Raw genomic sequence first — 56,268 nt, forward strand, 5'->3', positions numbered from 1 at the left:
GGATGCCCATCGGGCGCGCAAGGACCATTCGGCGGCCAATCTGGCCGTCATTCGCCGGGCCGCGCTGAACCTGCTGCGCGACAACGACAGCAGCAACGTGAGCATACGCCGGCGCAAGATGCGCGCCTGCACCAGCCACGACTACCGCCAGCAGATCCTGTTCGGTCAAATCTCGCCAGACTCAACATAGCGCGATCGCCCTGGCTGTAACAGTCGCGCCGATTTGTATCTCGCTCATGCGCAAGTGGCCCGGGACCCGGACAAGTGCACAATCCGCGCATCACCGCCCGCGCCTCCTCCCATGCCTGACTCTGCCCTTCCGCGCGCACGCTCCCGACTGCTGCTGACTCCCTGGATCGTACTGGCGCTCGCGCTGCTCGCCCTAGGGGGCCTGATCGCCTACGACCTGCAGCGCGAACATGCTGCGCTGCGCGCCAAGGAAAGCCATCGGCTCGAGCATCAGGCCGAAGTGGTGGACGTCAACCTGGCACGTCAGCTGCAGCTGACCAGCGACGCGCTCGATGCGGTGCGGGCAGACCTGCCCTGGCTGCAGTCACAGCCAGACGGCAAGCAACTGGTGGCGCGTGCCCTGCGTGCAATGGAGCGCAGCATGATCGGCGTGCGCTCGCTGACGCTGGCCAATGTCGACGGCAAACTGCTCGCCAGCAGCCGCCACGAACCGGCGCAGGTCGCCAGCCACGACAACGGCCACTACCGGCCGCTGCGTGACAGCCGCAACCCCGAACTGCTGTACATCGGTGCGCCGGTCGCCAGCCCCGAGGGCGGCTTCACCATGCGCTTGTCCAAGCTGATGATGGACGGACAAGGCCGCATGGCGGGCAGCCTGACGGCCGAACTGGACCCCACCTACTTCAGCCTGCTGCTGAGGGCGGCGCTCTATGCGCCCGACATGCGTGCCGGCCTGGTGCACGGCGATGGACTCGCCATCTTCCGGGCACCCGACCCCGAGGGCGTGGCCGGCATGAACCTGGCGGCCCTGCCGAACTCTTTCACCGCCCGCCATCTGCGCAGCGGGCGCAAGAGCAGCGTCCTGGAGGGCATCGCTGCATCGACGGGCGAGAACCGCCTGATGGCGCTGCGCAACGTGCTGCCCGAGTCCAGCCCCGCCGACAAGCCGCTGGTGATTTTTCTCGGCCGGGCAATGCCCGAACTCTACGCGGGCTGGCGCAAGGACCTGGCGGTGCGCGCCGCGCTGTTTGGCGCGATCGCGCTGGTGTCGGCGCTGGGCCTGCTGATGCTGCAACGGCGCCAGCTCGCGCACGAACGTTTGCTGGCCGACCAGCAGGCGGCGCGCGAACAGGCCGAGCGTCAGCTGCATGAGCAGCAGGCCGGCCTCAGCGAGGTCGAGGAAAAACTGCGCGACAGCCAGGCACGCTTCTCGAGGCTGCTCGAGGACATGCGCCAGGCCGTGATCCTGGTGGAAGACGGGCGCTGCACGGCGGCGAACCGGGCGGCGCTCGCCATGCTGAGGCTGGAACAGGTCGACCAACTGCGGGGCAAGACGGCGCTGGACTTCTCGCCGCCACGCCAGCCCGACGGCCGGCTCTCGGCGGAAAAAGCCGCCGAAATGGTCTGGATCGCCACCGAGCTGGGCTCCAACGTCTTCGAGTGGGAGCATGTGCGCGGCAACGGCGAGCCCTTCATGACCCGCGTGCAACTGAGCGTGACCCGGGAAGGCGGCAAGGACCTGCTGCACATGGTGCTGCAAGACATCACCGAGCAGAAGATGGCACGCCAGGAGATCGAGTTTCTGGCCTTCCACGACGAGCTGACCGGACTGCCCAACCGGGTGCTCGGGCGCGAGCAGCTACAACGCACACTCGCCTCCGCAACGGCCAGCTGGCCCGGGCTGGCGGTGCTGCACGTCAGCCTGCACCAGCTCAGCTCGATCAACGAAGCCTACGGCCAGTCCGTGGGCGACCACCTGCTGCTGAGCGTGGCGATGCGGCTGGGCCGCTTGCTGCGGCCACAGGATATGCTGAGCCGGCGGGCCGGCGACGGCTTCATGGTGGTGCAGCCCGAGATCGACTCCTACCCCAAGGTCGCCAAGCTCTGCGACGAGATTCTGGCACGCTGCGCAAGGCCCTTCGGCATCGAGGGCATGCAGATCAGCTGCGCGCTTTCGCTGGGCGTGGCCTTCCACCCGCGCGACGGCGAGGACGCCGACACCTTGATGCGCAACGCCGACATGGCACTGCGCCAGGCCCGCAAGGCCGGGCCCGACTGCTGCTATTTCTTCGAGCCGCAGATGAACGCCGCGGCAGAGCGCTACGCCCAGACCCGCGAAGCCCTGCGCCGAGGTCTGGAGCGAGGCGAGTTCGCGCTGCACTACGAACCCCGCCTGGATCTGGCGCAAAACGAGGTGATCGGCGTCGAAGCCCGGCTGCAATGGCGCCGCAACGGCCAGCTCCAGCCGCTGGCGGGCGAGCTGCTCGAAGCCGCACAGGACAGCGGGCTGATCGTGCCGCTGGGGCGCTGGGCACTGCAGCAGGCCTGCCACCAGGCCAGTGCCTGGCAGCAACAGGGGCACCGGCTCCATGTCGCGGTCGGACTGTCGGCGCTGCAATGCCGTGGCGGCCAAGTCGAGCGCGACTTGCTGGCCGCGCTGCGCGAAAGCGGGCTGGCGCCCAGCCAGCTGGAACTGCTGCTGCCCGCCAGCTTCATGCGCCTGCACGACGAGGCGGCAACGGCCATGCTGGTGCGCAGCGCAGAACTCGGCGTGCGGCTGTGCCTGGAAGGCTACGGCGGGGGCTACCTCAACCTGGCCTATCTCAGGCAGCTCAGGGTGGACAAGCTCAGACTGGATCTGACAACCTTGACGCCGGCTGGCCGCGTCGACCAGGAGCCGCTACGGGCGCTGCTGCAGGGCGCGCACGCACTGGGGCTGGAAACGGGCGCCAGCGGCGTGGAAAATGAGGAGGTACTGGAACTGCTGTGCAAGCTCGGCTGCGACGAGGCGCAGGGACCGATACTGGCGCCGGCCATGCCGGCCGCAGCAATAGACAGCTGGCTACAAGCCCGCGCACAAAGCGAGCGCTGAGCCGGTCCAAGCGGGTCATGAAGAATAGATGGTGCGCGGAGCCGGACTCGAACCGGCACGGTGTTGCCACCGTCAGGACCTAAACCTGGTGCGTCTACCAATTTCGCCACCCGCGCGGTCCATGCAGCGCCGACCCGTGACGGGCTTGGCAAGTGCATGCGGTAATTGTAAGGCCAGAACAGGCTGCTTCCCCGCACGGACCTGTGGCACAGGGTAATCGCATTTGACTTGAACCTCCCAGGCGGGGGCTGCGCCATGCGCCATGGCGGCGTGGCGCCATGGCGGCGTGGCATGGTGCGCGAGATGATCGTGATGGCGCTGGGCGCGGTGCTGTGCGGCTGCAACACCTGGGTGGAGGTGGCGAACTGGGCCGAAGACCACCAGCCGTGGCTGGGCGAGTACCTGGATCTCAAGCACGGCACGCCCTCGCACGACACCTTCGGGCGGGTGTTCAGCCTGCTGGATGGGGCGGTGTTCGAGCGCTGCTTTCGGCAGTGGATCTCGGGCGTGGTGGGGGCGGCCTCAGGGGTGGTGGCGATCGATGGCAAGACGCTGTGCGGTTCACGCGATGGTCACAACACGGCCTTGCACATGGTCAGCGCGTTTGCCACCGACAGCGGGGGGTGTCTGGGGCAGGAGGGCACGCAGGGCAAGGGGCACGAGATCGAGGGCATCAAGGCATTGCTGGGGGCACTCACGCTCAAGGGCTGCATCGTGACGATCGATGCGATCGGCTGCCAAAAGGACATTGCCGCGCAGATCGTGGCCGCCGGCGGCGACTATGTGCTGGTGGTCAAGGACAACCAGGGCGGGCTGAGCGAGGCGGTGCAGGACTTCTTCGATGAAGGACAGCGCAGCGGCTTTGGCGACACGCCGCTCGACTGCGTCGAGACGGTGGAGAAAAACCATGGCCGGCTGGAGACGCGCCGCTACACCTGGATCCCGCGTCTGGACTGGATGGAGCGCTCGATGCGCAGTCAGTGGAAGAAGCTCGCCGGCGTGGGCATGGTCGAGCGCCGGCGTGAGATCGGGGGCCAACTCAGCGTCGAGCGCTCGTTCTACATCGGCTCCCAGGGCATCGACTCGGCCCAGACCCTGGCCAAAGCCGCGCGCGGGCACTGGGGGGTGGAAAACCAGTTGCACTGGGTGCTCGACGTGGTGTTTCGCGAGGACGACTGTCGGGTACGGCGTGGACATGCGGCGCGCAACTTCTCGGCGTTGCGCAAGTTCGCGTTGTCCTTGTTGCGCCAGGACACCCAGTACCCCAAGCGCAGCCTGCACAGCCGGCGTCAAACCGCTGACCGCAACGCCAGCTACCGCGCATCTCTGCTCGGGCTACAGCCCCGGGGGTAAGTGCGATTGCCCTGACCTGTGGCACGATCGCGCCATGCAAGGTGTGGACCATTACGAAAATTTCCCCGTGGCCTCGTGGCTGTGCCCGCCACGGCTGCGCGCGCCCATTGCGGCGCTCTACCACTACGCGCGCACGGCCGACGACATCGCAGACGAGGGTGATGCCGATGCCACCAAGCGCCTGGCCGATCTCGCGGCCTACCGCGCCGAACTCGACCGTGTGTTTGCGGGCCTGCCACCAGCGAATGCACGCTGGGCCGGCCTGTTCGCATCGCTCCAGCGCGTAGTCGAAGCACACCACCTGCCAGCACAACCGCTGCGCGATCTGCTCGATGCCTTCGGGCAGGATGTGCGCCACACCGCGACCGGCACGCGCTATGCCGACTCCGCCGCCCTGCTCGACTACTGCCGCCGCTCGGCCGATCCGGTCGGGCGCCTGCTGCTGCACCTGTACGGCGTGCGAGACGAGCAATCGCTGCGCCAGAGCGACGCGATCTGCAGCGCGCTGCAGCTGATCAACTTCTGGCAGGACCTGGGACAAGACCTGCAACGCGACCGTCACTACCTGCCGCTGGACCTGCTGGCGCGCCACGGTGTCGAAGAGCAGGCGCTGCTGACGCCGGACTGCGCGCCTGAGCAGGATACCGCCGCGCGCGCGCTGCTGCGTGAACTGACGGCCCGGGCACGCGCACTGATGCTGGCTGGTGCCCCGCTGGCGACCCGCCTGCCCGGGCGCATCGGCTGGGAACTGCGGCTGGTGGTGCAAGGCGGGCTGCGCATCCTGGACAAGATCGATCGGTTGCAACACCGGACCTGGCGATCGCGCCCCAAGCTCGGTCGCGCTGACTTGGCGCTGCTGGTCTGGCGCGCGGCACGCATGCGGGCCTGAAACACGCCAACACCGCCGCCCGCTTACACTCGGATCCCCACCTGACGCCATGAGACCGTGACGCCGCAAGAGTACGCCCAGCAAAAAGCCGCCGCCTCGGGCAGCAGTTTCTACTACGCCTTCCTGTTCCTGCCGCCCGAGCGACGCGCAGCCATCACCGCCTTCTACGCCTTCTGCCGCGAGATCGACGACGTGGTCGACGAGGTCTCCGACCCCGGCGTCGCGCAGTCCAAGCTCGACTGGTGGCGCGGCGAGGTCAGGAATGCCTTCGCCGGCCAGGCCAGCCACCCGGCGCTGCAGGCGCTGCTGCCTCACGCGAGCGCCTTCCACATCGAACCGCGCCAGCTGCTGCAGGTGATCGAGGGCTGCGAGATGGACCTGACCCAGACCCGCTACCTCGACTTCGTCAACCTGAAGCAGTACTGCCATCTGGTCGCCGGCGTGGTCGGCGAGGTCGCGGCCAACATCTTTGGCCAGACCGATGCGCGCACGACCGAATACGCGCACCGGCTCGGGCTGGCGCTGCAGCTGACCAACATCATCCGCGACGTCGGCGAGGACGCGGTGCGCGGCCGCGTCTACCTGCCGATCGAGGACCTGCAGCGCTTTGACGTCAAGGCGCACGAGCTGGTTAAGCGTGGCAGCACTTCGGACGCCAGCTTCCCGCAGCGCTTCGAGGCGCTGATGCGTTTCCAGATCGAGCGCGCCTTGCGGACCTATGACGCGGCATTGGCGCTTCTGCCTGCTGCCGACCGCCGCGCGCAGAAGCCCGGCCTGATGATGGCGAGCATCTACCGCACGCTGCTGCAGGAGATCGCGCGCGAGCCGCAGCTGGTGCTGACGCAGCGCGTGAGCCTGACGCCGCTGCGCAAGCTCTGGCTGGCGTGGAAGGTGCAGGCACTGGGTAGGCTGTGAACCCGCAGCAGCCGACCTGCCTGGCCGGCGACAAAGTGCGTCGGCTCGCCATCATCGGCGGCGGCTGGGCTGGGCTGGCCGCCGCGGTGCGCGCGACCGAGCTGGACTGGCAGGTCCAGGTCTACGAGGCAGCTCGCCAGTGGGGGGGCCGCGCCCGAACCCTTGGCGCAAGGCCGGCAGGCACCGCACTGAGCCATGGCAGCCAGGATGAACCGAGCGGCCTGGACAACGGCCAGCATATCCTGATCGGCGCCTATCGCGAGACACTGGAGCTGATGCGCCAACTCGGCGTGGACCTGGGCGCCACGCTGCAGGCCATCCCGCTCGACCTGCGCTACGCCGACGGCAGCGGCCTCGCGGTACCCGGCTGGGCCGCCCGCTGGCCGCAGCCGCTGGACCTGCTCGCCACGAGCCTGGGCGCGACAGGCTGGAGCTGGCATGACCGGATCGCGCTGCTGAGGCGCAGCCTGCGCTGGCGCGCCACGGGCTTCACCTGCCCCGAGGACCTGAGCGTGACCGGACTCTGCACCGGCCTGCCGCCGCGCGTGGTCGCGGAGCTGATCGAGCCGCTCTGCCTGTCCGCGCTCAACACGCCGATGGCACAGGCCAGCGCGGCCGTGCTGCTGCGCGTGCTGCGCGACGCGCTGTTCGGCGCGGGCTTTGGGCGCTGGCGTGGTGCCGACCTGCTGCTGCCGCGCGTCGATCTCGGCGAATTACTGCCTGAACCCGCCTTGCGCTGGCTGACCAGTCACGGCGCCGGGCTGCATGCCGGGCGGCGCGTTGCCAGGCTGGAACGCACTCAGAACGGCTGGCAGATCGGAGGCGAAAGCTTCGATGCCGTGCTGCTGGCTTGCCCGCCGCGCGAAGCGGCGCGACTGGTTCGCACGGCCTCGGAACCGTACCAGGCGCAACAGGATCAGGACGATACGGCCCGGGCGCAAGCCATGCAACTAGCCAATTGGGCTGATTGCGCCGATGCGCTGCGCTACGAAGCGATCGCAACCGTTTACGCCCAGGCGCTGACCGTGGAAGGCAAGCCGGCCGGCCTGCCCCAAGACAGCGCCATGGTCGCGCTGCGCAGCGGGCCGGATGCACCGGCTCAGTTCGCCTTCGATCGCGGCCAGCTCGGCGGTCCAGCCGGCCTGCTGGCCTTCGTCATCAGCGCCAGCCAGGGCGAGCGAGCCGACATCGAGCAGCAGGTGCTGCAGCAGGCGCGCGCCCAGCTCGGTCTGCAACAGCTGCAAGCGCTCAAGACCGTGGTCGAAAAGCGCGCCACCTTCGCCTGCACGCCAGGGCTGCAAAGGCCCGCCTCAGCCATCGCGCCGGGGCTGTGGGCGGCTGGCGACTACATCGCGGGCCCCTACCCCGCCACGCTCGAAGGCGCGGTGCGCAGCGGCCAGCAGGCCGTCGCGGGACTGCAGGCCGAAGCCCTCAACTAGCGTCCGAAGCCCCAGGGGTCTTGCGAGCCCGGCGCGGGCGCGCGGTCTTGCGCGGCGCCACGGCTTCCCCCACGTCCGGATCTGCTGCAGCCTGCTCCAGGGCCGCAGGCACCTGAATCGCTGCAGAATGGTCTGCTTCCGGCGCAGCCAGAGCCACCGGTTCAGCCACGGCCTTGGCCGGTTTGGGCGCCGACTTGCGAGCGGTGCGCTTGCGCGGCGCGGCTTTCGGTGCCGGCTCCGCAAGGGGCTCAGCTTCGGTTGATGCCTCGGTCAGGCCATCGGGAACGGTCGGCTCAAGGGCCTCGACCAGTGACACCGGGGCCGGCACGGAAGCCAGCGCAGGCACAGCCGGAGCCACCTGGACCGGCCGGCTGAAGTAGCTTGGCCGCTCCAGCTCGAACTCGGTATCGGCGTCAACCCCTTGCGAGCTGGCCTGAGCGACCGAAGCAGCGGCAGGTTCGGTTTTCCGCTGACCGTCGCGCGCCACAGGCGACAGCGCTTCGGCCGGCACCGGCACGGTCTCAGCCTCGACCGCCAGCGGCGCCGGCTTGCGCCCTCCCCGCCCGCGCCGGCGCGGCTCGGCGCCTTCACTGGCGCTGGCCGCTTCAGCCCGATCCTCGGCCTGCGGCCCGGAAAAACCGGAGGCGGATCGCTCGACGGCCGCCTCGATCCGCGCCGGAGCCCCGCTGCTGCGGAACACATAGGCACCCGACTTGTCGTCGCGGCCGAACTCCAGCAAGCCACGCGCCTGCGCCTCCTCCAGCAGATTGCCGAAGGTCTTGAAGCCGTAGTAGCTTTCGCTGAAGTCAGGCTTGCGGCGCTTGATCGCTTCCTTCAGCACCGAGGCCCAGATCTTGCCGCTGTCGCCACGCTCGGACACCAGCGCATCGAAGGTCTCGACCGCGATCTCGATCGCCTGGCTGCGGCGCTTGTCCAGCGTTTCCTTGCGCTGGCGCTCCTCCTCGGGCGAGCGGCGCGGCGCGGCGGGCGCGTCCGCCGGCTGGCGCCTGGCCAGCGCGCGCTGGCTCTCGCGCACCAGATCGTCGTAGAAGATGAACTCGTCGCAGTTGGCGATCAGGAGGTCCGAGGTCGACTGCTTGACGCCGACGCCGATCACCTTCTTGGCATTCTCGCGCAGCTTGGAGACCAGCGGCGAGAAGTCCGAGTCGCCGCTGATGATGACGAAGGTGTTGACATGCGACTTGGTGTAGCAGAGGTCGAGCGCGTCGACCACCAGCCGGATATCGGCCGAATTCTTGCCCGACTGGCGCACATGCGGGATCTCGATCAGCTCGAAATTGGCCTCGTGCATGGTGGCCTTGAAGCCCTTGTAACGATCCCAGTCGCAGTAGGCCTTCTTGACCACGATGCTACCCTTGAGCAGCAGGCGTTCGAGAATGCGCTTGATGTCGAACTTCTCGTAGTTGGCGTCGCGCACGCCGAGCGCGACGTTCTCGAAGTCGCAGAACAGCGCCATGCTGACGTGGTCGGGGGATGAGGCCATGAATGCTCCGCAGGAATGTGATGACGAATCATCACACGGAACACGGAGTTTTCCGAAGCGATCAGCGCTGGCGCCGCTCACACAGCGGTCGAAATCGCCAGCGGCTGATGCCGCGGCAGCTCGAAACCGGACGCCGGACCGGGCTCGGCGCTGATCTCGATCAAGGGCGGCATGGACTGGAAGCCACCAAAAATGGTGGCGAACGACACGTCGGCCGCATCGCGCCCGGTGCCGATGCGGATGAAGCCCATCGGAATCGCCGTGCCCGAGGGGTCGAAGATGTACCAGCGGTGGCCCAGATAGACCTCGACATAGGCGTGGAAGTCCTGTGGCCCCAGCGCCGGATCGGCACCGTAGTCGATGCCGGTGGCAAAGCGGGCCGGAATGTTGAGCGCGCGGCACAGCGCGATGAACAGATGAGCGAAATCACGGCAGACGCCGACCCGGTCGCGCAGCGTGTCGAGCGCCGAGGTCGCGGAGTTGCTGCTGTTGGACTGGAAGCGGACCTGCTGGCCGACCCAGTCGACCACCGCCTGCACCCGGCTGTAGCCACGCGGCAGGTGGCCGAACAGCCCCATCACCAGCGACCCGAGGCAGTCCGACTGGCAGTAGCGGCTGGGGTAGAGATAAGGCAGGACGGCGGGCGGCAGCTGCGCGATCGGGACCTCGTCGATCTCATGCGGCGGCTGGATATGGTGGCGCAGGTCGACCGTGCAGCGATAGTCGAGCTCCAGCCGACCGGAAGGTGCCGTCAGGCGCAGCGTCCGATTGCTGGTGGCCGGATCGAAACTCTCCACGCTGAAGACGAAGGGCCGGATATCGAGCTGCTCCCAGACCACGCTCTGCTGCGCGGTACGGGCTGCTTGCAGGTTGAAGATGAAGTCGGCGCCCTGCGGGCCGACGTCGTAGCAAAGACCAATACGGGCATGTATGCGAACCATGTCGCCATTAGAGCTCACGAAATCCAGGCCGATCAGAAAATCGCGCGAAAATTCTCTACCCACAAAGGCGATATCGGCGAGCAGAGATTGCAGATCGGTAGTAGAATATTGGTATCGCTGTGACTTGCTCACCTTTGCAGCGAATGTTGTCTGACATGGTCCGCGGTTTATAACTAAACACCGCCACCTCAGCTCCCAAGTCGACGTTCTCGGTCTCCTGGGTTGTCACACTCCCCCCTTGCGGCGAGCCTAACTGCTGGTCTGTCCCTTATTCAGGACCAGCCACCCACCCATGACCTTGGTCGCTGAGAGTTGCGCCGATTTACCGGCACATGTCTCGACTACCGCTTAGCGCTGCCAGCCATAGAGCCGGCCTTGATTGATGACCACCACACTAGAAAAAACATTTTCGGTGGGCAAGTTCCTTGTCTCCCCCTTTATCCATTTCACCGAGTCCGGCGATTTCGCCGCCTCGCTGTCGATTCGCAGCGGCCGCGGTAGCGGTACGCTGGACCGCGTGTTCCGCTTCGTGCCCCGGTTCAACAACCGCGACGACGCGCTGCAATACGCCCTGAACCAGTGCCCGACCCTGCTGCCCGCGCAGCACGCGGCGGCCTGAAGCCAACCGAACCTCTCAATCCATACCGCTACAAGGAGCCACCTCATGTCGAAGGAAGACCTGATCGAAATGCAAGGCAAGGTAGACGAAGTGCTGCCCGATTCCCGATTCCGCGTGACCCTGGACAACGGTCATACCCTGATCGCCTACTCGGGCGGCAAGATGCGCAAGAACCACATCCGCATCCTGGCTGGTGACAAGGTCACGCTCGAACTCTCACCCTACGACCTCAACAAGGGCCGTATCACCTTCCGCCATCTGGAGCCTCGCTCCGGTGGCGGAGCGGCCCCGGCGCGACGCAAGTTCCGCTGAACCAGGCCAAACACCAGCAGCCCTGCACGAAGTCCGGCAGGTCTGCCTCTCCCCTACTTTCAAGGAATACCCATGAACAACAAACTCTTCGTCGGCAACCTGCCTTACTCGGTCAACGACGGCAGCCTGCAGCAAAACTTCTCCGAGTACGGCACCGTCGTCTCGGCCAAGGTCATGACCGACCGCGAAACCGGCCGCTCCAAGGGCTTCGGCTTCGTCGAAATGGGCACCGATGAGGAAGCGCAAGCTGCCATCGAAGCCCTGAACGGCATGTCGGTTGATGGCCGTGCCATCACCGTCAACGTCGCACGTCCGAAGGAAGACCGTCCGGGCGGCTTCGGTGGCGGCGCTCGTCGCAGCGGCGGTGGCTTCGGTGGCGGCAATGGCGGCGGCTACGGCGGTGGCAACGGTGGCGGCTACGGCGGTGGCCGTTACTGATCAACCGATCAGCGCACAGCCGGTCCTCTGACCACGGCTGTGCCGCCCAGCGGCTCGCCCCTCAGGCGAGTCCGACAAGAAAGGACCCTGGACCACCAAGGTCCTTTTTTCATGGGCGGCCCTTGACCACGCGGGCATAGAAAGACTTCTTGGCCAGCTCGACGGCCAGCACATAGGCCAAGGTCAGGCCGATCATGCCCAGCAGCAAGGGGGCTGGCAGGGGCACGAAGCCGAAGATCGAACTCCAGGGCAGATAGGGCAACACCAGCGCCACGGCGACCACCAGCAGGGTGCTGATCAGCAGCCAGTTGCCCGGCCGGCTGCGGTAGAACGGGCGCCGGGTACGCACCACCAGCGCGATCACCAGCTCGGTCAGCAAGGATTCAAGGAACCAGCCGGTCCTGAACTCCTCTGGCGTGGACCGGAACAGCCACAGCAGCGCGCCGAAGGTCAGGAAGTCGAACAGTGAACTCAGCAGGCCGAACAGCACCATGTAGTCGCGGATGAAGACCGTGTCCCAGCGGCGCGGCTGGGCCACCCATTCCTCGTCCACCCGATCGCTGGCAATGGCCGTCGCCGGAATGTCGGACAGGAAGTTGTTGAGCAGGATCTGCGACGCCAGCAGCGGCAGGAAGGGCAGGAAGATCGAGGCGGTCGCCATGCTGAACATGTTGCCGAAGTTGGCGCTGATCGTGGTCAGCACATACTTGAGCGTGTTGGCGAAGGTCATGCGGCCTTCGTCGATGCCTTGGCGCAGGATGGCCAGATCCTTGCGCGACAGCACGAAATCCGCCGCGTCCTTGGCGACATCCACCGCCGTGTCGACCGAAATGCCTACATCGGCCCGGTGCAGCGCCAGCGCATCGTTGATGCCGTCACCCATATAGCCCACCACATGGCCGGTCTTCTGCAGCGCCAGGATGATGCGCTCCTTCTGGTTCGGATCGACCTCGGCAAATAGCGTGCAAAGGCCTGCCGCATGCAGCAGCGCCTCGTCGCCCATCTCGCCGAGCTCGCCCCCGGTCAGCACATGCTCGACCGGCAAGCCGACCGCTTCGGCGACATGACGGGCCACCTTGCGGTTGTCGCCGGTGATGATCTTGAGCGCCACGCCGCGTCGCGCCAGGTCGACCAGGGTCTGGCGCACATCGGCCTTGGGCGGGTCCAGGAACAGCAGAAAGCCGGCAAAGCACAGCCCGCACTCGTCGGCGCGGGTATAGCGGGTCTGGCGCAGCTCCACCGGGCGCGTCGCCACGCCCAGCACCCGATAGCCCTGGGCGCTCCATTCGTCATAACGCGCCTCGATCTGCCCGCGCCAGCTGGCATCGAGCACGACCGACTGCTCACCGACGCTCACGCAGCGGTCCAGCACCTTGTCGAGCGCACCCTTGGTGATCAGCTGGCGCGCGCCGCTGGCATCGGCCACGACCACCGACAGGCACTTGCGCACGAAATCATAGGGAATCTCGTCGATCTTGCTCCAGGCAGCACCCTCCACGCCAGCCTGGTGGCTGGCAGCCAGCACGGCCTCGTCCAGCGGGTTGACCAGCCCGGTCTGGAACTGCGCGTTAAGGGCAGCGAGTTGCAACACCGCCGGACTGGCCTGCCCCGCGGCATCGAGCGCCGCGTCGAGTTCGACCACGCCCGCCGTCAGGGTGCCGGTCTTGTCGGTGCACAGCACGTCCATGCTGCCGAGGTTCTCGATCGAGTTGAGCCGGCGCACGATCACACCCTTGCGCGCCATCCGCTTGGCGCCATGCGACAGCGTGATGCTGACGATGGCCGGCAACAGCTCCGGCGTCAGGCCGACCGCCAGCGCCAGCGCAAACAACAGCGAGTCGATGGCCGGCTTGGCCAGCAGGATGTTGATGGCCAGCACGACCACCACCATCACCAGCATGATGCGCGTGAGCAGGTTGCCAAAGCGCTGAAGACCGCGTTCAAACTCGGTCAGCGGCGGGCGCAAGGCGAGCTTGCCGGCGATCTGCCCGAACACGCTGGCCTGACCCGTCCGCACGATCAAGACCTGGGCCGAGCCGCTGCTGACACTGGTGCCCATGAACACGCAGTTGCTGCGCTCGGCCAAGCCAGCGGTGGCCGCCACCACGCCGGATGTCTTTTCGGCCGGGAAGGTTTCGCCGGTCAGCACGGCTTGGTTGACAAAGCAATCATTGGCCACCAGCACCAGCCCGTCGGCCGGGATCAGGCTGCCGGCCGAAAGCTGCACCACATCGCCCGGCACCAGGCGATCGGCAGGCAGCTCCCGGGTCTGCCCATCGCGCCAGGCAAGCGTGTGGACCACCACTTTCGAGCGCAGCTTCTCGATCGCGTGACTGGCGACATACTCCTGGGTGAAACCCAGCAAGGTACTACCCAGCACGATGGCCAGCACCACGGCGGCATCGACCCACTCCGCCGCCAGCAGCGAGATCAGCGAGGCCGCCATCAGGATCAGCACCAGCGGACTCCTGAACTGGTTGACGAACAGGCCCAGCGCCGTGGCATGCTTGACGGCCTTGAGCGAATTGGGGCCGTATTGCTTCAGGCGCGCCGCGGCTTCGTGTTGTGAAAGTCCATGCGGGTCGCCAGCCAACTCCTTGAGCAAGGCCTCGGCTGGCCGGCTCCAGTAAGCGTCGGACACCACCGGCGCTACGGGCAAGACCGCCGCCCGACGCCTTGACCACCAGGTAAACAAGGACATGGATGGCCTCCCAACCGGACAGGCTCAGCCTGGCGCGTTTTCCGAAAGCCTGCCCGCCACCGGCTGAAAGCGCGGTATTCCTGCAGGAGCCGATTGGGCCACCGCTCTGGCGGGCAGCAGCCGCTCGTATTCCGACTTGATGGCACGGTAGCATTCACAGGATCCGTCTTCCAGGCCCTGCTGATCGAGCACGGTGATGCGGCCGCGGGAATAGCGGATCAAACCGGCGCGCTGCAGCTTGAGCGCCGCCTCCGTCACTCCCTCGCGGCGAACGCCAAGCATATTGGCAATTATCTCCTGAGTCATCAGCAGTTCATGTCCCTCGACACGATCCAGGCTCAACAGCAGCCAGCGACTCAAGGCCTGCTCCACCGAATGATGGCGGTTGCAGACGGCGGTATGCGCCATCTGGGTCAGGAGCGCCTGGGTGTAGCGCAGCATCAGGTTCTGCACCTGGCTGGACTGCTCGAACTGGTGCCTGATGGCCGCAGACGGCATCCGCAAAGCCTGACCTGCGCAAAGCACCACGGCATGGCTGGTCGAGCCGCCTCCTCCCATGAAGCTGGAGACCCCCACCACACCCTCCTGGCCCACCAAAGCCACTTCGGCGGTGGCACCGCTCTCGGTCACATGGTAGAGCGAGACCAAGGCTGTCAATGGAAAAAAGACGTGACTCATGCACTTGCCCGACTCGTACAGCAGCTTGCCGGCGGGCAAGTCGACGGCTTCGAGCAAGGGATGCCAGTACGGCCACTCGGTATCGGGCAATGCGGCCAGCAACTGGTTTTTCGACCACGGCGTGGACAAGATCATGAATCTACTCCCTGAATCGGCCTCGTGACCGAGTTCTTATTTTTTTCATATTTATGCAGGATGCATGATAGCCAGTTGGCCGCGATCAGGGAAGCCGCAGGCCAGTGACGCAAGGTGTCAGCGAGCAGGCTTACACGGCACTGCCCAGGCTAAGCCGCAGCACTGGACTACTCGACAGACCCGCGCCCTGCCTAGCGCCGTCCCTGAATGACGCGCAGTAATACCACCACGATCGCCACCACCAGCAGGACATGAATCAATCCTCCCATGGTGTAGGCAGTGACCAGACCCAGCAGCCAGAGAATGACCAGGATGATGACCAGAGTTTCAAGCATAAAATTCCCCCACTGAAAGGACCAAATGAAATGGCCAAAATGTTTATTTATAATATTTCCATGCTGCTTGGAAGGGGGGATCAAGTCTGTTCGTTCACGTACAGACCGATGCAGGCATCGGCGTAGCATCGCCTTACTTTCTGCCATCTTCAGTCATGACATGCGCAGAAAGTCGGCGACTGGAACCTGCTGGCTCGCCTGCACATCACTCATTCTTACTGGAGGTTTTCCATGATCCTGCGCAATACCCTTGCCACGGCCGTTGCAGCCGCAGCCTTGCTCTCCGCGACCGGCTGTGCCGTGAGCCGCGGCCAGGAAACCGTCGGCGCTTACATCGACGACGCCGGGATCACCACCCTGGTGAAGTCGCGTCTGTTCGAAGACAAGACCGTGGCCGGCTCATCGATCAGCGTCGAGACCCTGAACGGGACCGTGATGCTGTCGGGCTTTGCCAAGAGCGCACAGGAGCGCAACACAGCCGAGAGCATCGCCCGGGGCGTCAAGGGCGTGAGGTCGGTCAAGAACGAAATCGCCATTCGGCCTTGAGAATTTTCGTGCGGGCGCAGGGGCATCGGCCCCTCGCTCAGATCGCATCACACAAGGGAGCAAACATGAACTGGGACAAGATTGAAGGCAACTGGAAGCAAGTGACGGGCAAGGCCAAGGAACAATGGGGCAAGCTGACCGACGATGACCTTGATGTCGTGGCAGGTCGGCGCGACCAGCTCGCAGGCAAGATCCAGGAACGCTACGGGGTGGCCAAGGACGAGGCCGAAAAGCAGCTGGCCGATTGGGAACGCAAGGCCAGCGACTCCTGGTTCAAGTAAGGCCGGACGGGGCGGCGGAGTGGATCACGCCCCTTTTGAAGGGCATCGAAGTCCAGCACGGCCAGGCTGGCGGCAATCAGGGTGGCAGGCACGGTCTTTGCCACGCTGGATCTGGTCACCGTGGAGAATGAGCAGAATTCCGGTAGGATGCAAGGCCATCCTGTACGACAGCATCGGCACGCCTTGTCTGATTACCCCAGCCACACCCTTCTGGTCGTCGACGACGACCCATTGACCTGCTCTCGGGTCAAAGCCTATTTCGAGCAGGAAGGCTACAACGTGCTCGTCGCGTCCAACGGCGACGAGATGTGGCGTTGTCTGCGCAGCGGCACGGTCGATGTCGTATTGCTCGACATCGGCCTGCCAGGACGGGACGGGCTTGAGCTGGCGCGCGAACTGCGCGCCCAGAATGCCCGCATCGGCCTGCTGCTCGTGACCGGGCGCAATGACGATATCGACAAGATCGTCGGCCTTGAGTCGGGCGCGGACGACTACGTCACCAAGCCGTTCAACGCGCGCGAACTGCTCGCGCGGGTCAAGATCGTGCTGCGCCGGCTGCGCGACCTGCAGCCCCCTCCACCGTCCAGCAAGCAGCTCAGGATAGGCAACTGGACGCTGGACCTCGACTACCGGCGCCTGACCGCGTCCGATGGCAGGCGCGAGAACCTCACGCGCGGCGAATACGACCTGCTGGCGGTGCTGGCACGCCAGCCTGGCGTGGTAGTCGGACGCGAGCGGCTGATGCAGTCCGTGTTCCACCGTTCCTGGGATCCAAACGACCGCACCATCGACGTGCTGGTCTCGCGCCTGCGCGACAAGCTTGAGCAGGACCCCAAGCATCCCGAGCTGATCGTGACCATCCGGGGTGAGGGTTATCTGCTGGCCGGCGAAGTCGGCCCGCTCTAGCCTGAGCTCGCCTCGCCACGACCGGCCTGGTCGGCTCTGGTCAGCCATTGCTCCAGCGCGTCGGCACTCCGGCCGCAGTCCTGCGCGAGCCGGCTGACGAGCGGCGACATCTTGGCGACAGCCTGGCCGCCATCTTTCGCTGCCTGCTCGACCTGCCGGCAATCCTCCATCACCCGCAACAAGCCCAGGTTGCCGGCCGCGCTGCGCAGCTTGTGCGCCAGCCTGCCGAGCAACGCCAGGTCACCATGCTGCAAGGCAGCCTGCAGTCCGGCGCTGGCCTTGTCGGACTCCTGCCGGAACATGGCGAGCAGCTGCAGCAGCATGGGCCGCCCCAGATCCTGGACCTCCTCGGCCAGATGGGCCAGGTCGAGCAGCGCATCGGCTGCGTGAGCAGCCTGGCCGCCGTCGTCCGGCACCAGCGCTGCGGTCTCACCGATCGCGCTGGCGAGCGCGCGCGACAGCTCGCCAAGCCGGAAAGGCTTGCCGAGAAAGCCTGCCATGCCGGCGGCGGCCTGATGCTCGAAGGTCTCGGCCGTGACATGCGCCGACATGCCGACGACGGGCAACTGACGCCAGCGCCCGCCGTCCAGGCCATGGATGGCCTGCGCCACATCGAAACCCGACGCCCCCGGCAGGCTGATGTCCATCAGCACACAGTCGAAGCGCTGCTGCGGGCGGCGCAGCAGGTCGAGCGCGGCGATGCCATCACCCGCGACATGCGCCCGGTGCCCGAGCGACTCCAGGTAGCGCTCGCAGACGATGCGGTTGATCTCGTCGTCCTCGACGACCAGCACATCGAGCGCCCGCATCGGCACCACGCCCTCATGCTCAGGCACTGGCGCCGGACTGACGCCGGCTGGCGCAGCATCGACCGGCAGCTCGAAAGTGACCGTCGTGCCCTCGCCGATCACGCTCTGCAACCCCATGCTGCCGCCCATCAGCGTCACCAGTCGCTGACAGATCGCCAGCCCCAGGCCAGTGCCGCCATGGTGGCGGCGCGCGGTGTCCTCGACCTGGAAAAAGGGCCGGAAAACCGCCTCCTGCTGCGACTCCTCGATGCCGATGCCGGTGTCGCTGACCGCGAAGCGCAGTCGCAGCCTGCCGGGCACAGCGTCGGGGACCAGCGTCACCGACACCGTCACCTCGCCCTCGTCGGTGAACTTGATCGCGTTGCCCAGGGTGTTGAGCAGGACCTGGTTGAGCTTGCGGCGGTCGCCGACGATGCGCTCGGGCACATCGGCGGCAACGTCGCGCACCAGCGCCAGCCCCTTGGCACGCGCCAGCACCGACTGCAGCGCCAGCATGTCATCGATCACCTCGATCAGCGAGAAGGGTTCCGGCTCGACCTTGAGCTTGCCCGCTTCGAGGCGCGAGAAGCCCAGCATGTCCTCCAGCGTCTCCAGCAGGGTCGTGTTGGCATACGCGATCATGCCCAGGTATTCGCGCTGGCGCGCGTCGAGCGCGGTCTCCCCGAGCAGCTGGACGCTGCCGCTGACGCCGCTCAACGGCGTGCGCAATTCGTGACTCAGGCTGCCGAGGAACTCGTTCTTGGCGCGGTTGGCCTCCTCGGCCTCGCGCCGCGCGGCGGCGTGCTGCTCGACCTCGCGCTCGAGCAACTCCTTGCTGCGGCTGAGCTCGGCCGTGCGCGCGACCACCTGCTGCTCGAGCTGCTGCTGGTGCTGCAGCAGGGCCTGCTCAAGTCGCTGGCGTTCGATGGCATGCTCGCGGAACTGCTCAAGCGCCTGGACCAGCGACGCCAGCGGGTCGTGGTGTGCCCGGCTGCGACTGATCGTCACGTCGTAGCGGCCGGCCATCAGTGCGCGCACCGAGGCCTCCATGCACTTGAGTCGATCAAGCACGTCGTAGCGAAAAATCAGCCACAGCGTCGCGAGCAGGGCCAGCAGCAGCAGCGCGCCAACGGCCAGGAAACCGAGTGCACCACGCGCTATCGCCGCGCGGGAGCCCGCACCCACCTGCTCGACCGCCTGCCGACTGGCCCGCAGCAGTGCGCGGCCCTGCTCGTTGAGACGGCTGGCCAGCGCGGCGCCCTCGCTATGCTGAAGTATCAGACGACCGTTGAGCACCAGGCGCTCCGTCTGCAGCGCGAACAGGCCACCCGGTACGAGGCCCGCCGCCAGTACCGCACGCAGCCGCTCGGCCTTCGCCTTGCGTGTGGGATCGCGGAAATCCTGCAGACGCCGTGCCAGCACCGCGAGATCGGCTGAGAAATCACGCGCCAGTTCGGCCACGGCCTGCTCGTCCTGCAAGCCCTCGATGCGCTCGAGCTTGGTCTTGAGACGGAAGCAGACCAGCTGCAGCTCGGACATGCGCTCCATGCGATCGATATCGATCTCGATCAGGCGATCGAGCGACGCCAGGATCTCCCGCCGGCCGGCCCCGCGCTCGAGCATGGGGTAGAGGCTCGACACCGTCGCGGAGGTATAGGTCGAGGCATTGGCCGCCAGTCCCTCGGCGATCAGCATCAGCTCGGCCACCGCCTGCTGCTGGCGGGACAGCTCGGCGCTGATCTGTGCCTGCAGCTGCAAGGATCGCCTGGCCTCGGCGGCCTGCCGCTCGAGGTTGACGGCGATCGCGTCGACGGTCGAGGTCACCGCCGCGGCCAGCCCAGGCTCGAAGCGCTGGCGCTCCAGACGCTCCAGCAGGTCATGTGCTTGCGCGAACTGCTCGCTGCCGCTGCGCTGCAGCTGATCGACCTCCTCGACGGCCTGCGCCCGCCCGAGCTGCTCGACCAGCGCCAGCGCGCTGGTGTTGAGCTGCGTCATCGCCTGCACCGCCTCCATGGCCGGCACGGTATCCTCGATGATGCGACGCTGCAGGTCCACCACCTGGCTGAAGCTCAGCCAGGCCATCACCGCCACCAAGGCCGTCAGCAAGGCCGTGGTGGCCAGTGCCAGCGAAACCTTGCCGATGAAGCCCAGCCGCATGTCCAGGCGCCTGATCCACGGAAACATCATTTACCATCCACTGGCCGCCAACCGACCCATCTCGTCCACCATCCTATCCCGATCCGGCAGCCGGCCACCTTGCCCCATGGTGATGAAAAGCCCTCAGCGCCCTTGCACCTCGTCCAGACGGACCTTCTCCGGTCTGCTGGCCCTTGCACTGCTGGCGCCGCTCGCTCCAGTGCCCGCCAGCGCGCAGATGGTCATGAGCTGGGAGCCGCCCTTCACTGCCACGCAGCCGAAGCGGGTCGAGCATGTCCCGACCGCAGCGGCCAGCAAGCCCTGGGTGCTGTGCGTCGTGATCCCGCATATCAAGGATGCCTACTGGCTGGGCATCAACTACGGCATGGTCGATGAGGCCAGGCGGCTGCGGGTCGAGGTGCGCTTTGCCGAGGCTGGCGGCTACTCCCAGCTCGAACTCCAGCGCTCCCAGATCCAGGCCTGCGCCGCCGACCGCAGTGTCGATGCGCTGATCGTCGGCGCGGTATCGCGCAACGTCATGACGCCGCAGCTGCGCCGGCTCACGGCGCGCATGCCCGTGATCGGTACCGTCAACGCGATCGCCGACGAGGGCATCTCGGGCAAGGTGGGAGTGGACTGGGACGAGATGGGACGCGCGGCCGGCGCCTTCCTCGCCGCGCAGGCGCAGGGCGACGGACCGCCAATCCCGATCGCCTGGTTCCCCGGTCCACGCAGCGTCAGCGAAGGCGTGGACCGAGCCTTTCGCCAAGCCATCGCGGGCAGCCGGCTCGTGATCCGTACCACCGCCTGGGGCGACACCGGCAAGGCCGTGCAGCGCAACCTGCTGCAGCAGGTGCTCGACGAGCATCCCGACCTGCGCTTTGTCGCCGGCAATGCGCTGATGACCGAAGCGGCGATCAGCGTGCTGCGCGAACGCGGGCTGCAGGAACGCATCGGCGTGGTCTCGACCTATTTCACCCCGGCAGTGCAGCGCGGCATCATGCGCGGGCGCATCCTCGCCGCGCCCACCGACGCGCCCGTGCTGCAGGGCCGGCTCTCGGTCGGGATGGCGGTCGACCTGCTGGAGCAGCGGCCGACCCGGCGCCACCTCGGTCCCGTGGTGCGCACGGTGGACCGGAGCAATCTGGAGCAGATCGAGATCGGTGACTCGCTGTCGCCGCCACTGCAGATGCCGCAGATCCATTACCGGCCCCAGGAGCGGGACTGACGACCACCATCAGGGCAGGATGGCATCCTTGGCGTTCTTCTCAAGGAACTCAAGCACCAGCTTGCGCTGACTGTCGTCAAGACCCGCGCGCGGGAACATGCTTTGCGTGATGCCATGCCACTGGCTCTTGGTGTAGTCGCCCGGCTCGCGTGGTACGTGACACAGGGTGCAGCGCTCGTAGAACAGCTTCTCGCCCGGCACCATGTTGCCCATGGTCGCGCCCTTGATCACGGCGGCACGCTCGGCCAGCTTGAGTGCATCGACATCGAGCTTGCGCTGCGCCACCCGCACGACCGAGGGTGGCTCGTAGGCACGGTTCTCCGACTCGGCGTCGTCGCAGCGCTTGAGGTTGGCGATGCAGGTGTTCGCGCTGGTGGCCTGGCTCAGGCCGCTCGACGCGACGCTGGTCGTGATGATGTTGATCGCGCCGCTGTTGCAACGGCCCTTGGAATCGAGCTGGATCCAGTTGCCCTCTTCCAGGCTGACCACGCCCTTCATGATCTTGTCGGTGACGACCGCGCCGGCGATCAGCGCGCCGCGCTCGTTGTACAGCTCGACCAGGTCACCGCTCTTGATGCCCTTGGCAGCGGCATCCTCGGTGCTGATGAACACATGCTGACGGCCCTTGACGTTCTGCTCGAAGCGCACGTCGGCCTGCGCCATCTGCGAGTGCACCCGGTTGTAGGGGTGCGGACTGACCACATGCACCTGACCCGGCCTGGCGTTGCCCAGGAACTCGGACGGCTCCAGGTATTTCGGGACCGGCGGGCAGTCGGGCACGTTGAAGCGCGCGATCTCGGAGCAGAAGAGCTCGATCTTGCCCGACTTGGTGTGCAGCGGGTGCTTGACTGGGTCGGTGTAGAAATCGCCGTGACGCACCCACTGGCGCATCTTCTCGGGCACGTCGATGCGCACGATGCCCTCTTCCCAGAACTTCTCGAACGGCACCTTCTGGCCGGTCGCCGCATAGGAGGCCTTGAGGACCTCCATCACCGTCTTGCCTTCGGTGAAGCCGTACTCGACGCCCATCAAGGCGGCCAGGCGACGGAAGATCTCGAAGTCGTCGAGGCTCTCGCCGTAGGGCTTGATGACCTGGCGCATCGCGTAGATCTTGTCGTTGCTGTAGGTGCCGCCGCTGCTCATGTCGTCGCGCTCCAGGGCCGAGGTGGCTGGCAGCACGATGTCGGCAAAGCGCGAGGAGGCGCACCACCACGGATCCTGGCAGATCACCGTGTCGACCTGCTGGTTCATCGCGCGCAGCAGCTCGTTGGTGTTCTGCTGGTGCGACATGAAGTTGTTGCCAGCGGTGTAGATCAGCTTGACAAATGGGTACTTGTGCGTCGCGCCGTCGCGGGTGTATTCCTTGCCGGGGTTCATCAGCATCTCGCTGATGCGTGACGCCGGGCAGCGCGCCTTGACCGGGTTGCGGCCTTGCGCCAGACCGACCGGCATGACGGCGTTGGACTGCGCCATGCCGCCGCTGCCGTAGTGCCAGCTGAAACCCACGCCTTCGCCCGGCTTGCCGATCTTGCCGAGCATGGCCGCGAAGTTGATGATCGCCCAATGCGTCATCTCGCCGTGCTGCGCGCGCTGCAGCGACCAGGAACCGGCGAACTGGGTACGCTTGGAGGCGAACAGCTCGGCGAGCTCGACGATCTTCGCGGCCGGGATGCCGGTGATCTTGGCGGCCCACTCAGGAGTCTTGGGCGGCGTGCCGTCACCATCCTTGCCCAGCAGGTAGGACAGGTACTTGTCGAAGCCGACGGTGTACTTGGCCAGGTAGGCCTTGTCATGCTTGCCGGTCTGGTAGACATGGTGGGCCATGGCCGAGAACAGCGCCACGTCGGTGTTCGGCACGATCTTGATCCAATCGGAACCCAGCGCCTCGTCGGTCGGCGTGTACTGCGGGTTGATCGAGACGAACTTGACACCGCGCTCCTTGATCTGCTTCCAGCGCGGGAACATCTGGTGGTCGGCCACCGTGTACTCGATCCGGCTGTTCTTGAACGGGTCGCAGCCGATCCAGACCATGACCTCGGTGTGCTCGGCCACCACCTCCCAGGAGGTCTGCGGCGAATAGACCTCCATGTCTCCGATGATGTGCGGCAGGCTGACTTGCGAGGCACCACCCGAATAGTCGCCGGTGGTGACCGAGTGACCGCCGATCAGACCGAACAGGCGGCCCTGCAGCACCTGCGGGCGCAACAGGCCGGCATGCGACCAGCCGCCGTAGGAAGCGCTGAACAGCGCCTCGTTGCCGTGCTTTTCTGCCGTGCGCAGGATGGCGTCGGCGGTCAGCGCCAGCGCCTGCTCCCAGCTCACGCGCACGAAGGGCTCCTTGCCGCGCAGGTGCGGCTTGGTGTCGCCGGTCGGGTTGGTCAGGTAGGACTTGCGCACCATCGGGTACTTGACGCGGGTCTTGTGATAGACGCGGCTGAGCAGGCCCTGCGTCAGCATCGTGGTGGGCATCGCGTCGATGTCCTTGAGCGGCTGCACGCCGACGAGCACGCCGTTCTTGACCACGGCCTTGAACGGTCCCCAGTGGCTGGCGCTCGGGATCAGTTGGGTGTCGGCGGCAAACACCTCGCCGGGCTTGAACAGGGTCAGGCCACTGGTCGCCACAGCGGAAGCCACGGATGCCTTCAGCAGGCCACGTCGGGTCATCGTCATGATGGATCTCCTAGCAAAAATTCGAACGAATTAAGTATGACTTGATGCTAGACATTAAAGCCCAATGACGCAACTTGATTTGTTATCTCTTGAGCGTTTTTTGTTAATCACTGTTAACAAGATTCACGAAACCGTGAACATCCACCTGCCGCACAAAAACCCACAAAATGAAAAATCTTTATAAATCATGATGTTGTATAAACACATATTTATACAAGCACTACCTGATGGCAGTTCCAATAATTTTTTTCAATAGCCAATCCTGACGAATGGATGTATATTAATTGCACTGATTAATCCAGGGCGGGCATTGTTCCGCTGCTGGATTTCGGTTAACCCAGTCCAGCAACCCATACAGGGGACTTTCATGAGCAACACGACATCGAACGTGCCATACAAGGGCAATGACCGCCTCTTGTTCGGCATCATCATGGGCGTCATTGCCTTCTGGCTATTCGCCCAGACGACACTGAACATCGCGCCCGGCATGAGCCAGGATCTCGGCATATCGGCCAACACGATGAACATCGCGGTGGCGATCACCGCGTTGTTCTCCGGCATCTTCATCGTCGTCGTGGGCGGCCTGGCCGACCGCATCGGTCGCATGAAGGTGGTGCGCATCGGCTTTTACCTCAACATCCTCGGCTCGCTGCTGGTGGGTCTGACACCGACGGGCGACCTGGCGACGCCGGTCTTGCTGATCGGGCGCGCGCTGCAGGGTCTGTCAGCTGCGTGCATCATGCCGGCCAGCCTGGCGGTTGTCAAAACCTACTGGGACGGGGCCGAGCGCCAGCGCGCGGTCAGTATGTGGTCGATCGGTTCCTGGGGCGGCTCGGGCCTGTGCTCACTGTTCGGCGGCCTGATGATGGAGAGCTTTGGCTGGCGCTCGATCTTCTTCGTGTCGATCGCGGTCTGCCTGCTGGGTCTGTGGATGATCAGCGGCACGCCTGAGAGCAAGGCTGAATCCAAGGGCAACTACAAGTTCGACCTGCCTGGCGTGCTGACCTTCATGGTCACCATGGTGGCGCTGCAGGTGGTGGTCACCCAGGGCAACAAGCTGGGCTGGACCAGCCCGCTGATTCTCGGCATGAGCGCCGTGGCGGTGATTGTCGGCGCCGTGTTCATGAAGATCGAATCCAAGTCGGCCAATGCCTTCTTCGACTTCAAGCTGTTCAGGAACTCGACCTACACAGGTGCCACGATCTCCAACTTCCTGCTCAACGGCGTGGCCGGCACGCTGATCGTTTCGCTGCAGCTGGTTCAGTTCGGCGGCAACATGACGGCTCAGGAAGCGGGCATGCTGACCCTCGGTTACGCGATCGCCATCATCGCCTTCATCCGTGTCGGTGAGAAGCTGCTGCGTGCCTTCGGTGCCCGCAAGCCGATGATCTGGGGCTGCCTGATCGTGGGTGTTTCCATCCTGCTGCTGTCGCCAGCCAACCTGCTGCTGGCGGACTACAAGATCCTCGCCATCATCGGCTACACGCTGTTCGGTGTCGGCCTGGCCTTCTACGCCACCCCTTCGACCGACGCGGCGCTGTCCAACCTGCCGGCCGACCAGGCTGGCGCGGGGTCTGGCATCTACAAGATGGCCTCCTCCCTCGGCGCTGCCTTCGGTGTGGCGATCTCGGCGGCGATCTTCACCGCGCTGCGCGCCAACAACGAAAGCATCACCTGGCTCGAAGGCGTGATCACCTTTGCCGGCCGGCAGGACAACCTGGCCGTGCGCGAGGCCGCCATCATCGCGCTGGGCTTCAACGTGCTGATGGTCCTGGTCGCCATCCTCTCGATCATGCTGACCGTGCCCAAGGGCAAGAAGGCCTGAGGCCTGTCACCCCCCGGGCGGGGTGTCTGCCGCCGGCGCGTAGCGTGCCGCGCATTTCACCCCGCCTCCCCCGCATCTTGACGACAAGGAGTAGAGCAAATGACTGAAGCATCCAAGGCCCTCGAACAGGCCAGCATCGAACAGCACTTTCACTACCTGCACCAGCACCCCGGAGTGGCCTTCGAGGAAACCCAGGCGGCCAGCTACATCGCCGGCCTGCTGCGCGAATGGGGCTATGAGGTGACCGAAGGCGTCGGCAAGACGGGTGTGGTCGGCCGGCTCAAGGTCGGCGACGGCAAGGCAAGCATCGGCCTGCGCGCCGACACGGATGCCTTGCCGGTGCCGGAGGCCGCCGACCTGCCGTACAAGAGCCAGATCGCTGGCAAGTCACACACCTGCGGCCACGATGCCCACACCTCGATGCTGCTGGGCGCTGCGGAATACCTGGCCAAGACGCGCCACTTCAACGGCACGCTCAACCTGATCTTCCAGCCCGCCGAAGAGACCATGGCCGGCGCGCCCGCGATGATCGCCGACGGCCTGTTCGAGCGCTTCCCCGTCGACGTGATGTTCGGCATGCACAACATGCCCGGCCTGCCGGCGAACAAGCTGCACTTCACCGGCGGGCCGATCATGGCCGCGGTGGACAACTGGGAGATCGTGCTGACCGGCGTCGGCAGCCACGGCTCGATGCCGGAAAAGAGCATCGACCCGCTGGTGGCAGGCGCGGCACTGGTGATGTCGCTGCAGACCATCGTCTCGCGCAACGTCGCGCCGATGGATGCGGCGGTGGTCAGCGTCGGCGCCTTCCTGGCCGGTGACGCGGGCAACGTGATTCCGCAGAGCGCCACGCTGCGCTTGAGCACGCGCACCCGCAAGCCGGAAACCCGCGAGATGGTGCTGGGCAAGATCAAGGCCATCACCAAGGCCACGGCCGAGGCCTACAACGTCAGCTACGAGATCAAGGAAGGCCAGCCGGGCGCGATCCTGATCAATGACGAGGCCAACACCCAGACCTGCATCGACATCGCACGCCAGCAGTTCGGCGCCGAACAGGTGGTCACGCCCGGGCCGACCTTCATGGGCAGCGAGGACTTCGCCTTCTACGCGCAGAAGGTGCCGGCCGTGTATTGCTTCATCGGCAACGGCAACACGCCGATGGTGCATCACCCGATGTATGCATTCGATCCGAGCAACCTGCCGGTCGGCGCGGCCTACTGGGTTGCCGTGGCGCAGAACTACCTGAAGTGATCACCGCTGAGGGGGGCTGTCCAGCGTGGACGGTACCCCTTGAAGGGTAAGCCCCTTGATTCACCAATGAAAAAGCCCCCAAGGTGATCCCTGGGGGGCTTTTTCAATCAAGGTGGTGGCGGACGGTTGACCGCGTGCCGGTTGGCGTCCCGAGCTTATGAGCACTGGTGCGGACTGCTGCGGGCTTGCGGGTACTGCACATCGTTTCACTTGGTCCGCCACTTGGCCAGAAGCCGGGCCTGCAGGGCTTTGCGCTCCGGCTGCAACTGGCTGCGGCGGGCGGCGATGCGTTCCGCCACCTCGCGCTGACGGCGCGGATCGAACCAATGCTTCCCGTCCTTGGCCATATTCCAGATGCTCGACACCGCTTGCCGATGCACCGGCAACGGATCGCCGTATGGGCCGAGGGTCGCCAGTTGATCGCGCACCCGCGATCGCCAGCGCTTGTGCCACAGCCGTTTGTCATCGGCTTCTGATCGCGCGGTGGTGTGGCCGAAAATCGGTGTCTTGCGGCGGCTGCGACTCACTTGCTGCTCCGGCGGACCGCCGTGAAGTCCGAATCGTCACCCTGGTGGAGGTAGATGCGGCCCTCGGCCTGATCGCCCTTGACCTGCATCCAGCCGCGACCGCTGGCAGGGTCATTTTCATCGCAGCCCTCCCAGGAAAACTCCACGCGTGCGACGCCAGCGGTCACGCTGACCCGGGCAGCGAGACCGCCCTGCACCAGCCCGAACTGGAATTCACCCATCAGGTCTTCGCGAATCGTGATGTACGCCGGCACTTCCATGTCGAAGTAGTCAGCGTCCCACATTTCCATGCTGGTGATGCGCCAGTCACCCACCACCACTTTTTCTGTCTTCTTCATTCTTCCCCCGACAGGCCGGCTTGCGACCAGAAATGGCAAAATCTTCACCCGCACCCCAGCCGAGGTTCTGCCCCAGGCAGCGCACGCGGTCCAGGCAGGCGATGCAGGAGGGCTGCTGTGCGGCGGGCAAGGGCAGCACGTACTTTAAGGAAAACCGGAGATTTCAGGCGGGCTTTGTTGCGTAATTCAAGCGAAGGACGTACGACCCCTGACCCCAGACGGATTTATGCCACGCGCACCGTCTCGGGCGTGCCGAGCTGCGTGAATCGGTTCAGGATCGCGGCGCGCACCTGCAGTTCGGCAACCTGCCGATCAAAGTCCCGTGCCATGACCCGTTCACCCATCAACTTCACGCACCGCATCTTGGTCTCGACCAGGCTGCGCCGGTGATACCCGCTCCAGCGCTCCTCGTGGCAGGCCTTGGTGTCGTAGGCACCGTCACCGCTGACCGACAGCAGCGCTTCGTCTGGATCGATCTGCCCGAGCAGACTGGACAGCACCGGTGCATCGCCCACCGAGTTGGGCGTGACCTCGATAGCCCGGATCTCCAGCATCTGCGCATCAAGCCCCAGGTGCAGCTTGCGCCACTGGCGCCGGTACTCCGCACCATGCTTCTTCCTCTTCCACTCGCCTTCACCCATCATCTTCAGGCCCGTGCTGTCGACCAGCAGGTGTAGCCCTTGTGCAGCTGGCCGATAGGGAATGCGGACCTTGAGCGTCTTTCGGCGCCTGCAGACCGTGCTGTAGTCAGGCTCCTGCCATGACAGGCCAGCGAGCTTGAGCAGGCTTTCGACCATCCCCATTGCCTGCCTCAAGGCCAGACCGAACAGGCCCTTGATCGTCAGACAAAACTGGATCGCCGCGTCCGAGAACAATGACGGGCGGCCGCGTTCGCCGTTGGCCAGGCCTGACCACTGCAGGTCTCGATCCAGCCAGATCATGAGCGCACCGCGCGCCTTCAGGGCCTGGTTGTAGCGCCTCCAGTTGGTCGTCTTGTACTTGGCGGGCTCTGGCCTGACGCGGTCACTCATCGCAGAAGCTTACCGCAGCACGCCAGCGACTTCGTTTGACAATTTGATTTCTGCAACAAAGCCCGGGGAACAGGCGATTTGTTCCCCGATATGTTCCCCGGTGACGGGCTGGCTGTCAGTGTAGCTCCCTGGGTCTCCTTGTGAGGTAAGCCCCTTGATTCACCAATGAAAAAGGGCTGGGGTCTACTGAACCATGCGTGCAACGTGTTGATTCTCAAAGGATACAAGGCTTAGGTTTTGCGACCTGTACCCCCATTTGTACCCCCGCTTTGCCTTTGATACCCCCACTTTCCGCCCATTTGGCCCGGTCCCGGCTCGGCTTGTGGGCGGCTTGCCGGTGTGGTGCGGATGCTACAGCCCATGCCGCTGATCTTGCCGGTGCTCGACCAGGAACAGCGCCAGCGGCCCGAAGGGTCTGCGGATTGTGCCGACCCCTTGCCGATGTGAACGAGGTTGTGAACTGCTCACGCCACTTCACAAACGCTTCACAAGTTCACAAGTTGGCTGACTCGACCAGGAACGACAAACCCGGCGCATGGCCGGGTCTGGTGGTGGGGGGGGGTAGCAAAGCGCGACCCCCTTGATGATGCTGGCGCCGGATCAGAAGTCCAGCGGCCTGCCGTCGTCTAGCTCGCCAGGATCAGCGGCATAGTCGCCGCGCCGGTACTGTTGGCGCTGCTGGCGCTGCTGCTGGCCTGCCTGCTCGGGTTGCGTTGCCCGGCGCTTCTTCGTGATGGAGTAGACCGACAGCACATTGGATGCCACCAGATCCAGGCTGGGGCGTGCGGTACCGTCCTTGGCCGTCCATGTGCCCACCTTGAGCGTGCCGGCCAGCGCGACCGCTTCGCCGTCTCCCAGCGCCAGCAGTGCGGCCTGGGCTCCATCGTCGAAGGCGATGACGTTGCAGAAGGTCGCGTCCTCCCCGGTCGGCACCCGGACCTTGGCGGTCGTGAAGGTGTTGCCGTTCTTGCTGGTGCGTCGGGTCGGTGCCCCGCTTACCTTGCCGCTTACCAATGCGTCGATCATCGCGCGTTCCTTCCTTTGGTGTTGGTGGTCTGGTCCGCCTCACATGCGGCCTCATAGGTGGCCCATAGCTCGGCGCCAGTGGTGCAGCGGTCGCCGCGTCCGTGCCCTGCCGCGCAGCAGCTCGGGCAGGTGAAGTGATGCGTCAGATAGGCCCCATCCGCCTGTCGCCAGTCGGGGGCTGGCGCTGGTGCTGGTGCCTGGGCATCGTTCGCGGCCTGATCCGGCCTCGATTCCTTGCACCTATCCTCTACCCCTACAGAAAACGCGGTCACAGAGGTTACAAGGTCACAAACGGCCTTTCTCCCTCTGAGCGAGTCGTTTTTCTGGGTGACTTTCTCGTCTGGTGACTCAGGGCACAAAGTCACAAACCCAGCGCCGGGCACGGTTACAGCCCCGCTTGCAAGCCAGTCGGCCAGTGCTGCCGCGCTCATTGGTCGCCCTCCGTGTCGGTTGGCTTGACGGTGTAGAACTTCTTTGTCGTGCCCCCGATGGCCCTTATCCGCTCGGTCTTGTTGCGGGTCTTTAGCATCCCGGCCTGCTCCAGGTGGTCCAGCGCGCGCTTGAAGTCGTGACCCTTCAGCGCATCCTTGAGTCCCTGCCCGGTGAACAGATAGGCCCGCTCGCCGTCGCGGTCCCTCCAGTAGCCCGCCCGTTCTCGCACGGGTGGCGAGTGCTGCGGGTCGGCCTCGGCATCGCTGAAACGGCTGTCCCCGTGGCGGTCTATGAACTCCGTGACCTGATCCACCACTTGCGGCCCCTCGGCATCCGTGGTCTTGCCGTCGCGCATCCCCAGCCACAGTTGCAGGCCCACAGCCGCCGCGTGGATCGCTTCACCCCGCTGCCAGCCGGTCACGCCGTAGCTGGTCGCCAGCTCGCCCGCCAGCGCCAGCACGGCAAAGCGCGCCGCCACGCGTTGATACTGTCCCTCGCCAGCGTCGGCGTTGAACTCGGGCCGCGCCTTGATGGCTGTCAGCAGCTCGCGCACCGCATCGTGGTCATCACGGGTCAGCCGTTCCAGGAAGGCCCGGCCCGCGTGCCCGTAGTGGGTTTCCGACTCGCGCTTGATCGCATCCGACAGCGCCGCGCCGCTCGCGTACTGGTGCAGGGTGTCCCATACTCCGTGTGCCCGGTCCGTGACGGGCAAGTCAACGATGCGCACCGCCTGCCCGGCCTTGGTCTTGAAACCGCCTTCCTCCATCGTGGCGACAATGGACCGCTCCCCGTTGGACAGGATGGACACGCGCCAGCGCGCAGCAGCTCGCGCGCCGCCCGTGCGGGATGCTCGGCTCTTGCCTTGACCGTTGCCCAGCATATAAACCGTCTCGCCCACTTCGCGCGGGTCGCACTGGCTGATTTCATCCAGGGCCAGCAGTGAGTCATTGAACAGCGCCGCGACCGATTCCAGCCCGTTGGACGTAGCCCGCCAGTTGCGCCGGTAGCTCGGTCCACCCCAAACCGAACAGGCCGCAAACAGCATGGATGACTTGCCCTTGCTGCTCGCGCCGATGGTGTTGATCCCGCCGCTGTCGGCTCCGACCAGGGCCAGCACGGGACCGGCAAACGCGCAGGACAGCGCCAGCGCCAGCATGGGGTTACCGACTGCCAGTGCCGCCGTGCCGGCCTGCCAGCCCGCCAGGGTGCCGCGCGTGGTGTATTCGTCGCCGCCTGCGTGGTCGCTCTGGTAGGTCACGCCGTCCGCCTGGGGGCCGATGACAGCATCCGGCAGAACAAAGGCTTGCCGCTCAGGCCCGGCCCATCCGGTCTGTGTCGCGCACTGGATCACGCGGTCGGGTGCCCGGTGCAACAGGTAGGCGGTCAACTGCTCGCGCCCACGGTGGGCAATGTCGAAGCCCATCCCCAGCAGCTCGCGCCGCATCTCCATCCCATCGCCGGCCAGCAGCGCCATCGGTATGGCCCATGTCCGCCACTTGCCGGTGGTGGTCCTGAAGCGCAGCATCCGGCCATAGTTGCCGTCGTGGGTGTCGGTCGTGACCGCCTCGATATGCAGCGGCCCGCATACCCGCTGCTGGGTCATCGCTGGCGGTGCGTCTCCCTTGCCGGTCTTGATGCCGAAGTGCCAAACGCCGGGCGCGTAGCGGGTGCCGTCGTCGTCGTGCCAGTCATCGAACACCAGATAGGCCGGGCGTTCGTCCTCGCCTGGGATGCGGATTGCTGGCGCTGGTGCTGGCGCGTCATCGGCCAGCGCCGCCGTGAAGTACTCGCGCACCGCCTCAAGCCCGGCCTCGTCCCCGTGCAACTGGTGCAGGTCGTTGAAGTCGGTCGCGTCATCGGGCCGGCAGTCCTCGGGGAACCTGGGCACGGCCCGCAGCCCGCCCACGGCCCGCGCCGCCGCCGTCGCCTTGTCCATGCCGATGTTGCCATCGGTGCGTTTCCAGTCGTCGTCCGCCGCCAGGATCAGCCGGGCCTGGGGGTACTTGGCCCGCAGCGCCAGCGAGACGGGGTGCAGGTTGCCCGCGTCAAAGGCGACAGCGACCGGGTGCCCGGTGGCCTCATGGATGCTGGCGCCAGTGGCGAAGCCCTCGCAGATCACCAGCGGCCCGGCTTCCTGGGGCTGGCCTATCAGGTGGAAACAGCCCTTGCGCCTGCCGCCGAACAGCCCCTTTTTCGGCGTCCCGGCTTCGGGCCTGATCCGCTCGACGTTCCAAAGTACGCCGTCAGCGTCACGCATGGGGACAAGCAACAGCTCGCCCTCGATCCGCGCGCCGTGGGCTTGGATGCCCTTGCGGATCAGGTAGCCGTGAGCGGTGGCCGGCGCTGCTGCCTCCCAGCGCCGCGCGGCCTCGGCTTGTGCCTCTTGCTGGCGCTGGATTCGGTCGGCTTCGCGCTGCTGCCTCATGGCCTCGACCCGCTGCCGGTGCGCGTCCCGCTCGGCCTGGGTCATCTCGTTGGCGGCCTTGGCGCACCAGGTCGAAGACAGGCCAGCCCGCCAGCAGCCGAAAGACCCAGCGGGCACGCCGTCCAGGTGCAGGACATACCAGCCCGATTCATCGCCAAGCTTGCCGCTGCTGCTGAACCGATGGATTGCGCCGTCCGCCTCGATCACGTCAGGCGGGGTCAGGCCAGCGGCCCGGATCGCATCGGAAAACGCCGCCAGGGTTGCGGCCTCGCTGACTGCTGGGTGGTGCGGGGCGTTCATGCTTGGCCTCCTTCCTGGGTGGTCAGGCGATACCCTCGTCCCGCCCGTTCGATCACGCCGGCCTGTTCCAGCTCGACCAGGTAGCGGCGCGCGACTTCCTGCGATGCGCCTTCAGCGGCGTAGATGGCCCGCAGGCTGGGCTTGATGCGCCCGGCCTCGATGCCCGCCTTCACGCGCAGGAAGCGCGCGCCGTCGTCGGTGGGTGCATCGACCAGTGCAGCGGCCTGCATAGGTGCATCGGCCAGTGCATCGACGGGTGCAGTGGTCGGTGCATCGGTCCCGGCCTGGGGTGCATCGACTGCATCGGGCACCAGTGCAGCGGCTGCGACCGGCACTGCATCGGTCGATGCATCGGTCTTGGCGGTCGATGCATCGGGTGCATCGGTCGCCAGTGCAGCGACCTGGGCGGGCAGTGCGGCGGCGTCGATCACCAGTGCATCGACATGGCCGGCCAGTGCATCGGCGGATCGTGCCGGGGTCTGCATCGGCTCGGCATGGGCCAGAGAAGCTCCCAGCGTCGCCAGCCCTGCGCCAGCGGCCAGCGCCGGCAGGGTGTAGCGCCGCCAGCTCGGCACGGCAGCCGCAGTGCCTCGCGGCGTGGCCTGGGTCTGCTCGACGGCTACCCGCATCGCCTGCCGAACGGGTGCAGCGGGTGCCAGTGCAGCGGCTGCGACCGGCACTGCATCGGTCGATGCATCGGTGCGGGATGGCAGTGCATCGGTCTTGGCGGTCGGTGCATCGGGTGCATCGGGTGCATCGGTCGCCAGTGCAGCGACCTGGGCGGGCAGTGCAGCGGCTTGGGCGGTCCCTTGAGCATCACGAGCCGCGCGGGCCAGTACACCAGCGGCGCCAATGAACAACAGCCCGATGCAGGAGATCAACAGCGACTGCGCGACGGACAAGGCGATGACGCCGGATTCACCGAAGACCGTTGTTGCGGTCGGGGCGCGCGCGGCCTGCAACTGCGCCAGCTCGGCAGCCATGCGTCGGGTATCGGCTTCGAGGGCGGCGGCGTCCCGGATGGATTGGGCGCCGTCAGCCCGGCTCGATGCGATAGCCGACTGGCTGCTGCGTTGACCGGCGGCGACCAGGGCGGCGGCGCTGCTGCGGTTGGCCTCGATGCTCGCTCGCAACTGCTCGACGCGACCAGCGCCAGCATCCGCGCGGGCATCCGCGGACTGCGCCAGGGCGACGCGGGCACCGTAGAGGCTGACGGCCTCGAAAGCGACCAGGGCAGCCGCGCAGGCGATCAACTGCCAGCGCAGCGCGCGCAGGCGGCGAACCGGCACCAGCCCGGCCACGAACATCGCGGCCAGCTCGGCAGCGACGAACAGCGCAGCGGTCAGCGTCAGCAGCTCGCGGGCCATGCCTTCTTGCTCGGTCGCCTGAATGGCGAGCGCGAACAGTTGGACGGTCACATAGCTGGCGGACAGGCCGATGGTCCCGGCCAGCAGGGCCAAGGCGTAGTAGGCGGCGGGGCGCAGGTGGCGGTCGCCGTCGTGCTCGGGGTAGGGCTTGATCGTGGTGGTGGTCATGCCGCCCCCTTCTTCGCCGCCTTGGCAGCCTTGCACTGGTTCAGCAGCTCGACACTCTCGGCTGCTCGCCTGTCCTTGCGGTGCAGATGCGCGCTGAAAGCCGCATTGCGCAGGTGCTCGGTTTCCTTGGTGTCGTGGTCGCATAGTCGGGTGGTCCAGGCGGCCTCCTCGGTTGCGTGATGCTCTGCGACCTCTATGCAGGACGCCAGCGCATTGAACAGTCCGCAGGCTGTCACCTCGTCAAGCTGAAGCCCGGCCTCTTGGCCATCGTCGTTGTTGCGGTCCAGCTCGCGCTGCATCAGGATTGCCGCGATGGTGCGGGCGCCGCTCAGGGCAGCAGTCACGCGGGCCATGCCCTGAGCGTCAATGAAGGCCACGCCGTCGCCAGCGTACCAGTCGAACACGTCCGGCTTGGTCACGCTCAGGGGCTTTTTCCAGTCGCTCGCGCGGCGGCGGTTCACCACGTTCTCGGTGGCCTTGGTGGTGGTGTCGCTCATGCTGCGGCTCCTTCCAGAATCGCCTTGATCGCTGCCAGCTTGTCCGCTGCATCGCCGCTCTCGGCGGTCGGCTCCAACAGCGCCAGCGAGACACGGCACAGCAAGTGCAGGCGCTTTCGCTGCCATTCGGCCCTCTGCCTCTTGTCCTCACGATTGCGGCCAGTCGTGATAGCCGGTACGGGCTGGGATGCCAGCTCAAGCGCGGTCACGATGTTGGCGCGGATCGCTTCGGCACTGTCGCCGGGCAGGATCAGGCACTCGAATTCATCGCTGCCGTCCAACAGGTCGAACAGTTCCCGGTTGCCTTCTTCGATGCTCTCGCTCTCAATGCGTTGGCCCATCAGCTCGCGCGCCAGTTCGATACGGTCGGTGATGGTCGTGGTGGTGTTCGTGTTCATGGTCATCATCTCCAGGGGTTCAGGCGGCGGCGGTTTGGGTGGCGGCGCGCTGCGCCTTGAGGTTGGCCAGCGACAGGCCCAGCGCGCTGGCGGCGCTGGTGATGGTGGCGTGGCTGACAGGTTGACCAGCAGTGAATCGCTCCACGGCGGTGCTGGCCCAGCCGGTGCCGGTAGAGGCGCCGACGCTGACCGGCGCGCGGTGTCGAGGCGCCACGGCCGCGCCGATTGGACGGGCTGACGGACTGGCGACGAGGGACACGGCGGAAGGGGCCAGCGCACGGGCAATCTGGGCCTGGGCACGCTTGCCGGCTTCGGTCAGCTCGACCGGGCCGGTCGGGGTGGCGGTCGGCTCGGGGCGGTAGTAGCGGGCCAGGAAGAAGCTGCGGCTGGGCTTGGCCAGGATGTGTTGGGCGGCGGCATGCGGCGTGATGCCCGCCAGTCGGGCCTGTTGCACCAGGTCGGCCAGGTGGATCGGCTCGCGCTTGCCGTTGGCGGCGCGTTGGACGTTGACGGCGGCCAGGGTGGCGGCATCGACCAGCGGGTCAGCGGCGCGCAGCTCGCCCAACTGCCAGCCGGCCACGGTGTTCGGCGTCACGCCCACGGCGGCGGCGCTGTCGGCCAGCAACTCGCGGTCGTGCGGGGTCAGCGGGGCCATGCCGAAGTCGGCGCGGGCGGCATCGAGGGCGGCCAGGGTGGCGGCGTCGAGGACCGGGCCGGCCAGCTCGATCAGCTCGGTGGGCTCGGTGATGACGGGTGCCGGCTGTTCGGTCTTCGGGTCTTCAAAAATGGGGAGGGGAGGGAAAGCGGCTTCAACCTGGACGGCTGCCGGCGCGCTCGCCTCAGACTCCCCCTCAGAGTAAAACCCAGAATACACCCCAGAACAGCGGACATCCATGTCAGGGGTTGCCGTCATGGGTGTCAGGGGTGGCTGCTCGAAATGTCTGGTATCCGTGTCGCCGGTGTCAGGGGTGCCGCCCGAGTTATCCACAGCCGGGCCGTGGCGGGTATCGGCTTGGGCCAGGGCCTGGGTGTTGATCGCGTAGACGTAGCACTGGCCAATCTTGCCCACGCGGGACACCAGTCCCAGCCCCATCAGGGCCTCGACGTGGCGGCTGGCCTGCCGTTCGCCGAAGCCACTGCGCCGGCCGATGGTCTTGAACGAAATCGCGCTGCGCCCGGTGTGGGTGTTGCGACAGCGCGCGATGGCGATCAAGGCCAGTTTCTGGCCGCTGGGCAGGTGGATGTCGCAGGCGTTGATCAGCGAGACCAGGCCGGGGTGCTTCAGGCCGGCTTCTGGTGCGGGTGCGGTGGCGGTCGTGCTCATGCTGCACCGCCTTCCTGGTCGGCTGCTTCGGCGTGTGCCAGCAGTGCGGCGGCCAGCTCGCGGGCGCAGTCGGGGGTGATCTCCAATCGCTGACCCGGATGCTCCATAGATGCAGTCCACATGCTGACCAGCCCAGCCTTGTTGCTCAGGACCGCCATACCGTAGGGCTGGACGCGGGCGATCAGGTTGATGCAGTGGTTCGCGCTCATGCGGCACCGCCTTCCTGCGCGATCAGGCGCGCATGGGCGGTGGTGGCGTTGGACCATGCAGCGGCTTCAGCCGGTGCCGTACCGGCTGTGTTCAGGGGGAGGCTCATTTCAGGCCCCCTTGCTGGTGGTGTCGGCGTCGAGCGCGTTGCAGGCGCGCTTGAGCATGGTGGCCGCTCGGATCGCGCGACCCGTGGCTATCTGAAGATCCAAGGCCGTGCAGAGGTGGCCGCTCAGGGCTTGCAGGGCGTTTTCCAGCGACAGCCGGGCGGCTTGGACGTGCGGTTGCACGCTGGGGGGCGTGGTGTTCGCGGGGGACGGGGACGGTGCGGGCGCGGCAGTGCGCGCCAGGGTCAGGGTTCTGGTCATGAGGATCGGCTCCTTTCTGAGACTCGAAAGCCACCAGACGCGCCATCACGCACGAATGGTGAACGAGATGTTGATGACACGGAGAAAGCCGTGCGGCCAGCCTCGCGGTTTGGCCCATCTCGCCCACCATAACCTTGACGGCTCGGATCAAACCGCGCCAGAAAATTCGGGACGAAACAAAACCCCGCTTTACGGTGGGGGCTGCGACCACTTTCTCTAAGATGTCATCACACATCGGGCCTTTCGGCTTGGGAGAACTGTAGCACAGCCGAAGGTGACTCACAAGATACGGGAATCCCGTACAATGGGAGGTATGCAAACCGTCGTAGAGCATCCCACCTTCCAGCGCCAGGCCGCCAGCATCTGGACCGAGGCCGAGCGTCACGCCTTCATCGACTGGATCGCCGCCAACCCCTTGGCGGGTGACGTGATTCCGGGTGCAGAAGGCGCGCGCAAGGTGCGCTGGACCGTGCAGGGGCGCGGCAAAAGCGGTGGCGCGCGGGTGATCTACTTCAACTACACCGATGAGGGCGTGCTGGAGTTGTTCGCCATCTACGCCAAGTCCGAGCGGGAAAACATGCCCGCCAGTGAAATCAAACGCAACCGGAGAGCCTGACATGAAAAGGAATTTCGACATCGAGAAAGTGGCGCGCGCCATCGAGGCCGACATGGGCGAAGCGTTGCCCGACATTCGCACCGCGCTGGCAGAGGTCAAGACCGGGGCGTCGGGCCGCGTGACCACGCCCGAACAGATCCTGTTGCGCCAGGCGCGCAGCAAGACCGGACTGACCCAGGCCGAATTCGCCAAGCGCATCGCCACGCCCATCGCCACCTTGCGCGATTGGGAGCAAGGGCGCTTTGCGCCGCCTGGAGCGGTGACCTGCCTGCTCAAGCTTCTCAGCCTCCATCCAGAGCTGTCAAGCGAGTTGGCGGCGTGATGCGCATCAGGCCCAGCCTCAAGACCTTGGATCGCGTCGCGCGCGTGCTGGGCAAGCGGCTGGTGCTCACCATGGAGTGAAGCATGAGCGAGAACCCTTCCGTGCAGGACCGCGCCGACTACCTCAGTCGGGCGCTTGAGGACAGCGACCCGAACGAGTTTGTTCGCGCGCTTGGGCGTGTTGCCAAGGCGCAGGGCATGGCCGAAGTCGCCAAGGCCAGCGGCCTGACGCGCGAGCGCCTGGAAAAGGCACTCTCGGGCGAGGGCAGTCCAAGATTCGGGACCATCCTCCGTGTCTGCAAGGCGCTGGGCGTCAAGCTGGTGGTGAAGCCGGTGGCGCACGCCTGAAACCTGGGCGGTCTTGGGCTGGCGCTGGGCACGCTGGCCCATGTCGATCACGCCGCGCGCGCTGGTGGGGCCGCTGGTGGCCTGGTTGGGGATCGTGGGCGCGCTCATGCTGCGGCCCTCCCTTGGTCGGCTGCCGTGCTGATCCGTGCCAGCCGCGCGCGGCCTTGCTCGGTCAGTCGATAGCGGCCCGTTCGGCATGGCCTGCCGTCGCGGTCGGTGCCGTCTATCAGCTCCATGTCGATGGAGTCCTGTCCCAGCTTGCGGCGCAGCTTCCAAATCACGTCAGGGCTGTTCGAGCTGCCGGCGATCCGGTCCAACGGCTCACGGTCAACCCAATGGCCAGGTCGCAGCGCATCAAGTACGCGGGCCTGCCTGGGGCTCAGTCTCGGGGTTGCGCTCATGCTGCCGTCCTCCCGATCATCGTGGCCTGGGTCAGCGCCAGCAGTGCGGCCTTGGTCAGCGCCAGCAGTGCGGCCTTGGTCTGCCGAAAGCCGGTGCGGTGATTGGGCGCCTGCTGCATGGCCTTCGCCGCTACGGCCTGGGCGACGGCCAGCATGGACTGAACCGGAACCGTGGCGCTCGCGCGCTGCCCGGCCTCGATGCCCGCCGTCTGGTTGACCAGCTTGTTCACGTTCATGTGAACGAACCGCTCGTTCGGTGATCCAGCCGTCAGGGCGTGAATCTGGTCATGCAGCGCGTGATAGGTGGGCAGGTACTCGACACCTCGCATCTGTGCCGCGCGCCGGGCCTCGCCAAAGGCTTGGATCATCTTCAGATTGAGGTCTACGACTGTCGGCGTGTTCCTGCTCAGGGTCAGCACGAAAAACGCCTGATCCTCGTTCAGCAGGGCGAACCGCTCGCGCTGCCCGGTGCTGCTGCCCGTCGAAGCTCCTGTTTGAAACAGGACCTTTCCCAGCGCCAGCAGCTTGACCTCGTACCGCTTGACCAGCTCGAACAGGTCTTGATGACGCTTCTTCTTGAGGTGCAGCGCCAGCAGGCGAGAATCAATCCGGGCTTCGTCCTTGCGGATCACCAGCGCCAGCTTGCCGCCGTCTGGCTGGTCTAGAATGGCGCTGCTTGTGACGCTCGTCGTGATTTCGGTTGCGGCGGGCTTTTTTTTCATCATTCAGCCTCCAGCTCGTTGGCGACGTTGAGCAGGTCAGCCGCCAAGTGGCGAAGACCGTTGGGGCCGATAGGAATCTCGACGTAGGCCGGGTTGTCGCCAGTGACCCATGCCATCAGGCGGTTCGACTTCTTGCAGAAGAAGACCTGCTCGCCATCAGGATGCGCGTACAACTCGACCAGCGCCTTGTCGCGCTCGGCCGCACCGATATTGGCCTCGACCGAGTGGCCGGCAGCCAGGACCGGCGCCAGTTCCTCGACGAAGCCATGAATCACCGAGTCGAGGCGCGGCAGCTCTACCAGGTCGAACATCGCTTCCTTGAACCACGCGCAGCGGGCTTCCGGGCAGTCGTCGTTACTGAAGGCGTCGATCACGTCGCAGGCGAGAGACTGGCCTTTTTCGCGGGCCAACAGGCCATTGGATTTCACGGTCATGCTGCCACCCCGCGCAGTTCTCGCACGTTGCCGGATTGGGGCTTGGCTGGCGCTGGATCAGCCGCCATGCCGCCCATCAGGCGCTCGAACTTGATTGCGCGCTGCCCTTGCAGGTACTCGACCAGGGCGCGGATTTCGTCGTCGGTCTTGCCTGCAATGCGTGCCGCGTTGATGGCCTCGATTTCGTCAGCAGGAAATCCGACAGCCCGTGCCCCGATGAGGACGGGACGGGTCATCAGCCCCGCCTTGATCGCGTTGTCTATGCTCGTATTCGAGCGGTAGCCGAGTTCGGCTCTTGCTTCCAGCTTTCGCAGTATCGCCATTGGTTACCCCTTTGTGTCTCCCTGTGCGATTGCTCAGGGATTGGGGCGAATGCTGACGCAGAAAAGCCGGGATTCTTACGGCTGGCAGGCTAGCCGTTACGTGTAGCAGGCTAGCCGTTACGGCTGGCTAGCTAGCCGTAGTGCGCTGCTTGTTCAGCTTGCGCAGGTGCTCGTAAATCAGGCGAACGTAGTTTTTGGGTGCGCCGGCCAGATGCTCGGGGATTTTTGCCGCCAGTTTCCGGGCAATGTCCATGTCCGCCCCCTTCATGGTCTTGGCTTCCTGCTCGGCCCATGTCTTGATCGCACGGGTATCGCTGTTTTTGCTGGACCCTCCCAGCCTTCCAGCCTTCGCCATCATGTTTTTATGATCTTTTTCTTCAATGTACCTACCATAGATAACCAATTCACTTAGCCTTTGATTTAATTCCAATCTATCATCCGAATCTTTTTCGGTATATTTATCAAGAATTTCATAAATAACCGCAATGGCTGCATTGGATACCTTGTCATAGGTCATTCCTACAGCCTTGTCGCCAACTCTATTAACCATGTCGTTGATGGTTTTTTGGCACATATTGCGATAACGGATACTTGAACGATTCATTTGCGACCCCTGTTGCGCACCCCAAACGAAAAACACGCCGCCCGGTCAGGGTGTCCGGGTGTTCGCCAGCGGGGATCAGCCGCAGGCTAGGCGTGTTGGGTCGATTGTGGCATAGGTCGGCAGCTCGACCAGCAACAGCGCCAGCAAGGCCCATAGCAGGCGCTCAGGCGCTCGCATCATGCGAGTGGGTGCCCTGGGTTGCGTTCGGCCTGCTGCTGCGATCTAGCGGGCTTGCTGCCGTTGTCCGTGGTCTGTCTCGGGTATCCGCCGCATCGCATCCTCAATCAGCATGTAAGCCTTGCGCTTGCTGCAACCGAACTCGGACATCAGCCGGTTTCTGGTGGTGGGGCGGTCGTTGCCGGCGTCCAGGAGCTGCCGGGCGCGTTCGACCTGGTAGGGGCGCGTGAGGTCACGATAGTTGAAGCGGATCACCTTCCCGGCCTGGGCCTTGATCAGCTCCATGATCCGGGCCTTCGTGCGCTCGCATCCCTCGATCCGGTGGAACTCCATCATGAACCACTCGAAATCTGTCGTCTCGTCGCGCTTGCCTGCCGTCAGTGCCATGCAGGCAATGGTTCGGCGGGGGCGCGCAAGTGGCAGGCGAAATCATGCACGGATGGAGCCGGGCCGCTGCCGTGGCGAGCGTCAGCAGGATCAGGTGGGCGTGAGGGCCGCTGACGCCTGTTCTTGTCCTGCAAAAGCAGGCGTATCAGGCGCTTGAACCCTACCCAAAACCTCCCCATTCCAGCAGCTCGACCAGCACGGAAACCGTCTGGGTTTCTTGTGGGTTTCAGACCATTTGCAGCGGCTCGCCAGGGTGCGGACTTTGCGGAGAAACCAGTCTCGGACTTTCGGGCAAACCCTCGTACCTTTCGGACTTACTCGGGCTGGCCTGGGTGCGGGCTTTGCGGGGAAACCCGCCGTCGGAAACGACGGAAACCCGCCGCCTGGGTGTTGCGAAAGGTGTTTCCTTTGTTTAGAAACTTTAGAAACCCCAGTGCGCGCAGTAGCTCGACGGGCTGAAAAGTGAGCCGGTTGGATGACCATCGCGCTGCGGGAGTTCGGCCAGCGGCTCGACGGCCTGCACGGTCAGGTGGTCGTCGCCGGCCAGCCCTTCAGGATCTTGGATCTGGATGGGCATCGGGCCGATGGGGCAGCATTCGGCTGGTGATCAGATCCTTCGACCGGAAAATCCTCCGGGTCGATGCGGCGAAATTTACCGCTTCGATGCGGCGCGCGCGCGGTAGATGTGAGCAAACCTGCTCACATTGCAGCTCGACCAGGGCGTCGTCGTCGGCGTGAGGGCCGCTGACGGTGATCTGGCGGTCGCTGACCATCGCCAGCCCTTGCCCTCCCGCGTTCCAAACGCCGAAGGGTCGGATTTGAAATCCAGCCCTTGCCGCCGAAGGATCGCGTTTGAAACGCGACCCCTTGCCTACCTCGACCATGCCGCCAGGGGTGCGGATAGCGTCCGTACCCCTGGGCCATGCCACCAGCTCGACCCGCCCTTTTTGTAGTTGTCAGGTCAACTTTTGGTCAACTTTCGCGGCCGGCCCCTTTTTGTCGCCGCGCCTGTAACTTTCGGCTGTAAGTTTTTGTGCTGCGACCCGTTGCAGCCGGTCGGCGCTGATCTGGTGCATCTGGGTGTCGGTCCTGCTGCGGCGGTCTGGTGGGCTTGCTGCCGTGGTGCCAGGGCTCCCACTGGTGGGAGGGGTGACGTAGGCGGGAGGGGTCGGCAGCGCTATCGCGGGCGCTCAACCCTTGACTGAACCTTGGCAGGACAGCCAGCTCGACCATCACGCCGCATGGGTTGCACCAGCCGGCAGCGGATCACCGCCCATGCCTTGACCTGGTGGCCTTGCCGGGCGCCAGTCGCGCAGGATCAGCGCCGTCGTGCCGGCCGCGTCAGCCAGGAATGGCCGGCATCGATGCGGCGCGCACCAGATGGCGAACGACGAAAGCGCAGCTCGGGAACTACGTGCACCGCGCACGGGTTTGCCGTGTACGGCTGGGCCAGATACGGTGGGGTCGGCGTTTCACCGACCCCTTGCAGCAGTCTCCAGCCTAGGTTACTTCCCGTTGGACTTGCTGCGAACAATGGCCTGAATGATGGCAACGACAGGCAGGCTCACCAGCGCCACGCTAACGGCAGGATGCGCGCCAAGGTAGACACTCAGTACGCATCCGGCCAGCGCCAAAATCGAGACAGCCCCGTCGATCCAGTGCCCACGACGGGTGTCCCGAATGGTCGCATTCAAGATGGCGGATTCTTGATCTATGCGGTGCTGCTGCTCCCGCTCGACCATCGCCATGATGCGTTCAGCCCCGTTAGGGATGATTGAATCAAACTGCGCCAGCGCACCCGGTGGCGGTAACGGGCCGGCCCACTGTTGAGACACAAGCCCTTGCTGGGCTCCTGCCTCCTGCTGTTGCTTGGGCATCCTGCTACGCGCCAGCCTTGGTTTTGCGGGACGCTTGGGGTGCTCGCTCGGCATCAATCACAGCCCGGAAGGTTCCGCCAAGTCGCAGCACGTCGCCGCGAAGACGGCTCAGGTCGTCGCCTTTCGGCCTGGGGTACTCGGCAGGGGCTCCAATGGTCGCAGGCGCAGCAAGGCCAGCCAGTATCCCGGCAATGATTGCCTTGCCTCTTGCAAGGTGGTTTTTCGTCAATGTCGCGCCCATGCGCTGACTCTAGCACATGGCGCATATTGACCCAAGGAGCGCCAAGGAGCGCCATTCCAACCCCTTGCAGCAGTCGCCCCAGCTCGCAGCGGATCGCCGCCCATGCCTTGATCTGGTGGCCTTGCCGGGCGCCAGTCGCGCAGGGTCAGCGCCGCCGTGCCAGGAACAGCAGCGCCAGCCCATCGCCGCCACAGCTCACGCCATGTTGGAACGGGTGGAACATCGCCAGCAAAACAGGGGCAGCGCCTGCCTTGTAACCTGTGTGACCTGTTCCGAATCCCATCAGGTCACAAGTTTTCCGCGCCGCTCTCCTATGAGAATGTATGTTTGTGACCTTGTGACTTGTGTGACTCATATAAATAGAACCTCGCATGAGAAGATTCAGGCGTCCGCCCACAAAAAACCCGGCTCACTGGCCGGGCTGGTGGTGGGCTTGCTGCTGGCGCTGGATCACGCGGCCCGCAGTTGGATCACGTCCGCCCCGGTGCGCAGCTTGTCCAGGTAGTCCGCCCACTCTTGCATCATGGCGGTGCGCTGCTTCAGGTAGGTGGTGCGGTTATAGGCTCGCCCGTTGGCGTCCTTCACGGCGTGGGCTAGTTGGGCCTCGATGACCAGCGGATCACATTCCAGGCGCTCGGCAAGCATGGTGCGCGCCGTTGCCCGGAACCCGTGCCACGTCTGAATCTCTGGCGTGTAGCCCAGCGCGATCAAGGCGGACCGAACGGAGTTCTCGGACATGGGCTTGCTTCGCTGGCGCTCGCCTGGGAACACCAGCCCCGTAACCTCGGTGAAGGGCTTGAGTTCGCGCAGCAGCTCCACAGCCTGCCTGGGCAGCGGGACTAGGTGCGGGTCGCCGTTTTCCTTGCCGTCCTTGCTTCGCTTCATCCTTGCGGCCGGAATTGTCCACAGTGCCGCCTCCAAGTCGATTTCATCCCATGCCGCGCCGCGCAGCTCGCCCGGACGCTGAAACAGCATGGGCGCCAGTTGCAGCGCCGCCCGGACTATCACCCCGCCCTTGTAGACCTGAATCCCGCGCAGCAGCTCCCCGAACTTCACGGGATCGGTGATGGCTGCGAAGTGCCGCCCACGGTACGGGGAAAGTGCCCCCTTCAGGTCTGGTGTGATATCGCGCTCTACCCTGCCCGTCGCCACGGCGTAGCGCCAAACCTGCCGGGCCAGCATCAGGCCACGGTCGGCAGTCTCGACGGCCCCGCGTTCCTCGACCTTGCGCAGCGTCGCCAGCAGCTCGACCGGCTTGATATCGGCCATGCGTCGGTCCCCCAGCCAGGGGAACAGGTCGCGCTCGAACTGGCGCAAGGATCGGTCGGCGTGTGCCTCGCTCCAATGCGGGGACTGCTTCCCGTACCACTCCAGCGCAACAACCTTGAGTGAGTCGCCCGCAGGATTGACCGCCGTCAGCTTCTCGACCTTGCGCGCCTGAATCGGGTCTATCCCCCCGGCCTTCTTCAGCTTCGCATCGTCTCGCTTCGCCCTTGCGTCTTTCAGGCCCACTGCTGGATAGCTGCCGATGGCGAGCTGCTTTTCCTTGCCGCCCGTGCGGTACTTGAGAAACCAGCGTTTGGACCCTGCCGGGCTAACCTGAAGGTACAGCCCGCCCGAGTCGCTGAATCTGGCCTGTTTCTTGTCAGGCGGGCAGGTGGCGTTACGGCAGGCGGCATCGGTCAACATGGGGGTACGGCTTTCAGGGGTGGGGGTACAGCGCAACGGGTGCGCTCTCATAGGGGAACGGGGGTACAAAACCCGCCAAATCCCCCCGGTGGGCTAGTTGTACCCCCGGTTGTACCCCCGCTTTCAATTGGCTGTCAATGTGGCTCTATGTGCCTCTTTGGGCGATGCTTGCCCGTGCGCACCAATGAAAAAGGCCCCCAAGTGGTGATCCTTGGGAGCCTTTGTTTTTGAAAGTGGTGGAGCTGGGGGGATTTGAACCCCCGTCCGCAAGCCTTCTTCGCGCAGTTCTACATGTATAGTCGTCTGATTTGAGTCTCGCCAGATGCATCGCGCAGCGACACGCTATGCACCCAGCCAGCAACCTTAGTTCTCGTCACCCGGCAAGTTGCCCGCTTGATGACCAGCCCATGAAATTTTCCTTGCAGCCGGGACAGTCTTACGACTGCCCTTGCCCAGCCCATCGGCCGACTGTTGCAAGGCTCACCGGATTAAGCGGCGAGTGCGAAACGTTCGTCGTTTGCAGTTAGTTTTTTTCTGCGGTTTTACGAGGTGACAGAACCTCGACATGCCCTGCTGCGTGTCCGAACCCACGTCGAAACCAATGCAGCCCCTGAACCTGTTAGTTTACGCCAGATCGAAAAAGTTCAAGAGCTCAAGCGGATTATTTATCACGGCATCGGCGCCCCAGGCCGCCACATCACCGGCGGCACCCAGGTAGCCGTAGGTGGCGGCGACCGTGGGCATGCCGGCGGCACGTCCCGCGACGATGTCGCGCTCGTCGTCGCCGACATAGAGGCAGGCCTCGGGCGGCAGGCCCAGGCGACGCGCGGCTTCGAGCAAGGGCTCCGGATGCGGCTTGGCATGCGGTGTGGTGTCGCCGCCGATCACCGTGGCGGCCAGATCGAACAGCGACATCGTGGCGGTCAGCGGCAAGGCGAAGCGCTCGGACTTGTTGGTCACCACGCCCCAGCGCTTGCCGCCAGTCTGCAGCGCGCCAAGCAGTTCGGCGATGCCGTCGAAGGCTCGGGTGCGCTCGGTCAGGCAGGCTTCGTAGTTGGCGAAGAACTCCTGGCGCAGCGCCTCGAACTCGGGATGCTCCGGGCCGTAGCCGAAGGCGACGCCGATCATGCCGCGCGCCCCGGCGCCCGCCATCGGCCGGTACTGCTGGTAGGGCAAGGAGGGCAGACCGCGCCGCAGGCGCAGCAGGTCGGCCGCATGGCCGAGGTCGGGTGCGCTGTCGATCAGGGTGCCGTCGAGGTCGAACAGCACCGCCTGCAGATGGGTGAAGCTGCTCATGCGGGCTTGCGGGTGGCGATCATGTAGTTGACGTTGGTGTCGCCGCTGAGCCAGTAGCGCTTGGTCAGCGGGTTGTACTCCATGCCGCGCGTGCCCTGCAGGTCCAGCCCGGCGGCGCGGCAATAGGACGCCAGCTCGCTGGGCTTGATGAACTTGGCGAACTCATGCGTGCCGCGCGGCAGCAGCTTCAACACATATTCGGCGCCCACAATGGCGAACAGGAAGGACTTCGGGTTGCGGTTGAGCGTCGAGAAGAACACCCAGCCGCCCGGCTTGACCAACTCGGCGCAGGCCTTGACGACCGAGGCCGGGTCCGGCACATGCTCAAGCATCTCCATGCAGGTGACGACGTCGAAGCTGGCCGGGCGCTCGGCCGCCAGCGCCTCGACCGCGATTTCGCGGTAGCTGACATTGGCCAGCTCCGATTCGAGCGCGTGCAGCTGGGCGACCTTGAGCGACCTGGTCGCGAGATCTACGCCCAGCACCTCGGCGCCCTGGCGCGCCATGGCCTCGGCCAGGATGCCGCCGCCACAGCCGACGTCGAGCACCTGGCGGCCGGCCAGCGGCGCCTGCTTGGCGATCCAGTCCAGGCGCAGCGGGTTGATCTGGTGCAGGGGGCGGAATTCGCTCTCGGGGTCCCACCAGTGGTGCGCCAGCTCGGAGAACTTGGCCAGCTCGGCCGGGTCCACGTTCACAGTCTTGTTCATGTCAGGATTATCCATCGGCGCAGTCAGACCAGTCGCAACCGTCGATTCTTTTCAGGCGACAAGCCGCCGAGCTCGCATGCGGCCGGATCTCATGGCCCGACGGCCTGATAGGTCAATATGCCCGCGTAATCCGACTCGCCTTCGTGGATCGCAGCCAGGTCTATGCGTCCGGGCGGCAACGCGACCAAGCCGACGAAATAGCCATCCTGCTCCTTGAGTTCGCTGACGATCTCGTTGCCCTGGAATAGAGTCATCTGGCGTGATCCCTGCGACCTGAGCTTGAACGGCACCGGCTTGCCGGCCTCTAGCCGACCGTCGAGCGGCGAAACGAGCTCGACCTTGTGCGCATAGTAGCCGCCGTAAGTCTGCGGAAAGCCGTTCTGGTACCAACCGGAGGAATCGAAGCGAACCTGGTAGTTGAGAGCCGGCTGCAGTTGCATGTCAGTCGGATTCTCCGCGACGTAGACGGCGACCTTGTACTCGCCGGCCTCTGGCGCTGCGAGCAACAGGCGACTGCCATCGGATGTGCGGACCTGCAATGACCACGGCTGGTCCGGTACCCCGGCAGGACGACTCAAAGCCGCCTGCATCCTCCTGTCGCTGCCGAAGTCGAAGACATAGGGCGCGGCAGCGGCGATGATGCGCTCGTCGGCATGACGCGAGATATCAAGACCCCAGCGCGCGAGGTCCGGGCGCTGGACGACCTTGCCGAGGAAGGAAGAAAACGCCACCGGCTGCGCCAGCAGCTGCCATTGCCTGTCGGCGGGGAAATGCGTCGTGATGAAAACCGTCGGCGGTGCCAGGAAATACGCGGGCGGACCTGCGGGGCGGCGCACGAAGCGGCGCGTTGCGTCATCAACGCCGCCGGCATCCCAAGTGGCATCGAGCAGGTGCCAGCGTCCGTCGAGACGGACAGCATTCCAGGCGTGGTTTTCCTTATCTGGCGACGCAGTCGCCAGCAACTCGCCGAGGCCCTTGGCGTAACCCGTGACCTTCCTGATTTCAAGCCCGGCGACTTTCCCCATCGCCACGACCAGCTCCGCGTAGCCGTCGCAGACGGCCTTGCCGCTCTGGTAGGTCTCGACAGCGCCATGACTGGCCATCAACTGGCCTGCCAGGTAGCTTTCGACGTCGTATTCGATGTAGCGCGAAGTCCAGCGGTGAATCGCGTAGAGCCTCTCACGCTCGTCGTCGAGCCCGGCGATCAGCCGCTTCGTAAGCTGCTCGATCGAATCCTGCTTCGGATAGCCGACTTCGACAACATGGGCATCAATCTGTCGCGCGCGCTCGCCGTGCGTTGTGAGGGGCGCACGAGGTGGCTTGCTGGTGCCGCAAGCCGCAAGCAGCAAGACCGCGACGACGAGGGAAGTGAGGGATTGCATCGCAATCGGTTCGGAACAATATGACTGGCGATTGTTTCCATGGAAGTAAAAAACCGCGCCGAGGCGCGGTCTTTCCGAATCCCGGGATAGGGGATTACTTGGTGCCGACGACTTCGATTTCGACGCGGCGGTTCTTGGCGCGGCCAGCGGCGGTCTTGTTGTTAGCGACCGGCTGCTTCTCGCCCTTGCCTTCGGTGTAGACGCGGTTCTTTTCGATGCCCTTGGACACCAGGTAAGCCTTGACGGCTTCCGAACGCTTGATCGACAGCTTCTGGTTGTAGGCGTCGGAGCCGACCGAGTCGGTGTGACCGACGGCGATGATCACTTCGAGGTTGACGCCCTTGACCTTGGAGACCAGATCGTCGAGCTTGGCCTTGCCTTCGGGCTTCAGGACGGCCTTGTCGAAGTCGAAGAAAGCGTCAGCAGCGAAGGTGACCTTGGAAGCAGCCACCGGAGCGGGAGCAGCCTTGGGGACCGGAGCAGCAGCGACGGGAGCCGGAGCCGGAGCTGCCGGAGCCGGAGCTGCCGGCACGATGGCGCCGTCGCAACCCTGGGCAGCGGTGGCCGGGGTCCAGTTGGAATCGCGCCAGCACAGTTCGTTGGTGCCGTTCTTCCAAACCAGTTCGTTGGTGCCGTTCTTCCAGTTGTCGACGGTCTGAGCGCCGGCAGCAGTTGCCAGGGCAGCGGTAGCGAACAACATGGCCACTTTGTTGAGCTTGATCATGGTTTCCTCGGTTTTGTTGGCGCAGATGCCTGCGAATTGAGTTGCACGCCCCGACAGTTCCTACCGGCAGCGGGTATTTATCATTGTGCCACAAGGAAGGAACTAACCAACCCGGGCACAAACCGCCTCCCAGCCCACCCTGTTCCGCACCCCCATTCTGTTGCGGTGCCGCAACAAGGCTGGATGCTGTCCCTATCCGATGGCTTGTGCCGCCCGGTACGGGCGCGGTCCGGTTCGGCGACTTAAAATACTCAGTTAACCTTTACCAGACGACCCACCGGTCCCGTCGCGCCCATGACCTCTTTCGCCAAGGAAACCCTGCCCATCAGCCTCGAGGAGGAGATGCGGCGCAGCTACCTCGACTACGCGATGAGCGTGATCGTCGGGCGCGCCCTGCCCGATGCTCGGGATGGCTTGAAACCCGTGCACCGTCGCGTGCTGTACGCGATGCACGAGCTCAACAACGACTGGAACCGCCCGTACAAGAAGTCGGCCCGCATCGTCGGTGACGTGATCGGTAAATACCACCCCCACGGCGATTCGGCGGTCTACGACACCATCGTGCGGATGGCGCAGGACTTCAGCCTGCGCCACATGCTGGTCGATGGCCAGGGCAACTTCGGCTCGGTCGACGGCGACAGCGCCGCCGCCATGCGTTACACCGAGATCCGTCTGTCCAAGATCGCGCACGAGACGCTGGCCGACATCGACAAGGAGACGGTCGACTTCGGCCCCAACTACGATGGCTCCGAACAGGAGCCGCTGGTGCTGCCGACCCGCCTGCCCAACCTGCTGGTCAACGGATCGGCCGGCATCGCGGTCGGCATGGCGACCAACATCCCGCCGCACAACCTCAACGAGGTGGTCGACGCCTGCCTGCACCTGCTTCAGCACCCGCAAGCCTCCATCGACGAGCTGATGGAGATCATCCCGGGTCCGGATTTCCCGACCGCCGGCATCATCTACGGCATCAACGGCGTCAAGGACGGCTACCGCACCGGGCGCGGGCGCGTCGTGATGCGCGCCAAGTGCCACTTCGAGGACATCGACCGGGGCCAGCGGCAGGCGATCGTGGTCGACGAGATCCCGTACCAGGTCAACAAGAAGACGCTGCTCGAGCGCATCGCCGAACTGGTGCACGAGAAGAAGATCGAGGGCATCAGCCACATCCAGGACGAGTCCGACAAGGACGGCATGCGGGTGGTGATCGAGCTCAAGCGCGGCGAGGTGCCCGAGGTCGTGCTCAACAACCTGTACAAGCAGACCCAGCTGCAGGACACCTTCGGCATCAACATGGTGGCGCTGATCGACGGTCAGCCCAAGCTGTGCAACCTGAAGGACCTGATCGAGGTCTTCCTGCAGCACCGGCGCGAGGTGGTGACGCGGCGCACCGTGTTCGAGCTGCGCAAGGCGCGCGACCGCGGCCATGTGCTCGAAGGCCTGGCGGTGGCGCTGGCCAACATCGACGAGTTCATCCGCATCATCCGCGAGTCGCCGACGCCGCCGCTGGCCAAGGCCGAGCTGATGACGCGCAGTTGGGACAGCGGCCTGGTGCGCCAGATGCTGACCCGCGCCAAGGCCGATGGCGGCGTGGTCAACGCCGACGACTACCGCCCCGAGGGGCTGGAGCGCGAATTCGGCATGCAGGCCGAGGGCCTGTACCGCCCGAGCGAAACGCAGGCGCAGGAAATCCTGCAGATGCGGCTGCAGCGCCTGACCGGGCTGGAGCAGGACAAGATCGTCGCCGAATACAAGCAGGTGATGGCCGAGATCGACGACCTGCTCGACATCCTGGCGCGACCGGAGCGGGTCTCGACCATCATCGGCGACGAGCTGCGCGTGATCAAGACCGAGTTCGGCCAGACCAGGGCCGGCGCGCGCCGCAGCGAGATCGAGCACAGCGCGCAGGACCTCAGCACCGAGGACCTGATCACGCCGACCGACATGGTGGTGACGCTGTCGCACAGCGGCTACATCAAGAGTCAGCCGCTGTCGGAATACCGGGCCCAGAAGCGCGGCGGTCGCGGCAAGCAGGCCACCGCGACCAAGGAAGACGACTGGGTCGACCAGCTCTTCATCGCCAACACCCATGACTGGCTGCTGTGCTTCAGCAACCGGGGCCGCCTGTACTGGCTCAAGGTCTGGGAAGTGCCGGCGGGTTCGCGCGGCTCGCGCGGGCGCCCGATCGTCAACATGTTCCCGCTGGCCGAAGGCGAGAAGATCAACGTCGTGCTGGCGCTGACCGGCGAGATGCGCAGCTTCCCAGAAGACCGCTATGTCTTCATGTCGACCGCCATGGGTACGGTCAAGAAGACCGCGCTCGACCAGTTCTCCAACCCGCGCAAGGCCGGCATCATCGCGGTCGATCTGGACGAGGGCGACTTCCTGATCGGCGCCGCGCTGACCGATGGCGCGCACGACGTGATGCTGTTCTCGGATGGCGGCAAGGCGGTGCGCTTCGACGAGAACGATGTGCGCCCGATGGGCCGCAACGCGCGCGGCGTGCGCGGCATGGCGCTCGACGAGGGCCAGAGCGTGATCGCGATGCTGGTGGCCGAGGACGAGCAGCAAAGCGTGCTGACCGCGACCCAGAACGGCTACGGCAAGCGCACCCCGATCGCCGAATACACCCGCCACGGCCGTGGCACCAAGGGCATGATCGCGATCCAGCAATCCGAGCGCAACGGCAAGGTGGTGGCGGCGACGCTGGTGCACGCCGACGACGAGATCATGCTGATCACCGACACCGGGGTGCTGGTGCGCACCCGCGTGAGCGAGATCCGCGAGCTTGGACGCGCGACCCAGGGCGTGACGCTGATCGCGCTCGATGAAGGCGCGCAGCTGTCGGGCCTGCAGCGCATCGTCGAGAACGACGCCAGCGCCGACGCAGCCGATGTCACGGATAGCGCCGAGCTGCCCGGTGCGGATGATGCCGCGCCCGGCGAAACCAGCGCCGACTAACAGCAACCGCACCGAAAGCCACCTATGAAGCGACCCTACAACTTCTCCGCCGGCCCGGCCACCATGCCCGAGGCCGTGCTGCAACAAGCCGCCGCCGAGATGCTGGACTGGCATGGCAGCGGCATGGGCGTGATGGAAATGAGCCATCGCGGCAAGGAATTCATCTCGATCCACGAGCAGGCCGAGGCCGACCTGCGCGAGCTGCTCGCGGTGCCGGCCCACTTCCGCATCCTGTTCATGCAGGGTGGCGCGCTGGCCGAGAACGCGATCATCCCGCTCAACCTGGCGCGCGGCGGCGCGGCCGACTTCGTCGTGACCGGCGGCTGGAGCCAGAAATCCTACAAGGAGGCGGCCAAGTTCTGTCAGGCGCGACTGGCGGCATCGACCCAGGTGTCCGGCTTCACCACCCTGCCCGACCCGGCCAGCTGGCAGCTCGGTGCCGACAGCGCCTATGTGCATGTCTGCAGCAACGAGACCATCCACGGCGTCGAGTTTCACGAACTACCCGACCTCAAGGCGCTGGGCTGCGACGCCCCGCTGGTGGTCGACTTCTCGTCCAACGTGGCCTCGCGCCCGGTCGACTGGAGCCGCGTCGGCCTGGCCTTCGGCGGCGCGCAGAAGAACCTGGGCCCGGCCGGTCTGACGCTGGTGATCGTGCGCGAGGACCTGCTCGGTCACGCCTTGCCGCAATGCCCGAGCGCCTTCGATTACAAGCTGGTGGCCGAGGCCGGCTCGATGTACAACACACCGCCGACCTACGCCATCTACATGGCCGGCCTGGTGTTCCAGTGGCTGAAACGTCAGGGCGGCGTCGCCGCGATCGAGGCGGCCAACATCGCCAAGGCGCAGCTGTTCTACGACTACCTCGACGGCTCGCAGCTGTACGAGAACCGGGTCGCGCGCGATTGCCGCTCGCGCATGAACATCCCCTTCTTCCTGCGCGACGAGGGCCGCAACGACGCCTTCCTGGCCGGCGCCAAGGCGGCCGGGCTGCTGCAGCTCAAGGGCCACAAGTCGGTCGGCGGCATGCGCGCCAGCCTCTACAACGCGATGCCGATCGAAGGCGTGCAGGCGCTGGTCGCCTACATGCAGGAATTCGAGCGTACCCAGGCCTGAGAAAAACCTAGCTTCATGACCGACAAGACCCCCCAACCGGCCGGACCGGTGCAAAGCGCCGCCCTGGGCGAGCTGCGCATCCAGATCGATGCGCTCGACCACCAGCTGCTGCAGCTGCTGAACCAGCGCGCGCGCGTGGCCGAACAGGTCGGCGCCATCAAGCGCGCCGAGGGTTCGCCCTTCTTCCGTCCTGACCGCGTGGCCCAGGTGATCGCCAAGATCGAGGCGGCCAACCCGGGCCCGCTGCTCAACGCCCATGTGGCCGCGATCTGGCGCGAGATCATGTCGGCCTGCCTGGCGCTGGAGTCGCCGCAGCGCGTCGCCGTGCTGGGCCCCGAGGGCACTTTCTGCGAGCAGGCGGCGGTCGAGTTCTTCGGCAGCGCAGCCAACCTGATCTACTGTTCGAGCTTCGACGAGGTCTTCCAGTCCACCACCTCGGGCAACGCCCAGTACGGCGTGGTCGCGATCGAGAACTCGACCGAGGGCGCGGTGGCACGTTCGCTCGACCTGTTCCTGCGCTCGCCGGTGCATGTGATCGGGCAGGTCAGCCTGCAGGTGCGCCACAACCTGCTGCGCCAGAGCGATGCGCTAGAAGGCATCGAGGTCGTGCTGGCGCATCCGCAGGCGCTGGCGCAATGCCAGAACTGGCTGTCCAAGCACCTGCCCAACGCCGAGCGGCGCGCGGTTTCGAGCAACGCCGAGGGCGCGCGCCTGGCCGCGGCCAACCCGACCTGGGCCGGCATCGCGAGCGAGCGCGCCGCAGCCCAGTTCGGGCTGCACATCGTCTCGCACGCGATCCAGGACGAGGCCTTCAACCGCACCCGCTTCGCCGTGATCTGCCTGCCCCAGACCATGGCGATGCCGCCGGCCACGGGCAAGGACTGCACCAGCCTGGTGGTCTCGGTGCCGAACAAGCCCGGCGCGGTGCATGACCTGCTGGTGCCGCTCAAGCAGAACGGCGTCTCGCTGACCCGCTTCGAGTCGCGCCCGGCCAAGTCGGGCCAGTGGGAGTACTACTTCTACATGGACATCGCGGGCCACCCGTCGCAGCCGCAGGTCGCCGCCGCGCTCGACGAACTCAAGGGCCTGTGCGCCTTCTACCAGGTGCTGGGCGCCTACCCGACCGCCGACTGATCCGGCGCCGCTGCTTTTTTTCCTGATTCTTCTATGTTCGAGCAACTCGGTCTGATCGGCTGCGGCCTCATGGGCGGCTCCTTCGCGCTCGCGCTCAAGGAGGCTGGCCTGGTGCGCCAGGTCGTCGGCTACAGCAAGTCGGAGCGCACGCGCGAGCGCGCGCTGGCACTCGGCGCGATCGATATCTGCGCCGAGACGCTGGAGCAAGCGGTCGAGGGCTCCGACCTGGTGCTGCTGGCGGTGCCAGTAGCGGCCACCGAGTCCAGCCTGGCCGCGATCGCGCCGGTATTGGCGCCACGCGCGCTGCTGATGGATGTGGGCTCGACCAAGTGCGATGTGGTGGCCGCGGCGCGGCGCGCGCTTGGCGAGCGGCTGAGTCGCTTCGTGCCGGCGCACCCGATCGCCGGCAAGGAGTCCGCCGGCATCGAGCACGCCGACGTGGCGCTCTACCACGAGCGCCAGCTGATCCTGACCCCACTGCCCGAGACCCACCCGCCGCTGGTCGCGTTGGCCGCAGAACTCTGGAGCCTGCTGGGCAGCCAGGTGCTGCAGATGAGCCCCGAGCGGCACGACGCCGCCTACGCCAGCGTCAGCCACCTGCCGCACCTGCTGGCCTTTGCCGCGATGAACGCCATCCTGGGACAGCCGCAGGCCGACGAATGGCTGGCGCTGGCAGGACCGGGATTCCGCGACTTCAGCCGCATCGCGGCCAGCGACCCGAGCGTCTGGCGCGACATCCTGCTGGCCAACCGCGAACAGGTGCTCGCACAGTCGCGTCATTTGCGCGCGGCGCTCGACACGCTCGAAGCCACCATGCAGGCCGGCGACGCCAGCGCGCTGCAAGCCCTGATCACCCAGGCCAGCCAGGCCCGCGCCGGCTGGCGGCTCGGTGGCTCGACCCCCTCCCCTTCAGAAGCCGATCCGGCCTGACCCAACATGTACTCGACCCATTTCCTCGACCTGCCGCCGCTGCGCGCGGCCGGCGGCAGCGTGACCCTGCCCGGCTCCAAGAGCATCTCCAACCGCGTGCTGCTGCTGGCGGCCCTGAGCGCGGGCGAGACCACCCTCCACGACCTGCTCGACTCGGACGACACCCGCGTGATGCTGGCCGCGCTCGAGACCCTGGGCTGCGGCATCGAGCGCCTGGGCGGCCACAGCGTCAAGGTGCGCGGCCTGGCGGGTGCACTGCCGGTCCAGTCGGCCGACCTGTTCCTGGGCAACGCCGGCACCGCGATGCGTCCGCTGACCGCCGCGCTCGCGCTGCTGGCGGCGCAGCAGGGCGGAAAGTTCGAGCTGCGCGGCATCGCGCGCATGCACGAGCGCCCGATCGGCGACCTGGTCGACGGCCTGCGCCAGCTCGGCTGCCCGGTCGACTACCTGGGCAACGAGGGCTACCCGCCGCTGCGCCTGGGTCATGGCGAGCCGGCCACACTGCAACTAGACAAAGCC

Annotated in this window: 53 protein-coding genes, 1 tRNA gene, 1 other RNA gene and 1 pseudogene (1 of these 56 only partly in view); 23 read left to right on the top strand and 33 right to left on the bottom strand. The window is 65.7% G+C overall.

Annotation, left to right across the window (positions count from 1 at the left end; genetic code table 11):
* Both PHR85_RS08945 and PHR85_RS08950 read left to right on the top strand, forming a co-directional pair.
* Positions 1-190 (top strand): annotated as a pseudogene (locus PHR85_RS08945) (hypothetical protein); the annotation flags it as partial.
* 111 nt (positions 191-301) lie between these two features.
* A complete protein-coding gene (locus PHR85_RS08950; RefSeq protein WP_300053229.1) occupies positions 302-3,061 on the top strand; it encodes an EAL domain-containing protein in 2,760 nt (919 codons plus the stop codon).
* A 29-nt stretch (positions 3,062-3,090) separates the two neighbouring features.
* On the opposite strand, the gene PHR85_RS08955 is transcribed toward PHR85_RS08950, so the two are convergent.
* Positions 3,091-3,177: transfer RNA gene (locus PHR85_RS08955), tRNA-Leu, on the bottom strand.
* Positions 3,178-3,289: 112 nt separating this feature from the next.
* On the opposite strand from PHR85_RS08955, the gene PHR85_RS08960 reads away from it, so the two are divergent.
* The 4 genes from PHR85_RS08960 to hpnE are packed head-to-tail and all read left to right on the top strand — an operon-like array spanning position 3,290 to position 7,657.
* The gene (locus PHR85_RS08960; RefSeq protein ID WP_300053232.1) at positions 3,290-4,414 is read left to right on the top strand and encodes an ISAs1 family transposase; all 1,125 of its coding nucleotides are present in this window, start codon (positions 3,290-3,292) and stop codon (positions 4,412-4,414) included.
* Positions 4,415-4,448: 34 nt separating this feature from the next.
* Positions 4,449-5,303: a squalene synthase HpnC gene (gene hpnC, locus PHR85_RS08965; RefSeq protein WP_300053235.1), complete on the top strand. Its 855-nt coding sequence runs from the start codon at positions 4,449-4,451 to the stop codon at positions 5,301-5,303.
* Positions 5,304-5,360: 57 nt separating this feature from the next.
* Entirely contained in the window at positions 5,361-6,218 is an 858-nt protein-coding gene (gene hpnD / locus PHR85_RS08970) for a presqualene diphosphate synthase HpnD (protein ID WP_300053237.1), read from the top strand.
* Positions 6,215-7,657, top strand: coding sequence for a hydroxysqualene dehydroxylase HpnE (gene hpnE, locus PHR85_RS08975; RefSeq protein ID WP_300053240.1), 1,443 nt, complete (start codon positions 6,215-6,217; stop codon positions 7,655-7,657). Before hpnD ends, hpnE begins: the two co-directional genes overlap by 4 nt.
* On the opposite strand, the gene PHR85_RS08980 is transcribed toward hpnE, so the two are convergent.
* Together PHR85_RS08980 and PHR85_RS08985 are read right to left on the bottom strand one after the other, a co-directional pair.
* A complete protein-coding gene (locus PHR85_RS08980) occupies positions 7,650-9,161 on the bottom strand; it encodes an NYN domain-containing protein (protein ID WP_300053243.1) in 1,512 nt (503 codons plus the stop codon). The two genes, hpnE and PHR85_RS08980, sit on opposite strands and share 8 nt — an antisense overlap.
* A 77-nt stretch (positions 9,162-9,238) precedes the next feature.
* Positions 9,239-10,102, bottom strand: coding sequence for a transglutaminase family protein (locus tag PHR85_RS08985; protein ID WP_300053246.1), 864 nt, complete (start codon positions 10,100-10,102; stop codon positions 9,239-9,241).
* A 382-nt stretch (positions 10,103-10,484) separates the two neighbouring features.
* On the opposite strand from PHR85_RS08985, the gene PHR85_RS08990 reads away from it, so the two are divergent.
* The 3 genes from PHR85_RS08990 (at position 10,485) to PHR85_RS09000 (ending at position 11,471) form a co-directional block, all read left to right on the top strand.
* Positions 10,485-10,721, top strand: a complete 237-nt coding sequence (locus PHR85_RS08990) for a hypothetical protein (RefSeq protein WP_300053248.1) — start codon at positions 10,485-10,487, stop codon at positions 10,719-10,721.
* 45 nt (positions 10,722-10,766) lie between these two features.
* A complete protein-coding gene (gene infA / locus PHR85_RS08995; RefSeq protein ID WP_300053251.1) occupies positions 10,767-11,033 on the top strand; it encodes a translation initiation factor IF-1 in 267 nt (88 codons plus the stop codon).
* Positions 11,034-11,105: 72 nt separating this feature from the next.
* The gene (locus PHR85_RS09000; RefSeq protein ID WP_105729127.1) at positions 11,106-11,471 is read left to right on the top strand and encodes an RNA-binding protein; all 366 of its coding nucleotides are present in this window, start codon (positions 11,106-11,108) and stop codon (positions 11,469-11,471) included.
* A 109-nt stretch (positions 11,472-11,580) separates the two neighbouring features.
* On the opposite strand, the gene mgtA is transcribed toward PHR85_RS09000, so the two are convergent.
* From mgtA to PHR85_RS09015, 3 genes are all read right to left on the bottom strand, one after another.
* A complete protein-coding gene (mgtA, locus tag PHR85_RS09005; RefSeq protein WP_300053254.1) occupies positions 11,581-14,172 on the bottom strand; it encodes a magnesium-translocating P-type ATPase in 2,592 nt (863 codons plus the stop codon).
* Positions 14,173-14,196: 24 nt separating this feature from the next.
* The gene (locus PHR85_RS09010) at positions 14,197-14,985 is read right to left on the bottom strand and encodes a Crp/Fnr family transcriptional regulator (protein WP_300053256.1); all 789 of its coding nucleotides are present in this window, start codon (positions 14,983-14,985) and stop codon (positions 14,197-14,199) included.
* Positions 14,986-15,176: 191 nt separating this feature from the next.
* Complete coding sequence (locus PHR85_RS09015) at positions 15,177-15,320, bottom strand: lmo0937 family membrane protein (RefSeq protein ID WP_300053258.1); 144 nt, start codon at positions 15,318-15,320, stop codon at positions 15,177-15,179.
* Between the two features lie 231 nt (positions 15,321-15,551).
* On the opposite strand from PHR85_RS09015, the gene PHR85_RS09020 reads away from it, so the two are divergent.
* From PHR85_RS09020 to PHR85_RS09030, 3 genes are all read left to right on the top strand, one after another.
* The gene (locus PHR85_RS09020; protein WP_300053260.1) at positions 15,552-15,866 is read left to right on the top strand and encodes a BON domain-containing protein; all 315 of its coding nucleotides are present in this window, start codon (positions 15,552-15,554) and stop codon (positions 15,864-15,866) included.
* Between the two features lie 65 nt (positions 15,867-15,931).
* Entirely contained in the window at positions 15,932-16,147 is a 216-nt protein-coding gene (locus PHR85_RS09025) for a CsbD family protein (protein WP_300053263.1), read from the top strand.
* A gap of 183 nt (positions 16,148-16,330) precedes the next feature.
* Positions 16,331-17,053, top strand: coding sequence for a response regulator (locus PHR85_RS09030; protein WP_300053266.1), 723 nt, complete (start codon positions 16,331-16,333; stop codon positions 17,051-17,053).
* Here the strand turns inward: PHR85_RS09030 and PHR85_RS09035 are convergent.
* Entirely contained in the window at positions 17,050-20,025 is a 2,976-nt protein-coding gene (locus tag PHR85_RS09035) for an ATP-binding protein (RefSeq protein ID WP_300053269.1), read from the bottom strand. The genes PHR85_RS09030 and PHR85_RS09035 overlap by 4 nt on opposite strands.
* A gap of 85 nt (positions 20,026-20,110) precedes the next feature.
* On the opposite strand from PHR85_RS09035, the gene torT reads away from it, so the two are divergent.
* On the top strand, positions 20,111-21,205 hold the full coding sequence (torT, locus tag PHR85_RS09040; RefSeq protein WP_300053272.1) for a TMAO reductase system periplasmic protein TorT: 1,095 nt from the start codon (positions 20,111-20,113) through the stop codon (positions 21,203-21,205).
* Between the two features lie 9 nt (positions 21,206-21,214).
* Here torT and PHR85_RS09045 read toward each other — a convergent pair whose 3' ends face one another.
* On the bottom strand, positions 21,215-23,875 hold the full coding sequence (locus tag PHR85_RS09045) for a molybdopterin-dependent oxidoreductase (protein WP_300053275.1): 2,661 nt from the start codon (positions 23,873-23,875) through the stop codon (positions 21,215-21,217).
* Positions 23,876-24,242: 367 nt separating this feature from the next.
* On the opposite strand from PHR85_RS09045, the gene PHR85_RS09050 reads away from it, so the two are divergent.
* A complete protein-coding gene (locus PHR85_RS09050; RefSeq protein ID WP_300053278.1) occupies positions 24,243-25,700 on the top strand; it encodes an MFS transporter in 1,458 nt (485 codons plus the stop codon).
* Positions 25,701-25,799: 99 nt separating this feature from the next.
* Entirely contained in the window at positions 25,800-26,951 is a 1,152-nt protein-coding gene (locus PHR85_RS09055) for a M20 aminoacylase family protein (RefSeq protein ID WP_300053281.1), read from the top strand.
* Between the two features lie 206 nt (positions 26,952-27,157).
* Here PHR85_RS09055 and PHR85_RS09060 read toward each other — a convergent pair whose 3' ends face one another.
* The 11 genes from PHR85_RS09060 to PHR85_RS09110 form a co-directional block, all read right to left on the bottom strand.
* On the bottom strand, positions 27,158-27,478 hold the full coding sequence (locus PHR85_RS09060; protein WP_300053283.1) for a hypothetical protein: 321 nt from the start codon (positions 27,476-27,478) through the stop codon (positions 27,158-27,160).
* Positions 27,475-27,816, bottom strand: a complete 342-nt coding sequence (locus PHR85_RS09065; protein ID WP_300053286.1) for a hypothetical protein — start codon at positions 27,814-27,816, stop codon at positions 27,475-27,477. The genes PHR85_RS09060 and PHR85_RS09065 overlap by 4 nt, the downstream gene beginning before the upstream one ends.
* 224 nt (positions 27,817-28,040) lie before the next feature.
* On the bottom strand, positions 28,041-28,847 hold the full coding sequence (locus PHR85_RS09070; protein ID WP_300053289.1) for an IS5 family transposase: 807 nt from the start codon (positions 28,845-28,847) through the stop codon (positions 28,041-28,043).
* 600 nt (positions 28,848-29,447) lie between these two features.
* Positions 29,448-29,873, bottom strand: coding sequence for a single-stranded DNA-binding protein (locus PHR85_RS09075; RefSeq protein WP_300053292.1), 426 nt, complete (start codon positions 29,871-29,873; stop codon positions 29,448-29,450).
* 427 nt (positions 29,874-30,300) lie between these two features.
* Positions 30,301-33,030, bottom strand: a complete 2,730-nt coding sequence (locus PHR85_RS09080; protein ID WP_300053294.1) for a DUF927 domain-containing protein — start codon at positions 33,028-33,030, stop codon at positions 30,301-30,303.
* A complete protein-coding gene (locus PHR85_RS09085) occupies positions 33,027-34,565 on the bottom strand; it encodes a hypothetical protein (protein WP_300053297.1) in 1,539 nt (512 codons plus the stop codon). The genes PHR85_RS09080 and PHR85_RS09085 overlap by 4 nt, the downstream gene beginning before the upstream one ends.
* Positions 34,562-35,062: a hypothetical protein gene (locus PHR85_RS09090; RefSeq protein WP_300053299.1), complete on the bottom strand. Its 501-nt coding sequence runs from the start codon at positions 35,060-35,062 to the stop codon at positions 34,562-34,564. Before PHR85_RS09090 ends, PHR85_RS09085 begins: the two co-directional genes overlap by 4 nt.
* Positions 35,059-35,460 (bottom strand): hypothetical protein, encoded by a 402-nt coding sequence (locus PHR85_RS09095; RefSeq protein ID WP_300053301.1) that lies wholly within the window; start codon positions 35,458-35,460, stop codon positions 35,059-35,061. Before PHR85_RS09095 ends, PHR85_RS09090 begins: the two co-directional genes overlap by 4 nt.
* Positions 35,461-35,479: 19 nt before the next feature.
* Positions 35,480-36,784, bottom strand: coding sequence for a hypothetical protein (locus PHR85_RS09100; RefSeq protein ID WP_300053304.1), 1,305 nt, complete (start codon positions 36,782-36,784; stop codon positions 35,480-35,482).
* Positions 36,781-36,993: a hypothetical protein gene (locus tag PHR85_RS09105; RefSeq protein WP_300053307.1), complete on the bottom strand. Its 213-nt coding sequence runs from the start codon at positions 36,991-36,993 to the stop codon at positions 36,781-36,783. Before PHR85_RS09105 ends, PHR85_RS09100 begins: the two co-directional genes overlap by 4 nt.
* A 108-nt stretch (positions 36,994-37,101) precedes the next feature.
* The gene (locus PHR85_RS09110) at positions 37,102-37,359 is read right to left on the bottom strand and encodes a hypothetical protein (protein ID WP_300053310.1); all 258 of its coding nucleotides are present in this window, start codon (positions 37,357-37,359) and stop codon (positions 37,102-37,104) included.
* Positions 37,360-37,672: 313 nt separating this feature from the next.
* Here PHR85_RS09110 and PHR85_RS09115 point away from each other — a divergent pair, with 313 nt between their 5' ends.
* The 3 genes from PHR85_RS09115 (at position 37,673) to PHR85_RS09125 (ending at position 38,644) form a co-directional block, all read left to right on the top strand.
* On the top strand, positions 37,673-37,975 hold the full coding sequence (locus tag PHR85_RS09115) for a DNA-binding protein (protein WP_300053312.1): 303 nt from the start codon (positions 37,673-37,675) through the stop codon (positions 37,973-37,975).
* A gap of 1 nt (position 37,976) precedes the next feature.
* Positions 37,977-38,297, top strand: a complete 321-nt coding sequence (locus PHR85_RS09120; RefSeq protein WP_300053314.1) for a helix-turn-helix domain-containing protein — start codon at positions 37,977-37,979, stop codon at positions 38,295-38,297.
* An 83-nt stretch (positions 38,298-38,380) separates the two neighbouring features.
* Complete coding sequence (locus PHR85_RS09125) at positions 38,381-38,644, top strand: addiction module antidote protein (protein ID WP_300053316.1); 264 nt, start codon at positions 38,381-38,383, stop codon at positions 38,642-38,644.
* Positions 38,645-38,748: 104 nt separating this feature from the next.
* Here PHR85_RS09125 and PHR85_RS09130 read toward each other — a convergent pair whose 3' ends face one another.
* The 14 genes from PHR85_RS09130 to ompA form a co-directional block, all read right to left on the bottom strand.
* A complete protein-coding gene (locus PHR85_RS09130) occupies positions 38,749-39,045 on the bottom strand; it encodes a helix-turn-helix domain-containing protein (protein ID WP_300053318.1) in 297 nt (98 codons plus the stop codon).
* On the bottom strand, positions 39,042-39,677 hold the full coding sequence (locus PHR85_RS09135; RefSeq protein ID WP_300053321.1) for a Rha family transcriptional regulator: 636 nt from the start codon (positions 39,675-39,677) through the stop codon (positions 39,042-39,044). Before PHR85_RS09135 ends, PHR85_RS09130 begins: the two co-directional genes overlap by 4 nt.
* Positions 39,678-39,766: 89 nt before the next feature.
* On the bottom strand, positions 39,767-40,201 hold the full coding sequence (locus tag PHR85_RS09140) for a hypothetical protein (protein ID WP_300053323.1): 435 nt from the start codon (positions 40,199-40,201) through the stop codon (positions 39,767-39,769).
* The gene (locus tag PHR85_RS09145; RefSeq protein ID WP_300053326.1) at positions 40,198-40,524 is read right to left on the bottom strand and encodes a hypothetical protein; all 327 of its coding nucleotides are present in this window, start codon (positions 40,522-40,524) and stop codon (positions 40,198-40,200) included. The genes PHR85_RS09140 and PHR85_RS09145 overlap by 4 nt, the downstream gene beginning before the upstream one ends.
* Before the next feature lie 127 nt (positions 40,525-40,651).
* Positions 40,652-41,128 (bottom strand): hypothetical protein, encoded by a 477-nt coding sequence (locus tag PHR85_RS09150; protein WP_300053329.1) that lies wholly within the window; start codon positions 41,126-41,128, stop codon positions 40,652-40,654.
* A 222-nt stretch (positions 41,129-41,350) separates the two neighbouring features.
* A complete protein-coding gene (locus PHR85_RS09155) occupies positions 41,351-41,692 on the bottom strand; it encodes a hypothetical protein (RefSeq protein ID WP_300053332.1) in 342 nt (113 codons plus the stop codon).
* Positions 41,693-42,113: 421 nt separating this feature from the next.
* Positions 42,114-42,269, bottom strand: a complete 156-nt coding sequence (locus PHR85_RS09160) for a hypothetical protein (protein WP_300053335.1) — start codon at positions 42,267-42,269, stop codon at positions 42,114-42,116.
* Positions 42,270-43,197: 928 nt separating this feature from the next.
* Complete coding sequence (locus PHR85_RS09165) at positions 43,198-43,569, bottom strand: DUF2335 domain-containing protein (protein ID WP_300053338.1); 372 nt, start codon at positions 43,567-43,569, stop codon at positions 43,198-43,200.
* Between the two features lie 691 nt (positions 43,570-44,260).
* A complete protein-coding gene (locus tag PHR85_RS09170) occupies positions 44,261-45,499 on the bottom strand; it encodes a site-specific integrase (protein ID WP_300053341.1) in 1,239 nt (412 codons plus the stop codon).
* Between the two features lie 234 nt (positions 45,500-45,733).
* Positions 45,734-46,110, bottom strand: a transfer-messenger RNA (tmRNA) gene (gene ssrA / locus PHR85_RS09175).
* Between the two features lie 13 nt (positions 46,111-46,123).
* Positions 46,124-46,795 carry an HAD family hydrolase gene (locus tag PHR85_RS09180; RefSeq protein ID WP_300053344.1) on the bottom strand — a complete coding sequence of 224 codons (672 nt, stop codon included), beginning with the start codon at positions 46,793-46,795 and terminating at the stop codon, positions 46,124-46,126.
* Positions 46,792-47,502 carry a bifunctional 2-polyprenyl-6-hydroxyphenol methylase/3-demethylubiquinol 3-O-methyltransferase UbiG gene (gene ubiG, locus PHR85_RS09185; protein WP_300053347.1) on the bottom strand — a complete coding sequence of 237 codons (711 nt, stop codon included), beginning with the start codon at positions 47,500-47,502 and terminating at the stop codon, positions 46,792-46,794. The genes PHR85_RS09180 and ubiG overlap by 4 nt, the downstream gene beginning before the upstream one ends.
* Before the next feature lie 89 nt (positions 47,503-47,591).
* Positions 47,592-48,884, bottom strand: coding sequence for a transglutaminase domain-containing protein (locus tag PHR85_RS09190; RefSeq protein WP_300053349.1), 1,293 nt, complete (start codon positions 48,882-48,884; stop codon positions 47,592-47,594).
* Between the two features lie 94 nt (positions 48,885-48,978).
* On the bottom strand, positions 48,979-49,608 hold the full coding sequence (gene ompA, locus PHR85_RS09195; protein ID WP_300053352.1) for an outer membrane protein OmpA: 630 nt from the start codon (positions 49,606-49,608) through the stop codon (positions 48,979-48,981).
* A 294-nt stretch (positions 49,609-49,902) separates the two neighbouring features.
* Here ompA and gyrA point away from each other — a divergent pair, with 294 nt between their 5' ends.
* The 5 genes in view from gyrA to PHR85_RS09220 are tightly spaced (at most 33 nt apart) and all read left to right on the top strand, a layout consistent with a single transcriptional unit that may run on beyond the window.
* A complete protein-coding gene (gene gyrA / locus PHR85_RS09200; protein ID WP_300053354.1) occupies positions 49,903-52,569 on the top strand; it encodes a DNA gyrase subunit A in 2,667 nt (888 codons plus the stop codon).
* A gap of 24 nt (positions 52,570-52,593) precedes the next feature.
* Positions 52,594-53,685 (top strand): 3-phosphoserine/phosphohydroxythreonine transaminase, encoded by a 1,092-nt coding sequence (gene serC / locus PHR85_RS09205; protein WP_300053357.1) that lies wholly within the window; start codon positions 52,594-52,596, stop codon positions 53,683-53,685.
* A 15-nt stretch (positions 53,686-53,700) separates the two neighbouring features.
* Positions 53,701-54,819 (top strand): prephenate dehydratase, encoded by a 1,119-nt coding sequence (gene pheA / locus PHR85_RS09210; protein ID WP_300053360.1) that lies wholly within the window; start codon positions 53,701-53,703, stop codon positions 54,817-54,819.
* Positions 54,820-54,852: 33 nt separating this feature from the next.
* The gene (locus tag PHR85_RS09215) at positions 54,853-55,749 is read left to right on the top strand and encodes a prephenate dehydrogenase/arogenate dehydrogenase family protein (RefSeq protein ID WP_300053363.1); all 897 of its coding nucleotides are present in this window, start codon (positions 54,853-54,855) and stop codon (positions 55,747-55,749) included.
* A gap of 6 nt (positions 55,750-55,755) precedes the next feature.
* Positions 55,756-56,268: the start of a bifunctional 3-phosphoshikimate 1-carboxyvinyltransferase/cytidylate kinase gene (locus PHR85_RS09220; protein WP_300053366.1), read on the top strand. Its footprint extends 1,506 nt past the window's final position; 513 of the gene's 2,019 nt are visible here — the first part of the coding sequence; it begins with the start codon at positions 55,756-55,758; its stop codon lies beyond the right edge, outside the window.

It is taken from the genome of Malikia sp. (assembly GCF_028687635.1).
Taxonomy (GTDB): Bacteria; Pseudomonadota; Gammaproteobacteria; order Burkholderiales; family Burkholderiaceae_C; genus Malikia.

Bases quoted from the DNA above. Each gene is read 5' to 3' on its own strand.
- PHR85_RS08950 (WP_300053229.1), top strand. From the start codon at position 302: ATGCCTGACTCTGCCCTTCCGCGCGCACGCTCCCGACTGCTGCTGACT.
- hpnC (WP_300053235.1), top strand. From the start codon at position 4,449: ATGCAAGGTGTGGACCATTACGAAAATTTCCCCGTGGCCTCGTGGCTG.
- PHR85_RS08980 (WP_300053243.1), bottom strand. From the start codon at position 9,161: ATGGCCTCATCCCCCGACCACGTCAGCATGGCGCTGTTCTGCGACTTC.
- PHR85_RS08985 (WP_300053246.1), bottom strand. From the start codon at position 10,102: ATGGTTCGCATACATGCCCGTATTGGTCTTTGCTACGACGTCGGCCCG.
- PHR85_RS08990 (WP_300053248.1), top strand. From the start codon at position 10,485: ATGACCACCACACTAGAAAAAACATTTTCGGTGGGCAAGTTCCTTGTC.
- infA (WP_300053251.1), top strand. From the start codon at position 10,767: ATGTCGAAGGAAGACCTGATCGAAATGCAAGGCAAGGTAGACGAAGTG.
- PHR85_RS09000 (WP_105729127.1), top strand. From the start codon at position 11,106: ATGAACAACAAACTCTTCGTCGGCAACCTGCCTTACTCGGTCAACGAC.
- mgtA (WP_300053254.1), bottom strand. From the start codon at position 14,172: ATGTCCTTGTTTACCTGGTGGTCAAGGCGTCGGGCGGCGGTCTTGCCC.
- PHR85_RS09010 (WP_300053256.1), bottom strand. From the start codon at position 14,985: ATGATCTTGTCCACGCCGTGGTCGAAAAACCAGTTGCTGGCCGCATTG.
- PHR85_RS09015 (WP_300053258.1), bottom strand. From the start codon at position 15,320: ATGCTTGAAACTCTGGTCATCATCCTGGTCATTCTCTGGCTGCTGGGT.
- PHR85_RS09020 (WP_300053260.1), top strand. From the start codon at position 15,552: ATGATCCTGCGCAATACCCTTGCCACGGCCGTTGCAGCCGCAGCCTTG.
- PHR85_RS09025 (WP_300053263.1), top strand. From the start codon at position 15,932: ATGAACTGGGACAAGATTGAAGGCAACTGGAAGCAAGTGACGGGCAAG.
- PHR85_RS09035 (WP_300053269.1), bottom strand. From the start codon at position 20,025: ATGTTTCCGTGGATCAGGCGCCTGGACATGCGGCTGGGCTTCATCGGC.
- torT (WP_300053272.1), top strand. From the start codon at position 20,111: ATGAAAAGCCCTCAGCGCCCTTGCACCTCGTCCAGACGGACCTTCTCC.
- PHR85_RS09045 (WP_300053275.1), bottom strand. From the start codon at position 23,875: ATGACGATGACCCGACGTGGCCTGCTGAAGGCATCCGTGGCTTCCGCT.
- PHR85_RS09050 (WP_300053278.1), top strand. From the start codon at position 24,243: ATGAGCAACACGACATCGAACGTGCCATACAAGGGCAATGACCGCCTC.
- PHR85_RS09055 (WP_300053281.1), top strand. From the start codon at position 25,800: ATGACTGAAGCATCCAAGGCCCTCGAACAGGCCAGCATCGAACAGCAC.
- PHR85_RS09065 (WP_300053286.1), bottom strand. From the start codon at position 27,816: ATGAAGAAGACAGAAAAAGTGGTGGTGGGTGACTGGCGCATCACCAGC.
- PHR85_RS09070 (WP_300053289.1), bottom strand. From the start codon at position 28,847: ATGAGTGACCGCGTCAGGCCAGAGCCCGCCAAGTACAAGACGACCAAC.
- PHR85_RS09075 (WP_300053292.1), bottom strand. From the start codon at position 29,873: ATGATCGACGCATTGGTAAGCGGCAAGGTAAGCGGGGCACCGACCCGA.
- PHR85_RS09080 (WP_300053294.1), bottom strand. From the start codon at position 33,030: ATGAACGCCCCGCACCACCCAGCAGTCAGCGAGGCCGCAACCCTGGCG.
- PHR85_RS09085 (WP_300053297.1), bottom strand. From the start codon at position 34,565: ATGACCACCACCACGATCAAGCCCTACCCCGAGCACGACGGCGACCGC.
- PHR85_RS09090 (WP_300053299.1), bottom strand. From the start codon at position 35,062: ATGAGCGACACCACCACCAAGGCCACCGAGAACGTGGTGAACCGCCGC.
- PHR85_RS09095 (WP_300053301.1), bottom strand. From the start codon at position 35,460: ATGAACACGAACACCACCACGACCATCACCGACCGTATCGAACTGGCG.
- PHR85_RS09100 (WP_300053304.1), bottom strand. From the start codon at position 36,784: ATGAGCACGACCGCCACCGCACCCGCACCAGAAGCCGGCCTGAAGCAC.
- PHR85_RS09105 (WP_300053307.1), bottom strand. From the start codon at position 36,993: ATGAGCGCGAACCACTGCATCAACCTGATCGCCCGCGTCCAGCCCTAC.
- PHR85_RS09110 (WP_300053310.1), bottom strand. From the start codon at position 37,359: ATGACCAGAACCCTGACCCTGGCGCGCACTGCCGCGCCCGCACCGTCC.
- PHR85_RS09115 (WP_300053312.1), top strand. From the start codon at position 37,673: ATGCAAACCGTCGTAGAGCATCCCACCTTCCAGCGCCAGGCCGCCAGC.
- PHR85_RS09120 (WP_300053314.1), top strand. From the start codon at position 37,977: ATGAAAAGGAATTTCGACATCGAGAAAGTGGCGCGCGCCATCGAGGCC.
- PHR85_RS09125 (WP_300053316.1), top strand. From the start codon at position 38,381: ATGAGCGAGAACCCTTCCGTGCAGGACCGCGCCGACTACCTCAGTCGG.
- PHR85_RS09130 (WP_300053318.1), bottom strand. From the start codon at position 39,045: ATGAGCGCAACCCCGAGACTGAGCCCCAGGCAGGCCCGCGTACTTGAT.
- PHR85_RS09140 (WP_300053323.1), bottom strand. From the start codon at position 40,201: ATGACCGTGAAATCCAATGGCCTGTTGGCCCGCGAAAAAGGCCAGTCT.
- PHR85_RS09145 (WP_300053326.1), bottom strand. From the start codon at position 40,524: ATGGCGATACTGCGAAAGCTGGAAGCAAGAGCCGAACTCGGCTACCGC.
- PHR85_RS09150 (WP_300053329.1), bottom strand. From the start codon at position 41,128: ATGAATCGTTCAAGTATCCGTTATCGCAATATGTGCCAAAAAACCATC.
- PHR85_RS09155 (WP_300053332.1), bottom strand. From the start codon at position 41,692: ATGGCACTGACGGCAGGCAAGCGCGACGAGACGACAGATTTCGAGTGG.
- PHR85_RS09160 (WP_300053335.1), bottom strand. From the start codon at position 42,269: ATGCCCATCCAGATCCAAGATCCTGAAGGGCTGGCCGGCGACGACCAC.
- PHR85_RS09165 (WP_300053338.1), bottom strand. From the start codon at position 43,569: ATGCCCAAGCAACAGCAGGAGGCAGGAGCCCAGCAAGGGCTTGTGTCT.
- PHR85_RS09170 (WP_300053341.1), bottom strand. From the start codon at position 45,499: ATGTTGACCGATGCCGCCTGCCGTAACGCCACCTGCCCGCCTGACAAG.
- PHR85_RS09180 (WP_300053344.1), bottom strand. From the start codon at position 46,795: ATGAGCAGCTTCACCCATCTGCAGGCGGTGCTGTTCGACCTCGACGGC.
- ubiG (WP_300053347.1), bottom strand. From the start codon at position 47,502: ATGAACAAGACTGTGAACGTGGACCCGGCCGAGCTGGCCAAGTTCTCC.
- PHR85_RS09190 (WP_300053349.1), bottom strand. From the start codon at position 48,884: ATGCAATCCCTCACTTCCCTCGTCGTCGCGGTCTTGCTGCTTGCGGCT.
- ompA (WP_300053352.1), bottom strand. From the start codon at position 49,608: ATGATCAAGCTCAACAAAGTGGCCATGTTGTTCGCTACCGCTGCCCTG.
- gyrA (WP_300053354.1), top strand. From the start codon at position 49,903: ATGACCTCTTTCGCCAAGGAAACCCTGCCCATCAGCCTCGAGGAGGAG.
- serC (WP_300053357.1), top strand. From the start codon at position 52,594: ATGAAGCGACCCTACAACTTCTCCGCCGGCCCGGCCACCATGCCCGAG.
- pheA (WP_300053360.1), top strand. From the start codon at position 53,701: ATGACCGACAAGACCCCCCAACCGGCCGGACCGGTGCAAAGCGCCGCC.
- PHR85_RS09215 (WP_300053363.1), top strand. From the start codon at position 54,853: ATGTTCGAGCAACTCGGTCTGATCGGCTGCGGCCTCATGGGCGGCTCC.